Annotated in this window: 51 protein-coding genes (1 of these 51 running past the window's edge); 43 read left to right on the top strand and 8 right to left on the bottom strand. The window is 40.9% G+C overall.

The annotated features are described in order from the left end of the window. Positions 1-119: 119 nt before the first annotated feature. Positions 120-1,217, bottom strand: coding sequence for a prephenate dehydrogenase (locus DXA60_RS11565; RefSeq protein WP_117921363.1), 1,098 nt, complete (start codon positions 1,215-1,217; stop codon positions 120-122). A 349-nt stretch (positions 1,218-1,566) separates the two neighbouring features. Between DXA60_RS11565 and DXA60_RS11570 the strand changes: the two genes are divergently transcribed. Together DXA60_RS11570 and DXA60_RS11575 are read left to right on the top strand one after the other, a co-directional pair. Continuing rightward, positions 1,567-3,660, top strand: coding sequence for an elongation factor G (locus tag DXA60_RS11570; protein WP_117921365.1), 2,094 nt, complete (start codon positions 1,567-1,569; stop codon positions 3,658-3,660). Between the two features lie 108 nt (positions 3,661-3,768). Continuing rightward, a complete protein-coding gene (locus tag DXA60_RS11575) occupies positions 3,769-5,094 on the top strand; it encodes an InlB B-repeat-containing protein (RefSeq protein WP_241070672.1) in 1,326 nt (441 codons plus the stop codon). Between the two features lie 56 nt (positions 5,095-5,150). On the opposite strand, the gene DXA60_RS11580 is transcribed toward DXA60_RS11575, so the two are convergent. Both DXA60_RS11580 and DXA60_RS11585 read right to left on the bottom strand, forming a co-directional pair. Beyond that, positions 5,151-5,429: a hypothetical protein gene (locus tag DXA60_RS11580; protein WP_117921369.1), complete on the bottom strand. Its 279-nt coding sequence runs from the start codon at positions 5,427-5,429 to the stop codon at positions 5,151-5,153. Positions 5,430-5,459: 30 nt separating this feature from the next. Beyond that, complete coding sequence (locus DXA60_RS11585) at positions 5,460-5,786, bottom strand: hypothetical protein (RefSeq protein ID WP_117921370.1); 327 nt, start codon at positions 5,784-5,786, stop codon at positions 5,460-5,462. A gap of 169 nt (positions 5,787-5,955) precedes the next feature. Between DXA60_RS11585 and DXA60_RS18880 the strand changes: the two genes are divergently transcribed. Continuing rightward, positions 5,956-6,120 carry a hypothetical protein gene (locus DXA60_RS18880; protein ID WP_243006863.1) on the top strand — a complete coding sequence of 55 codons (165 nt, stop codon included), beginning with the start codon at positions 5,956-5,958 and terminating at the stop codon, positions 6,118-6,120. 148 nt (positions 6,121-6,268) lie between these two features. On the opposite strand, the gene DXA60_RS11590 is transcribed toward DXA60_RS18880, so the two are convergent. Beyond that, positions 6,269-6,493, bottom strand: coding sequence for a chorion class high-cysteine HCB protein 13 (locus DXA60_RS11590; RefSeq protein WP_117921372.1), 225 nt, complete (start codon positions 6,491-6,493; stop codon positions 6,269-6,271). 297 nt (positions 6,494-6,790) lie between these two features. On the opposite strand from DXA60_RS11590, the gene DXA60_RS11595 reads away from it, so the two are divergent. The 15 genes from DXA60_RS11595 (at position 6,791) to DXA60_RS11665 (ending at position 25,913) form a co-directional block, all read left to right on the top strand. After that, entirely contained in the window at positions 6,791-8,179 is a 1,389-nt protein-coding gene (locus DXA60_RS11595; protein WP_015560518.1) for an isopropylmalate/homocitrate/citramalate synthase, read from the top strand. Positions 8,180-8,189: 10 nt separating this feature from the next. Then, the gene (locus tag DXA60_RS11600) at positions 8,190-8,849 is read left to right on the top strand and encodes a GntR family transcriptional regulator (RefSeq protein WP_117921374.1); all 660 of its coding nucleotides are present in this window, start codon (positions 8,190-8,192) and stop codon (positions 8,847-8,849) included. Between the two features lie 14 nt (positions 8,850-8,863). Continuing rightward, positions 8,864-10,075, top strand: a complete 1,212-nt coding sequence (locus tag DXA60_RS11605; protein ID WP_117921376.1) for an NADP-dependent isocitrate dehydrogenase — start codon at positions 8,864-8,866, stop codon at positions 10,073-10,075. Next, the gene (gene abc-f / locus DXA60_RS11610) at positions 10,072-12,009 is read left to right on the top strand and encodes a ribosomal protection-like ABC-F family protein (RefSeq protein ID WP_117921378.1); all 1,938 of its coding nucleotides are present in this window, start codon (positions 10,072-10,074) and stop codon (positions 12,007-12,009) included. Before DXA60_RS11605 ends, abc-f begins: the two co-directional genes overlap by 4 nt. 125 nt (positions 12,010-12,134) lie before the next feature. Next, positions 12,135-12,788, top strand: coding sequence for a redox-sensing transcriptional repressor Rex (locus tag DXA60_RS11615; protein WP_117921481.1), 654 nt, complete (start codon positions 12,135-12,137; stop codon positions 12,786-12,788). Between the two features lie 86 nt (positions 12,789-12,874). Further along, entirely contained in the window at positions 12,875-14,437 is a 1,563-nt protein-coding gene (locus tag DXA60_RS11620; RefSeq protein WP_117921380.1) for an NAD(P)H-hydrate dehydratase, read from the top strand. A 32-nt stretch (positions 14,438-14,469) separates the two neighbouring features. Then, positions 14,470-15,639: an alanine racemase gene (alr, locus tag DXA60_RS11625; protein ID WP_117921382.1), complete on the top strand. Its 1,170-nt coding sequence runs from the start codon at positions 14,470-14,472 to the stop codon at positions 15,637-15,639. Positions 15,640-15,712: 73 nt separating this feature from the next. Beyond that, positions 15,713-16,060: a type II toxin-antitoxin system PemK/MazF family toxin gene (locus DXA60_RS11630; RefSeq protein ID WP_015560523.1), complete on the top strand. Its 348-nt coding sequence runs from the start codon at positions 15,713-15,715 to the stop codon at positions 16,058-16,060. Between the two features lie 83 nt (positions 16,061-16,143). Beyond that, on the top strand, positions 16,144-16,872 hold the full coding sequence (locus DXA60_RS11635; RefSeq protein WP_117921384.1) for a YebC/PmpR family DNA-binding transcriptional regulator: 729 nt from the start codon (positions 16,144-16,146) through the stop codon (positions 16,870-16,872). 165 nt (positions 16,873-17,037) lie between these two features. Then, positions 17,038-18,489 (top strand): glycogen synthase GlgA, encoded by a 1,452-nt coding sequence (gene glgA, locus DXA60_RS11640; protein WP_117921386.1) that lies wholly within the window; start codon positions 17,038-17,040, stop codon positions 18,487-18,489. A 154-nt stretch (positions 18,490-18,643) separates the two neighbouring features. Beyond that, entirely contained in the window at positions 18,644-19,297 is a 654-nt protein-coding gene (locus DXA60_RS11645) for a ClpP family protease (protein WP_117921388.1), read from the top strand. Between the two features lie 103 nt (positions 19,298-19,400). Further along, positions 19,401-20,279 carry an undecaprenyl-diphosphate phosphatase gene (locus DXA60_RS11650; RefSeq protein WP_186898800.1) on the top strand — a complete coding sequence of 293 codons (879 nt, stop codon included), beginning with the start codon at positions 19,401-19,403 and terminating at the stop codon, positions 20,277-20,279. Positions 20,280-20,300: 21 nt separating this feature from the next. Further along, positions 20,301-23,069, top strand: coding sequence for an FtsK/SpoIIIE family DNA translocase (locus DXA60_RS11655; protein ID WP_117921392.1), 2,769 nt, complete (start codon positions 20,301-20,303; stop codon positions 23,067-23,069). Positions 23,070-23,088: 19 nt separating this feature from the next. Beyond that, positions 23,089-24,759, top strand: a complete 1,671-nt coding sequence (locus DXA60_RS11660) for a formate--tetrahydrofolate ligase (protein WP_117921394.1) — start codon at positions 23,089-23,091, stop codon at positions 24,757-24,759. 23 nt (positions 24,760-24,782) lie between these two features. Next, entirely contained in the window at positions 24,783-25,913 is a 1,131-nt protein-coding gene (locus tag DXA60_RS11665) for a tetratricopeptide repeat protein (RefSeq protein ID WP_117921396.1), read from the top strand. A gap of 2 nt (positions 25,914-25,915) precedes the next feature. Here the strand turns inward: DXA60_RS11665 and DXA60_RS11670 are convergent, their stop codons facing one another. Next, positions 25,916-26,773 carry a helix-turn-helix transcriptional regulator gene (locus DXA60_RS11670; protein ID WP_117921398.1) on the bottom strand — a complete coding sequence of 286 codons (858 nt, stop codon included), beginning with the start codon at positions 26,771-26,773 and terminating at the stop codon, positions 25,916-25,918. Positions 26,774-27,189: 416 nt separating this feature from the next. Between DXA60_RS11670 and DXA60_RS11675 the strand changes: the two genes are divergently transcribed. From DXA60_RS11675 to DXA60_RS11690, 4 genes are all read left to right on the top strand, one after another. Continuing rightward, positions 27,190-28,566: an ABC transporter substrate-binding protein gene (locus tag DXA60_RS11675; protein WP_117921399.1), complete on the top strand. Its 1,377-nt coding sequence runs from the start codon at positions 27,190-27,192 to the stop codon at positions 28,564-28,566. A gap of 84 nt (positions 28,567-28,650) precedes the next feature. Next, positions 28,651-29,538: a carbohydrate ABC transporter permease gene (locus DXA60_RS11680; RefSeq protein WP_117921402.1), complete on the top strand. Its 888-nt coding sequence runs from the start codon at positions 28,651-28,653 to the stop codon at positions 29,536-29,538. A 13-nt stretch (positions 29,539-29,551) separates the two neighbouring features. Next, a complete protein-coding gene (locus DXA60_RS11685) occupies positions 29,552-30,388 on the top strand; it encodes a carbohydrate ABC transporter permease (protein ID WP_117921403.1) in 837 nt (278 codons plus the stop codon). 48 nt (positions 30,389-30,436) lie between these two features. Continuing rightward, positions 30,437-31,402 (top strand): glycoside hydrolase family 43 protein, encoded by a 966-nt coding sequence (locus tag DXA60_RS11690; RefSeq protein ID WP_117921405.1) that lies wholly within the window; start codon positions 30,437-30,439, stop codon positions 31,400-31,402. A gap of 79 nt (positions 31,403-31,481) precedes the next feature. On the opposite strand, the gene DXA60_RS11695 is transcribed toward DXA60_RS11690, so the two are convergent. Together DXA60_RS11695 and DXA60_RS11700 are read right to left on the bottom strand one after the other, a co-directional pair. Continuing rightward, positions 31,482-32,060, bottom strand: coding sequence for a xanthine phosphoribosyltransferase (locus tag DXA60_RS11695; protein ID WP_117921407.1), 579 nt, complete (start codon positions 32,058-32,060; stop codon positions 31,482-31,484). Positions 32,061-32,125: 65 nt separating this feature from the next. Continuing rightward, positions 32,126-32,653: a hypothetical protein gene (locus tag DXA60_RS11700; RefSeq protein ID WP_241070674.1), complete on the bottom strand. Its 528-nt coding sequence runs from the start codon at positions 32,651-32,653 to the stop codon at positions 32,126-32,128. Between the two features lie 159 nt (positions 32,654-32,812). Here DXA60_RS11700 and rlmH point away from each other — a divergent pair, with 159 nt between their 5' ends. Both rlmH and DXA60_RS11710 read left to right on the top strand, forming a co-directional pair. Further along, entirely contained in the window at positions 32,813-33,304 is a 492-nt protein-coding gene (rlmH, locus tag DXA60_RS11705) for a 23S rRNA (pseudouridine(1915)-N(3))-methyltransferase RlmH (RefSeq protein WP_117921411.1), read from the top strand. 67 nt (positions 33,305-33,371) lie between these two features. Then, on the top strand, positions 33,372-34,895 hold the full coding sequence (locus tag DXA60_RS11710; protein ID WP_117921413.1) for a glycoside hydrolase family 43 protein: 1,524 nt from the start codon (positions 33,372-33,374) through the stop codon (positions 34,893-34,895). A gap of 58 nt (positions 34,896-34,953) precedes the next feature. On the opposite strand, the gene DXA60_RS11715 is transcribed toward DXA60_RS11710, so the two are convergent. Continuing rightward, on the bottom strand, positions 34,954-36,480 hold the full coding sequence (locus DXA60_RS11715; RefSeq protein WP_117921483.1) for a sodium/proline symporter: 1,527 nt from the start codon (positions 36,478-36,480) through the stop codon (positions 34,954-34,956). Between the two features lie 166 nt (positions 36,481-36,646). Between DXA60_RS11715 and DXA60_RS11720 the strand changes: the two genes are divergently transcribed. The 19 genes from DXA60_RS11720 to DXA60_RS11810 all read left to right on the top strand — a co-directional run. Beyond that, the gene (locus DXA60_RS11720; protein WP_117921485.1) at positions 36,647-37,852 is read left to right on the top strand and encodes a chloride channel protein; all 1,206 of its coding nucleotides are present in this window, start codon (positions 36,647-36,649) and stop codon (positions 37,850-37,852) included. A gap of 66 nt (positions 37,853-37,918) precedes the next feature. Continuing rightward, positions 37,919-38,557, top strand: a complete 639-nt coding sequence (locus DXA60_RS11725) for an endonuclease III domain-containing protein (protein WP_117921415.1) — start codon at positions 37,919-37,921, stop codon at positions 38,555-38,557. Positions 38,558-38,713: 156 nt separating this feature from the next. Next, a complete protein-coding gene (locus DXA60_RS11730; protein WP_199536218.1) occupies positions 38,714-39,448 on the top strand; it encodes a CAP domain-containing protein in 735 nt (244 codons plus the stop codon). Between the two features lie 136 nt (positions 39,449-39,584). Beyond that, a complete protein-coding gene (locus tag DXA60_RS11735) occupies positions 39,585-40,403 on the top strand; it encodes an FAD binding domain-containing protein (RefSeq protein WP_117921419.1) in 819 nt (272 codons plus the stop codon). Between the two features lie 80 nt (positions 40,404-40,483). Continuing rightward, positions 40,484-40,948: a (2Fe-2S)-binding protein gene (locus tag DXA60_RS11740; protein WP_117921421.1), complete on the top strand. Its 465-nt coding sequence runs from the start codon at positions 40,484-40,486 to the stop codon at positions 40,946-40,948. Beyond that, entirely contained in the window at positions 40,945-43,248 is a 2,304-nt protein-coding gene (locus DXA60_RS11745; protein WP_117921423.1) for a xanthine dehydrogenase family protein molybdopterin-binding subunit, read from the top strand. Before DXA60_RS11740 ends, DXA60_RS11745 begins: the two co-directional genes overlap by 4 nt. A 19-nt stretch (positions 43,249-43,267) precedes the next feature. Next, entirely contained in the window at positions 43,268-43,957 is a 690-nt protein-coding gene (locus tag DXA60_RS11750) for a nucleotidyltransferase family protein (protein WP_278336443.1), read from the top strand. After that, positions 43,944-45,251 carry a pyrimidine-nucleoside phosphorylase gene (locus DXA60_RS11755; protein ID WP_199536219.1) on the top strand — a complete coding sequence of 436 codons (1,308 nt, stop codon included), beginning with the start codon at positions 43,944-43,946 and terminating at the stop codon, positions 45,249-45,251. The genes DXA60_RS11750 and DXA60_RS11755 overlap by 14 nt, the downstream gene beginning before the upstream one ends. Positions 45,252-45,285: 34 nt before the next feature. After that, positions 45,286-45,555, top strand: a complete 270-nt coding sequence (locus DXA60_RS11760) for a YabP/YqfC family sporulation protein (RefSeq protein ID WP_117921427.1) — start codon at positions 45,286-45,288, stop codon at positions 45,553-45,555. Positions 45,556-45,558: 3 nt separating this feature from the next. Next, positions 45,559-46,806 carry a sporulation protein YqfD gene (locus DXA60_RS11765; protein WP_117921429.1) on the top strand — a complete coding sequence of 416 codons (1,248 nt, stop codon included), beginning with the start codon at positions 45,559-45,561 and terminating at the stop codon, positions 46,804-46,806. Further along, complete coding sequence (locus tag DXA60_RS11770; protein WP_117921431.1) at positions 46,793-47,791, top strand: PhoH family protein; 999 nt, start codon at positions 46,793-46,795, stop codon at positions 47,789-47,791. Before DXA60_RS11765 ends, DXA60_RS11770 begins: the two co-directional genes overlap by 14 nt. Beyond that, complete coding sequence (locus DXA60_RS11775; RefSeq protein ID WP_117921433.1) at positions 47,788-48,981, top strand: hypothetical protein; 1,194 nt, start codon at positions 47,788-47,790, stop codon at positions 48,979-48,981. Before DXA60_RS11770 ends, DXA60_RS11775 begins: the two co-directional genes overlap by 4 nt. A 61-nt stretch (positions 48,982-49,042) precedes the next feature. Next, positions 49,043-49,540, top strand: a complete 498-nt coding sequence (gene ybeY / locus DXA60_RS11780) for an rRNA maturation RNase YbeY (RefSeq protein ID WP_186898783.1) — start codon at positions 49,043-49,045, stop codon at positions 49,538-49,540. 15 nt (positions 49,541-49,555) lie between these two features. After that, complete coding sequence (locus DXA60_RS11785) at positions 49,556-51,217, top strand: putative polysaccharide biosynthesis protein (protein ID WP_117921437.1); 1,662 nt, start codon at positions 49,556-49,558, stop codon at positions 51,215-51,217. Between the two features lie 74 nt (positions 51,218-51,291). Then, positions 51,292-51,678, top strand: coding sequence for a hypothetical protein (locus tag DXA60_RS11790; protein WP_117921439.1), 387 nt, complete (start codon positions 51,292-51,294; stop codon positions 51,676-51,678). A 133-nt stretch (positions 51,679-51,811) separates the two neighbouring features. Continuing rightward, a complete protein-coding gene (locus DXA60_RS11795; protein ID WP_117921441.1) occupies positions 51,812-53,083 on the top strand; it encodes an NAD(P)/FAD-dependent oxidoreductase in 1,272 nt (423 codons plus the stop codon). Next, positions 53,083-54,702, top strand: coding sequence for an NAD(P)/FAD-dependent oxidoreductase (locus DXA60_RS11800; RefSeq protein WP_117921443.1), 1,620 nt, complete (start codon positions 53,083-53,085; stop codon positions 54,700-54,702). Before DXA60_RS11795 ends, DXA60_RS11800 begins: the two co-directional genes overlap by 1 nt. A 79-nt stretch (positions 54,703-54,781) precedes the next feature. After that, the gene (mutS, locus tag DXA60_RS11805) at positions 54,782-57,409 is read left to right on the top strand and encodes a DNA mismatch repair protein MutS (RefSeq protein WP_117921488.1); all 2,628 of its coding nucleotides are present in this window, start codon (positions 54,782-54,784) and stop codon (positions 57,407-57,409) included. Between the two features lie 18 nt (positions 57,410-57,427). Next, positions 57,428-57,671 carry the start of an FAD-dependent thymidylate synthase gene (locus DXA60_RS11810; protein WP_117921445.1) on the top strand. It continues 455 nt past the right edge of the window, so only the first 244 of its 699 coding nucleotides appear in the window; the start codon lies at positions 57,428-57,430; its stop codon lies off the right edge, out of view.

A 57,671-nucleotide genomic window follows, 5' to 3' on the forward strand; every position in this document is an offset into this window, starting at 1 on the left:
AAGGATTTCGAACCAAAAAGAAGAAATAAAATGTGCCGCCCTGATGGGCGGCATGTTTTTTTAAAAGGCAAGGTACAGATGATTACGTACTTACGATCAACCGACCGTACGGCATTTCCCTATCTTTCGTAAAGCGTATAATGATGTTTCTTAAGCAGTGCGACTGCCAGTGCTAACGATTCCCTGTCATACATTTCAAGTCTCAAGACACCGCCTTCAAATTCACGGTTATGAATGATGCCGATGTTTTTTATGCTTAAATTATTGCTTGCAAGGATCGTGGCGACGGTGGCGATCCCACCGGTCTCATCGATCAGATCTAAATATAATTCGTAAATATTCTTTAAAGCGCCTTTTGCCGTAATAGTGATAGAATCACGGTAATCTTTAGCGGCAGTAAAGGCATCTAACAGTGCAGGTGAATCTGCATCTGCGATATTGATCCGCATTTTCTCCAAAGTATGAATATAACTGTCCAATAATTTTAAAATCTGTTCCTGGTTGGACAGGCAGATATTTTCCCACATGACAGGAGAGGATGATGCAATTCGCGTGATATCTTTAAATCCTCCGGCTGCAATGGTTTTCATGATCTCATTTTCATCATCTGATTCACGAACCAGATTTACGAGACTGTATGCGATCACGTGCGGCAGATGGCTGATCGCTGCGGTAGCATAATCGTGCTGTTCGTATCCTAAAACAAGTGGAATCGCACCGAGAGAACGAACCAGTTCTGTCAGCTCTTCCACAGCGGGAGCAGGACTTTTATCGGTTGGTGTGATAATATAGTAAGCATTTTCCAAAAGTGTTTCTGAGGCATTAGAAAGACCGGTTTTCTCAGATCCCGCCATCGGATGCCCGCCAATAAAGTTAGCTTCAAGACCTAGCTTTTCTACTTCCCTGTGAATCTCTGTCTTGACGCTCCCGACATCTGTGATAATACAGTCCGGTGAGATCACATCTTTTAACTGTTGCAGATATTCGATATTTTTCCTGGTCGGAGTGCACAGAAAAATATAATCGCAGTCTGCAAAATCTTTCAGTTCACACGGTGTATTGTTTACGATTAAATGTTCTTTATAAGCGTCGGCAACCGTCTCGGTATGATGTGCTGTAGCGATCATTGTGAGTTCCGGATGAAGTGCATGCAGTTTCTTTGCAATGGAACCACCGATGAGTCCGAGTCCGATAAAGCCGATTTTCTGAAGTGACATATATGGAAATCCCCCTGTTAGATGTTAAAATTCTATTCTTATAATTCTTTACCTATCATAGACATAAATCACAAGAAAGTCAACACGTTAAAGTACAAAAGTGTATATTGCATAAAAAAATAATCAAAGTTTGGACGAAATGTGAACACTATGTAAACATTCCATGCAAATGGTAAAAAAATATTTAAAATGCATACATAATATATAAACAAATTTTGGGTAATATAAAAATAGTTAGTAAATATGAATAAATAAGTTGTAATAAACGTGTAAATTTAGTAAAATATAACCATACAGCGAATGCCGTTTCAGAGGTATCGACTAAAAAATATGTATTGGAGGATTTGCTATGAACGTTTACACAACTGACAAGATTCGTAATGTGGTTCTGCTTGGACATGGTGGATGTGGTAAAACAAGTCTCGCCGAGGCGATGGCTTATCTTGCGGGGATGACAACACGCATGGGAAAAGTTACCGATGGTAACACGATCAGCGATTATGACAAAGAAGAAATCAAACGTCATTTTTCCATCAACACAACTGTGATACCGATTGTCTGGGGTGATACCAAGATCAATATCCTTGATACACCTGGTTATTTTGATTTTGTAGGGGAGGTAGAAGAAGCAGTCAGTGCTGCGGATGCAGCAATTATCGTAGTATCCGGTAAGGCTGGCATTGAAGTCGGCACAAAGAAGGCATGGGAGTTATGTGAGACATACAAACTGCCGCGTATGGTATTTGTTACAGATATGGATATCGATGAGGCAAGTTACCGGCAGGTCGTAGAAGATTTACAGCAGCTATACGGCAAGCGGATCGCACCTTTCCATCTTCCGATCCGTGAAAACGGACAGTTCGTCGGTTATGTCAATGTATTACAACAGCGGGCAAAACGCTGGAAAGATAACGGCGAAGTGGAAAAGGTAGAAGTGCCGGAGTATTCCAAAGAGAATCTTGGTATCTGCAGGGAAGCATTGATGGAGGCTGTTGCGGAGACGAGTGAAGAATTTATGGATCGTTATTTTGGAGGGGAAGAGTTCTCCGAGGATGAGATCCGCCAGGCACTCCGTGTCAATGTATCCGATGGAAGCATCGTTCCGGTGCTGATGGGTTCGAATGTTCTTGCACGCGGCATGTATACACTGATGGTCGACATTGTAAAATATCTTCCGAGTCCGGAAAAACGTTCCTGCACCGGAATCAATGCAAAGTCCAACGAGGTATACAATGCAGACTATGATTTTGCAAAACCAAAATCAGCTTATATTTTCAAAACGATTGCAGACCCGTTTATTGGGAAATATTCATTGATCAAAGTTAATTCGGGAGTTATCAAAACAGATGATCTTCTTTACAACCAGCATAAAGATACAGAGGAAAAAATCGGAAAGATCTATGTACTCTGTGGCAATAAGCCGGAGGAAGTAAAGGAACTGCATGCGGGAGATATCGGAGCGTTAGCGAAGCTGACTAAAGCAGCTACCACAGATTCCCTTTCTACCAAAGCGAACCCGATTCTGTATATAAGAACACAGATCTCCATACCATATACTTATAAACGTTATAAGGCAGTCAACAAAGGAGATGAAGATAAGATCTCGCAGGCATTGCAAAAGCTGATGCTCGAAGATCTTACATTAAAAACAGTCAATGACAGTGAAAATGGCCAGACATTACTTTACGGTATGGGAGACCAGCACCTTGATGTTGTGGCAAGCAAACTGTTAGAGAGATACAAAGTTCAGATTGAACTGAAAAAACCAAAAGTAGCATTCCGGGAGACCATTCGTAAGAAAGCGGATGTGGAATACAAGTACAAAAAACAGTCCGGAGGTCATGGGCAGTATGGTCACGTCAAGATGACATTTGAACCTTCCGGAGACCTTGAAACACCATATGTATTTGAACAATGTGTTGTCGGTGGAGCCGTTCCGAAGAACTTCTTCCCGGCGGTGGAGAAAGGAATCCAGGAAGGCGTGCAAAAAGGACCGATGGCAGCTTATCCGGTGGTAGGAGTAAAAGCAGTTTTATATGATGGCTCTTATCATCCGGTAGACTCTTCTGAAATGGCATTTAAGGTTGCAGCACTTCAGGCATTTAAAAAAGGTTTCATGGAGGCATCACCGATCCTGTTAGAGCCGATCGCATCCTTAAAGGTTGTTGTACCTGACAAATATACAGGTGACATCATGGGAGACTTAAATAAGCGCCGTGGACGCGTACTTGGAATGAATCCGACAGAACACGGTTATCAGGAGATCGTAGCTGATATCCCATATATGGAATTATATGGATACAATACAGATTTACGTTCTATGACCGGTGGAAGCGGAACCTTTTCTTATGAGTTTGCAAGATATGAACAGGCTCCTTCTGATATTCAGGAACAGGAGATCGCAGAAAGAGCAGGCAAACTCGATAACACGGACAATTCATAAAAACTTCTTTGAAAAATAAAAGAAGCAAGTCTTCCCGGAAAGCAGAGCAAAAAACACAGACTGGCTGTAATACCGGCTGGTCTGTGTACAAAAAAGGGAGGAATGGGTATGCAGTTTGGCAGAAAAATTTGCAAAGAATTATTTGTAATTTTATATGTATTTATTTTTCTTGTAAGTGATCCAAAACTGGTTCGTGCCTGCAGTATTATCATACTCCCGAATGCTTCACAGGAGACCATTGCAAGTGATGATATCACATTAGACCTCTTTGCAGGAGAAAATCCATCGGAATATCATATTGTATATGAAGTAAATGGTGGCATTAACAGTAGTAATAATACAAAAAACATCAAAAAGGAAGAACTTCCGTTTACCTTGGATGTACCGGTTAAGATCGGATATAATTTTGCCGGCTGGTATGCAGATTGCAATTATTCCAGAAAAGTTACAACAATCGATGAGGACAGCCCTGCTAATATGGTGCTTTTTGCAAAATGGACAAAAAACATCGATAATCATTATAATGTAGAAATGTATTCTTACCAGACTGGCACGATCCGTGATAGCAGTCAGAAAGAGTTAAAGGAATGTTCTTATACTTTTTTGGATTCTCTTTCGATTCCGGGAATGCCTTCTACCAGAGAAAAAGATTATAAGGACAATTTGATCAGCAGTTCCAGCCAGTGTATGCAGGGACTTTGCTTCACACCGGATTATATTCTTATCACAGCCTATTCAGAAGATCGTAAAAATTTAGGCTCGTTAATGGTATTTGACCGTGAGAGTGGTGAATATCTTGTGACACTTGGCATGAAGAAAGAAAGTCATCTTGGAGGTATTGCTTTTGATGGTGAAAATGTCTGGATCTGCCATTCTAATTCCAATACATTAGAACGCATTTCCTATGAATATATCACAACAATTGCAAATGATGTACCGGGGTATTGTATTGATGCATCCGCTTTGTCAGATGAATATCGTCTGAAAAATACACCATCCTGCATTACCTGCTACGGCGGAAGACTCTGGGTTGCTACACATACCAGATTTTTTGATTCCGAAATGTATTCTTACAGTTACGATAAAGAAGCGGATAAACTGACAGCAGTCAGCAGTTATAATCTTCCAAGCAAGGTGCAGGGCGTGGCTTTTGATGATAATGGCTCTATTTATTTAAGTACCTCTTATGGAAGAAACAATTCTTCTTATTTGAAAGTTTATGCGTCTCTCCTTGCACTGGATAAAAAGCCAAATGATCCAAAGGTAAAAGTTGAGATGCCGCCTTGCTCAGAGGAAGTTGCGATTGCGGATGATACGGTATTTGTTTTATTTGAATCTGCGAGTGCAAAATATTTTGAGGGTACAGACGGTATGGGAAAAAGTCCGGCACCGATTGACAAGTTGTTAGAAGTGAGTGTTGCTTCAATCTGGTAAAACTAAATCAAACAGCAAGCAGATAGAAAAGGGATGGAGTGTTTCCATCCCTTTTGTCAGCTTTGTTTCCGTTCTTTCATAAGACGGATGATCTTATCCGCCTTATCCGCCTCTTCTTTCGACATGTTTTGTTTTAACAGGGCAATTAACATTTCTGTTTCCGGATCAGTAAACTGGATATTGTTTGTCTTTGCCGCATTCATGGTGCCAAGGAGAAATGGCATCATATCTTTAATATTTGTTGGCTTTTCTTTTGAAGCAAAGTTCATTAAAAACTGCAGTTTTTCGGGTGACATATTTTTCAACCCCGGATTATTCCAAAAATCATTTTCCATATTTTTCCCTTTCAAAAGATTTAAGATATTTTATGCAAAAATCGTCTCATATGTTTCCATCATGGAAATCATATTCGTAAGCATATCAAGTGTTTCGAGTTCCTTATCCGTACAGAATTTCCGGAGATCGTTCAGCATAGCAAGCGTGGAATTTTCTTCTTCGCTGACAGAGCACATAGACATGACTTTATCTTCCTGATTAAATACCTGGATGGTATTCTGTAATTCCATATATTTGATCAGAATGGCAAATTGTTTTTTCTGGTCGCCTTTCATATAAGGAATTGCTGTTTTTAACATCTGCAGTTCTCGGGTCTGTGTCATATTATCAAATGGCGTGAATGAATTTTGTTCCATAAAAATCTCCATTCTTGTGTGTGAAAAAAGTTTTTTTCACTCGAATGCCTTTTTCTTTCAGTTTATGAATCAGAAAAATAGATTATGTCAGCTATTATGCAGATTTTAGGATGGGTTTAGTGACGATGTCAGGCAGTCCGGCATAAAATAAACAGGGAGGAATAAAAATATGCTGATTATTGATGGGAATAGTGTTTATGAAATAGATGAAGAGTGTGCCAGGAGAAAGAAAGTCCCGAAAGAATGTGGAATTTATGAGAAGATGATACAACAGAAGAAATGGGAAAAAGATCAGGAATATACAGATAAAAATCAGAAAGAAAAATACTCATAATATCGATGATCTATGAATCAGGAACGAATCCTGCCCGGAGGGCAAAAAACGTCTCGCCTGTAACGGGCAGAGACGTTTTTGGTATAAACAATAGAATGATACAGGGCGACCGGCAATACCGGTCGCCTGTATGGAATGAATGCTCAGACTAGCAGAAGCATCCTCCGCCATTTCCACCACATCCGCCGCAGCAGAAGAGAAGCAGGATGATCCACAGACAGTCATTACTGCCTCCACAGCCATTATTTCCACCACAGAATCCGCCGTTACCGCCACAGCAGCATAATAAGATGATGATCCAGAGAATGGAGTTGCATCCTCCCTCGTTACAGGAACATCCACCACCACAGTTTGTTGCAGCTAAATCACTCATATAAAACCTCCAGAAATTTTTCTTACACTGTATCTTATGTGAAAGCCAGATAAGTGTTACAAATCTGAAAAAATTTTCTGTTAGGTTTAAAGGAATATACAGGATGCATATTTTAACATATTTATAACTGCAAGTTATAGAAAATATAAAATTTTATGCCTTGACAAATAAGAGAGGAAATGTGTAGAATATAGAAAAAGTATAATTGTATACAATTATGCATGAAAAAATATTCACTCTAAAAGTAAAAATATGCATTCATGGCGTGGAGTCATGGCAGAAAGAAGGATTTACGTTATGAGAGAAGTTGTAATGAATAAGAAAACGAATCTGCTGCAGCTTGAAGAGCATTTTTATCAGTTAGCAGATGTGAAAGAACCAAATGTATTCCATAATCTGTTCCCGTATGATGAGATCCCAAAGATCGCATTCAATGACCGAATTGTACCACATAATATGCCTGAAAATATCTGGATCACAGATACGACATTTCGTGATGGACAGCAGTCAAGGGCACCTTATACAACAGAACAGATCGTGACGATCTATGATTATCTGCATCGCCTGGGTGGACCGAAGGGTCTGATACGACAGAGTGAATTCTTTTTATATAGCAAAAAAGACAGAGATGCCGTCTATAAATGTTTAGAGCGCGGTTATAAATTTCCGGAAGTTACAAGCTGGATTCGGGCAAGCAAACAAGACTTCCAGTTAGTAAAAGATATCGGTCTGCGTGAGACAGGTATTCTGGTAAGCTGCTCGGATTATCATATTTTCTATAAAATGAAAATGACAAGAAGAGAGGTCATGAATCTTTACCTGAGTGTCATCCGTGAGTGTTTGGAAACAGGTATCAGTCCACGCTGTCATTTGGAGGATATCACAAGATCTGATATTTACGGTTTTGTAATTCCGTTCTGTGTGGAGCTTATGAAGCTGATGGATGAATATAAGATTCCAATCAAGATCCGTGCCTGCGATACTATGGGATATGGAGTGAATTTCCCTGGTGCTGTGATTCCGCGAAGTGTACCGGGTATCATTTATGGTCTGACCACACATGCAGGTGTACCTTCTGAACTGATCGAATGGCATGGTCATAATGATTTCTATAAAGCAGTTAATAACTCTACGACGGCATGGCTTTATGGAGCCAGTGGTGTCAACTGCTCCCTGTTCGGTATCGGAGAGCGTACCGGTAACACACCGCTTGAGGCTATGGTTTTTGAATATGCACAGTTAAAGGGAACACTCGATGGTATGGATACCACAGTGATCACAGAGCTGGCGGAATATTTTGAAAAAGAGCTTGGATATGTGCAGCCGAGCCGTACACCGTTTGTCGGCAGTAATTTTAACGTTACAAGAGCTGGAATCCATGCGGACGGACTTCTGAAAAATGAGGAGATCTATAATATTTTTGATACCGGAAAATTCTTAAACAGACCGCCATTAGTATCTGTTTCCAACACATCCGGTCTTGCAGGAATTGCTCTCTGGATCAACTCATATTATCATCTTCCGAAAGATAAGAGTGTCGATAAGAACTCAGAACTTGTAAAAAAAGTAAAAGTCTGGGTAGACAAGCAGTATGAGGATGGACGTGTTACGGTACTGACGGATAAGGAATTAGTAGAAGAAATTGAAAAATGCTGTAAGGAATTAAATGTAACAATAGGAGCATGAGGTGTCATATATGGGAGAGGATAATTATTCCTTAAGTTCCCGTGTGTTCCATACGATCCGTGAGAATATTTTATCCGGAAAATATGCGACAGACGAAGAACTGAAGGAAAAAAATATCGGCGAAGAGTTAGGCGTCAGCCGTACTCCGGTGCGTGAGGCGCTCCGCCAGCTTGAACTGGAAGGATTAGTCACCATCATTCCGAATAAGGGTGCTTATGTTGTAGGTATTTCCAAGAAAGATATTCAGGATATTTACGAGATACGGTCACGTTTGGAGGGACTGTGTGCAAAGTGGGCTGCGGACAATATCACAAAAGAGCAGTTAGATGAACTGGATGAAAATATATATCTGTCTGATTTCCATGCAGCAAAAGGAAATTCAGAACAAGTCGTGGAATTAGATAACCGTTTCCATGAAATTTTATATAACGCTTCTGACAGTAAAGAGCTGAAACATGTGCTGCTTGATTTTCATCATTATGTGCAGCGTGTACGTAAAATCACACTTGCAGATCCAAAACGTTCTGTGCAATCGAATCAGGAACACAGACAGATTGTGGAAGCATTAAAAAAACATGATGCCAATCTGGCAGAAAAACTTGCAAATGAGCATATGATGAACACCATTCACAATATGGACAATTACGGATGGGACAATTTATTTCAATAGAAAAGGAGAACATAATGGAAAAAATCAAAATGACAACACCACTGGTAGAGATGGACGGAGATGAGATGACAAGAATCCTCTGGAAAATGATCAAAGATGAATTACTTCTGCCGTTTATTGATTTAAAAACAGAGTATTATGATCTTGGATTAGAGCATCGTAATGAGACAAATGATCAGGTTACCGTTGACTCTGCCAATGCAACAAAGAAATACGGTGTTGCTGTAAAATGTGCAACGATCACACCAAACGCAGCACGTATGACAGAATATAATTTAAAAGAAATGTGGAAAAGCCCGAATGGTACGATCCGCGCCATGTTAGATGGAACGGTATTCCGTGCACCGATCGTTGTAAAAGGGATCGAGCCATGTGTAAAGAACTGGAAAAAACCGATCACGATCGCGCGTCATGCATATGGCGATGTATATAAAGCAACTGAGATGAAGATTCCTGGAGCAGGCAAATGTGAGCTGGTATATACAGCGGAAGATGGTACAGAGACGAGAGAACTGATCCACAACTTTACCGGAGCAGGCGTTGTTCAGGGACAGCATAACCTTTGCAATTCCATTGAAAGTTTCGCAAAAAGCTGTTTTAATTATGCGCTGGATACAAAACAGGATCTGTGGTTTGCAACAAAGGATACGATTTCAAAAAAATACGATCATACCTTTAAAGACATTTTTCAGGAAATCTTTGATGCAGAGTACAAAGAAAAATTCGAAAAAGCAGGTATTACCTATTTTTATACATTGATCGATGATGCAGTTGCACGTGTAATGAAGTCTGAGGGTGGTTATATCTGGGCATGTAAAAATTATGATGGAGATGTCATGAGTGATATGGTTTCAAGTGCATTTGGTTCACTTGCCATGATGACTTCTGTATTAGTTTCCCCGGATGGATATTATGAATATGAAGCTGCACATGGAACGGTACAGCGCCATTATTACAAACACTTAAAAGGTGAGGAGACATCCACAAACTCTGTTGCAACTATTTTTGCATGGACAGGTGCACTTAAGAAACGTGGAGAACTTGATTCTAACCAGGCATTATCTGATTTTGCAGAAAAACTTGAAAAGGCTTGTATAAAGACCATTGAAGATGGTAAAATGACAAAAGACCTTGCGCTGATTACTACAAATCCGAATCCGGTTGTATTAAACAGCGAAAATTTCATCAAGGCAATCAGAACAACATTAGAGGAAAGTTTAAAATGATTTTGTCATGTCAGAGTATCTCAAAGTCTTTTGGAACAGATGAGATCTTAAAAGATGTAAGTTTTCATATTGAAGCAAACGAAAAAGCAGCGATTGTCGGCATCAATGGTGCCGGCAAGTCTACGCTGCTTAAAATTATTATGGGCGAAGAAACGTCCGATACCGGTGAAGTGATCCTTGCAAAAGATAAAACAATCGGTTATCTGGCACAGTATCAGGATGTATCGGGGCACAGAACCATTTATGACGAAGTTCTTAATGCAAGAGCTGACATCCTTGAAATGGAACAGAAACTCCGCAATATGGAGTCAGAAATGAATCAGCAGACCGGTGGGGAACTGGAAAAACTGATGGAGGTTTATCATCGTCTGAGCCACGAATTTGAACTGCAGGGCGGATATGCATACCGGAGTGAAGTAACCGGTATTTTAAAAGGACTTGGTTTTTCGGACGAAGATTTAACAAAACAGATGAATGAATTGTCCGGAGGACAGAAAACCAGGGTTTCGCTTGGCAAACTCTTAGTCACAAAGCCGGATGTATTACTTTTAGATGAGCCGACAAACCATCTGGATATGGAGTCGATCCGCTGGCTTGAGAATTTTCTGCGGGCTTACAAAGGGGCTGTTGTGATCGTAGCACATGACCGTTATTTTCTGGATCGCGTTGTCACAAAAGTTGTAGAGATTTTCCAGCATAAAGCGTATGTATATCAGGGAAATTACTCGGATTTTGCGAAGAAGAAAGCAAAAGTCCGTGAAGATCTGTTAAAACAATATTATAATCAGCAGCGTGAGATCAGACATCAGGAAGAAGTTATCACAAAGTTAAAATCGTTTAACCGTGAAAAATCCATCAAGCGTGCGGAGAGCCGCGAAAAGATGTTAGACAAGATAGAACGTATTGAAAAACCGGTTGAGGACAATACAGACATTAAGATCGTGTTAGAGCCAAATGTGGTCAGCGGAAATGATGTCCTTACGGTGTCAGGTCTTGCAAAATCATATCCGCCGGTTACATTGTTTTCGGATATCTCATTCGAGATTAAACGTGGGGAGCGGGTAGCACTGATCGGCAATAACGGAACCGGGAAAACGACCATCTTAAAGATCATCAATAATCTGATACAGGCAGATGGTGGTACGGTAACACTTGGTTCGAATGTTCACATTGGATATTACGATCAGGAACATCAGCTTTTACATATGGAAAAAACCATATTTGAAGAGATCTCAGATGCTTATCCAGAGCTGAACAACACAAAGATCCGCAATGTACTGGCAGCCTTTTTATTTACAAATGATGATGTGTTTAAGCGGATCTCAGATTTAAGCGGTGGTGAAAGAGGCCGTGTCTCTCTGGCAAAACTGATGCTTTCAGATGCTAATTTTCTTATTTTAGATGAGCCGACAAACCATCTGGACATTACATCCAAGGAAATTTTGGAATCTGCATTAAACCAGTATACAGGAACGGTATTTTTTGTTTCACATGACCGCTATTTTATCAATCAGACAGCAACAAGAATCCTGGAGCTGACAGGTGAAACAATTGTAAATTATATCGGAAATTATGATTATTATCTGGAAAAACATGATATTATGACGCAGTTGTATGTGAAACAGCCAGAAACTTCAGATGTGCAGCCTAAGAAACAGGATGATGCCGTTAATAAGCTCGACTGGCAGGCACAAAAAGCAGAGCAGGCAAGGATTCGTAAAATTGAAAACAGTTTAAAAAAAGCCGAGGAAGAGATTGCCGCACTTGAAAGTGAAATAAGCATGATCGATGAAGAATGTGCAAAGCCGGAAAACGCAGTTAATTCCGCAAAATTAAATGAGCTTGCAGCAAGACAGCAGGAGTGCAGGGAACGACTGGAAACCTGCTATGAAACCTGGGAAGAGCTGTCAATGCAGTTAGATGGAACTGATTGATGATATTTCCTGACAAAACAGAAAATATCTTATTGAAAAAAAGATAGTTAAATTTTTCACACATTGACAGACACAGGGGAAATCACTATAATAAACGAGAGAACGTAAGAAAGGTGGAACCTTTTGTGCAGGAAAAAGAAATATCACAGGCAGTTATCCGGAGAATGCCGCGTTATTACCGCTACCTCGGAGAACTCTTAGATGCCGGTGTAGAACGTATATCATCCAATGATCTGAGTAAACGAATGAATGTGACTGCATCCCAGATCAGACAGGATCTGAATAATTTTGGTGGTTTTGGCCAGCAGGGTTATGGTTATAATGTAAAGTTTTTATATGAGGAAATCGGTAAGATATTAGGTTTAAATGAAAGACACAATATTATTGTGGTGGGTGCAGGTAATCTTGGACAGGCACTTACAAACTATGTGAAATTTGAAAAACTTGGTTTTGTGATCATAGGACTGTTTGATGTAAATCCTGCATTGGACGGTGTGACCGTGCGTGGAATCAAAATCCGCATGCTGGATGAATTAGAGAGTTTCTGTGCAGAAAATCAGGTGGATATTGCGGCGCTTACTATGCCAAAGGAAAAGGCTGATGCCATTGCAAACAGACTAGTCGGACTTGGAATCCGCGCAATCTGGAATTTTGCGCATGTAGACCTGGAGCTCATTGATAAAAATGTTGTTGTAGAGAATGTACATCTTTCCGACAGTTTGATGCAGTTATCTTACAACATTGTCAGAAACAAAAAAGCAGAAGAAAACGGCAACTGAAAAGGGTGCCATAAATTCAGGAAGCAATTAGCTGCCGCACAGATCTTTGTGCGGCGTTTTTTGCTTATAACAGGGGGCTTATTATCATGAAGTATCTTGTAAACAGCAGGGAAATGCAAAAATATGACGCAAATACCGTTTCACATTTTAAGGTTCCGGGACTTCTTCTGATGGAGCGTGCAGCAATAACATTTGTAAATGAACTCCATAAGCAAAAGGTCGATCTCTCAGAAGTTCTTATCGTATGCGGCAGCGGAAATAATGGTGGAGATGGTCTTGCGATCGCCCGCCTTTTATTTCTGGAGGGACATACTGTTACAGTTGTTTTTGCTGGAAATAAAGATCATTGCTCGGAGCAAAACAGAATCCAGCAGGATATTTTAAATGCATATGGTGTTCCTGTCTATACGGATTTACCGGAACAGATCAGACCAACAACTGTCATAGATGCACTATTTGGTGTAGGGTTGTCGAGAGACGTGACTGGTACTTATGCAGATATATTATGTTGTATGAATACACTTCCGGGAGAAAAAGTGGCAGTGGATATTGCATCCGGAATTTCTGCAGATACAGGTGCTGTCCTTGGTATGGCATTTCGTGCAGATATCACGATCACATTCGCATTTGCGAAATTAGGCAGTATTCTCTGGCCGGGAAATGAATATGCCGGCAGAGTGATCGTATGTGATATCGGTATCACGAAAGAAAGCTGGCTGGGAGAGACACCGTCAGTAATGGCATTGGAAACGAAAGATTTATTGCTGCTCCCGGAGAGAAAAAGTCATTCTAATAAAGGAAACTATGGAAAACTTTTGCTGATCGCAGGAAGTGTCAATATGGCAGGGGCGGCAGTTTTATCTGCAAAAGCTGCTTACGCCACAGGATGCGGTCTGGTGCGTGTGCTGACGCCGGAAGAAAACAGGATTATTTTACAGAGCTGTGTTCCAGAGGCGGTTCTTACTACTTATGATAAAAATGCTGCTCCGGGGAAGGCTGTATTACAGGAGGCTTTTGATTGGGCAGATGCCATTGTGGCAGGTCCCGGGCTTGGGAAAGAAAAAACTGCTGCACAGATATTAAATTTTGTGTTAGAATATGGAACGTCACAGGAAAAGAAAGCAATTCTTTTTGATGCGGATGCGTTAAATCTGATAGCAGAGCAGAATGACTTACCAGAGGCAGATATCTGGAAAAATTTTAAAATCCCGGCAGTGATCACACCTCATCCCGGAGAGATGAGCCGGCTTACCGGAAAAACAGTCAGTGAGATCCAGCATCATTTACTTCAGACTGCTGCGGATTATGCAAAAGAATATCACGTTGTATGTGTCTTAAAAGACGAACATACCGTAACTGCACTGCCGGATGGTAAAAAATACCTGAATCTTTCCGGCAATTCCGGAATGGCAACAGCAGGAAGCGGAGATGTGTTAAGTGGTGTGATCGGTACATTTATGGCACAGAAAATAACACCTTACCAGGCGGCTCCTCTTGGGGTATATCTTCATGGCCTGTCCGGTGATCTTATGATACGCACAACGGGGTTACAGGGGCTTACAGCCTCAGATCTGATCTGTGGTATTAAAAAAGTTCTGAATATTTATACTACAAAGCCGGTCGATAATGAACAAAAATTCGTTGAATAAAAAACGGTACACAAAATAGATGGAGGATCAACATGAACAGATACAGCAGAGTGCATGCGGAAATCGATCTGGATGCAATTCTACACAACATGGATGCGATGCGCGGAAACATTGCAAAAGACACAAAAATTATGGCTGTCATTAAGGCAGATGGCTACGGACATGGTGCCGTAGAGATTGCAGAGACGATTGAAAAACTGGATTATCTTTATGGTTATGCAGTTGCCACGGTTGAGGAAGGACTTATCCTTCGTAATCACGGAATCCAGAAACCGATCCTGATCTTAGGATATGTATTCCCGGATCAGTATGTGGATATGATTAAAGCAGGTATCCGTCCAACCGTATTTACAAAAGAGATGGCAGAAAAACTTTCCGTTGCCGCAGCAAGTATCGGAAGAGACTGCAAGATCCATTTCGCGATCGATACCGGAATGAGCCGGATCGGTTATCAGGTCACAGAAGACGCAGCAGATGAGATGGCACAGCTTTCAAAACTGCCGCATATTATAGTGGAGGGTATTTTTACCCATTTTGCGAAAGCGGATGAAAAAGATAAGGAACCAACCTACCAGCAGATCGGACTTTTCAAGAAAATGATCGGCATGTTAGAAGACCGTGGCGTAAGTATTCCGATTCATCACTGTTCAAACAGTGCAGGGATTGTCGATATTCCAGATGCAAATATGGATATGGTCCGCGCCGGCATCACATTGTATGGCATGTGGCCGTCTGAGGATGTAGATAAGAATGCGATCAGCCTGAAACCTGCATTGACACTGGTGACACATGTGGCATATGTAAAGGAACTTCCGGCTGGCAGAGCAATCAGTTATGGAGGAACTTATGTCACAACAGAGCCTTGCATAATCGCAACGATTCCGGTTGGCTACGCAGATGGCTATGCAAGAGGCCTTTCAAATAAAGGATTTGTTTTGATCCATGGAAAACGTGCACCGATTCTTGGCCGTGTCTGCATGGATCAGTTTATGGTTGATGTTACCGACATTCCGGATGTTAAAAATGAAGATGAAGTGATTCTCATTGGCAGAGATGGTGATGAGTGTATCACTATGGAAGAAGTCGGTGACCTGTCCGGACGATTCAATTATGAATTCGCCTGTGATCTTGGAAAACGTATTCCACGTGTTTATATCCATGGCGGAAGGATCATTGGCACGAGAGATCATTTTTCAGAATAACAGGAAGAAATGGAATACACCAGTAAAAATTGGCAATACTATCCGTAAAGTAAGAAAAATGGAGTGGAAGTATATGGTAATTAGACGTGGTGATATTTTTTATGCAGATTTAAGACCGGTCATCGGTTCGGAACAGGGCGGTGTCAGACCGGTACTCATTATACAGAATGATGTTGGAAACAGACACAGTCCGACTGTGATCTGTGCAGCGATTACATCCCAGATGAATAAGGCGAAGCTGCCAACCCATGTAGAACTGGACAGCAGAAAATATGATCTTGTCAAGGATTCCGTTGTTCTTTTAGAACAGCTTCGCACGATCGATAAAAAACGGTTAAAAGACAAGGTATGTCATTTAGATTCCCAGATTCTGGTGAAAATAGATAAGGCGCTTGAGGTAAGTTTAGAGTTGTATACATAAATAGACTTGCCAGAAAACGGAAATAGTGATAAAATAAAATGTATTTTTGAAGCAATAAACAAGTGAGAAAAGAGGAAGTATTTATGTCAGGACATTCCAAATTTGCGAATATTAAGCACAAAAAAGAAAAAAATGATGCAGCAAAAGGAAAGATTTTTACAATTATCGGACGTGAGATTGCCGTTGCAGTAAAAGATGGCGGTCCGGATCCTGCAAACAACTTTAAACTGGCTCAAATCATTGCAAAAGCAAAAGCAAGCAATATGCCAAACGATACGATTGAGCGTGGTATCAAAAAAGCATCCGGCGAAGGCAACTCTGTCAATTACGAGTATTGCACTTATGAGGGATATGGTCCAAGCGGAACAGCCATCATTGTAAAATGTCTGACCGACAATAAGAACCGTACCGCTGCCAATGTCCGTAACGCATTTACAAAAGGACATGGAAGTATCGGTACACAGGGATGTGTTTCCTATATGTTCGATGAAAAGGGACAGATCATTATCGCAAAAGAAGACTGTGAAATGGATGCGGATGATCTGATGATGATCGCACTTGATGCTGGTGCAGAAGATTTCTCTGAGGAAGAGGACAGCTATGAGATCATTACAAATCCGGCTGATTTTGAAGCAGTACATGCAGCACTTGAAGCAGAAAAGATTCCTATGGCAGAAGCAGAAGTTACAATGATTCCACAGAATTATGTAGAGCTGACAGCAGAAGAGGATTTAACCAATATTAACCGTATTCTTGATCTGCTTGATGATGACGATGATGTACAGGAAGTATATCATAACTGGGATGAATAAATAATATATAAAATACACAGGAAAACGACATGGAGAAGAAGTCTGTGTCGTTTTTTGTATGAAAAAGTTTTTCTGCATTGCAGTAAAAAAGATATGGTATTCTTTTCGGAAATGTTATATGATAATAGAAATAGATGTAGAATAAACACAGGAATGGAGATTGCTATGAAGAAAATACTTTTTGCAGCATCGGAGTGTGTTCCGTTTATTAAAACCGGGGGTTTGGCGGATGTATGTGGAGCATTGCCAAAAGAATTTGATAAGAATGAATGGGATGTCAGGGTTGTAATACCAAATTATAGCTGCATTCCGGATAAGTTCCGCAGCAAATTCGAATATGTAGCTCATTTTTATATGAGCACCGGCAGTTATATTACGAATAAATATGTCGGTATTTTAAAATATGTCATGGATGGCATTACATATTATTTTATTGACAATCAGGAATATTTTAACTGTGCAGTGCCATATGGAGATGTCCGCTATGATATCGAAAAGTTCTGTTTCTTTGACAAAGCTGTATTGTCCATGCTAAAACAGATTGACTTCTGCCCGAATCTGATTCACTGTCATGACTGGCAGACAGGTCTTATTCCGGTATATCTGAAAAATGAATTTCAGGCAGATTCTTTTTACTGGGGAATGAAGAGTATAATGACGATCCACAACCTGAAATTCCAGGGAGTATGGGATATCAAGACTATGCAGGGACTGACCGGATTTTCAGCTTCTCTGTTCACACCGGATAAACTGGAATTTAAAAAGGATGCCAACATGTTAAAAGGCGGACTTGTTTATGCAGATTATATCACGACTGTCAGCGATTCCTATGCGCAGGAGATTCAGACCGAGTACTATGGAGAAGGATTGAACGGTCTGTTATCTGCACGTCATTTTGATATGCAGGGTATTGTAAATGGTATTGATTATAAAGTTTATGATCCGGCAACAGATGGAAAGATCTATACGAATTACACACCATCGGATTTCCGGAAGAAAAAGTACATGAACAAGGTAAAACTTCAGGCAGAGCTTGGACTTGCTGTTGACAAGAAGAAATACATGATCGGGCTGATCTCAAGACTGACAGATCAGAAAGGCTTAGATCTTGTGAACTATGCGATCGACCGGATCGTGGATGATTATACCCAGCTGGTTGTCATAGGTACCGGAGATCCACAGTATGAGAATATGTTCCGCCATTATGCATGGAAATACGGTGATCGTGTATCTGCTAATATCTGTTATTCTGATGAACTTGCACATAAACTTTACGCAGCGGCAGATGCTTTCCTGATGCCATCCCGTTTTGAACCATGCGGGCTGACACAGCTTATTTCTTTCCGTTATGGTACTGTTCCGATTGTCCGTGAGACAGGTGGATTAAGAGATACGGTAAAACCATTTAATGAGTATGAAAATTCAGGAGACGGTTTTTCATTTGCAAATTATAATGGAGATGAAATGCTTTCTGTGATCAATTATTCAAAACATATCTTCTTTGACCGCAAGAAACAGTGGAATCAGATGATCGACCGTGGCATGGCAAATGATTATTCATGGAATAACTCTAAAGGGAAATACGAGGGATTATACAATTATCTGCTCGGATGCTAATTCTGTATGATTATTTTGCAGATTGGATATACTTAAATAAGGATGTCGTATAAAAAACAGGATGTTACAAACATCCTGTTTTTTCATTCATGACAATAGAATATTTAAAGAGCGTACCGTCTATTGTTTTCATATCATATGGAAGGAGTATATCATGGCAGAAAATCAGGAAAAGAAAAATGAAGAGATCAAAGAGTTTGGTCAGATACAAATGAAAAATAAGATTTCATTACTGACGATCATTGGGGAGATTGAGGGACACGACTGTCTTCCGGCAACTACCAAAACCACAAAATATGAGCATGTTCTGCCAAAACTGGCTGAACTTGAAGATAATCCGGATACAGAAGGGCTGTTGCTGCTTTTAAACACGGTTGGTGGTGATGTGGAAAGCGGTCTGGCGATTGCCGAAATGATTGCATCCATCCGGAAACCAACCGTTTCACTGGTTCTTGGCGGCAGTCATTCCATCGGTGTCCCTTTAGCCGTGTCAACAGACTATTCCTTTATTGTGCCATCCGGAACCATGGTGATCCATCCGGTTCGCATGAATGGAACCGTGATTGGCGCAAAACCAACATACGATTACTTTAAACAGATGCAGGACCGGATCGTACACTTTATCAGTACACATTCAAAAGCAACGGAAAAACGTTTGGAAGAGCTTATGATGAACACCGGAATACTCACAAAAGATCTTGGAACAATTCTGGTCGGAAAAGAAGCGGTGGATGAAGGACTGATCAATGAAGTTGGAGGTATTTCCGATGCATTTTCAAAACTGCATCAGATGATAGAAAAAAAATAACCAGTTAATGACAATCTGCCTCAAATATGTTAAGATAAAACATGTATGTAAAAAGTTACTGCAAAAGAACGATTTATTACGGAGATACAAAGAGGAGGCAGATATGTCATTATTACAGGCAATATTGATGGGGATCATACAGGGATTGACAGAATTTTTACCCGTGAGCAGTTCCGGACATCTGGCGATTTTTAAAATATTATTTGGGGTAGATACAGAGACAGGACTTTTATTTGATGTACTTTTGCATATCGGGACTCTGGCAGCTATTTGTGTTGTATACTATAAAGATGTTTTGAAAATGATTGTAGAGGGAATCGGTCTGATCAGGGATTGTATCATTAATTTCGTCCGTTTTATCGGGAATAAAACCGGCAGGACAGATGAGCCATATCTCCGTCTGGTAAACAGCAGCTACCGCAAATTAGTTGTTTTGATTATTGTATCCACGATTCCAACAGGAATCATCGGAGTGGTCGGAAAAGATGTCGTGGAGATGGCATCTGAGATATTACTTATTCCGGGGATTTGTCTGATTCTTACCGCTGTCCTGCTTTTTATTGCGGATCATGCAAAAGATGGAGATAAGCTGCCAAAAGGTGTTACATATACAAATGCATTTGGCGTCGGTATTGCACAGGGAATAGCAACGCTTCCGGGGTTGTCACGTTCCGGAACGACGATTACTGCATGTCTGCTCAGTGGTTTTAACCGTAATTTTGCTGTAAAATACTCATTTTTGATGTCGATACCGGCAATTCTTGGAGCACTGGTACTGGAATTAAAAGATTACACGGCAGCTGCACTTTCTGGTGCGGAAATTGCATACTATGTAGTTGGTATGATCGTAGCTGCTGTAGTAGGTTATGTCTGTATTAAGACAATGCTTATTGTTGTGCGTAGAAAGAAATTTACAGGCTTTGCTATTTACTGCCTGATCGTAGGCGTTATCTCGATCGGCGGATATATCTATATGGCATAAAATTGATTTGGAGGTAATATTTTGGCAACAGGGAATAGGAAGCGTTCTGCTGCCGGTAAAAGAACATCATCCGGCAGGAAAACAAATTCTGGACATAAGAGGACTACAAAAAAACAGCAGGAACGTGAAACAGAATTTACACGTGAAGTGATCTTATGGATCGTAGTAGCTGTTTCACTTTTACTTTTTATCAGTAATTTTGGATTTGGCGGTACCATAGGAGGAACGGTCAGTCGTTTCTTTTTTGGTATATTTGGAATTATTTCATATATATTTCCGATTGTATTGCTGGTTGGTACTTTTTTTGCTGTTTCGAATCAGGGAAACAGAGTTGCGGCTGTAAAATTAGTGGCAGTCATTCTTTTTGTGGCATTTTTATGCATGTTTTTCGAACTCATTTCCGATGGAACGGATGCGAAAACTGCAATGGATGCCTACCGGTATAGTTTTGATGCAAAAAGTGGCGGCGGACTGATCGGTGGCGTGCTTTCACATATGTTATGTTCCGGTTTTGGAATTATTGGCGCTTATGTGATCGATGTGATCGTACTTATCATTTCACTTGTACTTATTACCGAACGTTCCGCATTCCGTGGTATGCAAAAGGGTGGACGTAAGGTATATGAGTCTGCGAAGATCAGTAATGAGCGGCACAGAGAACGTGCAGAGATGCGAAGGGAAGAACGTGAACAGCGGGAGCAGCAGCGTAGAATGGACAGAAAGGTTGAGGGAGTTGCTATCGATACCAAACTGATCCCGGATACGTCACAGAAACGTTCTCAGGATATCAGCGAGATTTTGCCGGAAGATATGATAGATCTGCCGGAGATCAAAGAGGAAAAACGTGTCACACTGACTGCAGGAAATGCACCACAGAAGATGGCTCCATCTGCATTTTCAGATGAGGCGTTAGAAGCAATGGGACAGGCTCTGACGGAAAAAACAGCGCTTTTTGCAGCGGAGGATGAGCAGGCATCTTTTCCAATCCAGATGGAAGAACCAAAAGTTTCACAGACAGTCGAAGAGGAAGAGATATTCGATATGCCGGGGCGTCCTGATCCTGCAATGGCATTTGGAATAGAGCCTTTTTCAGAGGATACCTCAGATCTATCATCATTTGAGGCTGATTTAGGATCTGATTTATCGGAAGAAGAATCAGTTGATGAAGATATACAGGCGCAGCAGACCGCTGCAGAACAAACCGGACCTGTAAAACGTGAAACTGTATCTCACGAGCCTGTATATATGAAAAATGAAGATGCAGCTGAACCGGTAATGGAAACAGATCTGGAAACTGCACCACCTGAGAAAGCGTATGTATTTCCTCCTGTTACACTTCTGAAACAATCTGAAAACAAGCAGGGAGATACCAGAAAACAGTTACAGGAAACTGCCATGAAGCTGCAACAGACATTAAAGAATTTTGGTGTTAATGTCACGATTACAAATATCAGTTGCGGACCTGCCGTAACAAGATATGAATTACAGCCGGAAATGGGTGTAAAAGTAAGCAAGATCGTTAATTTGGCGGATGATATCAAGTTAAATCTTGCAGCAGCGGATATCCGTATCGAAGCACCGATCCCTGGAAAGGCAGCGATTGGTATTGAAGTTCCAAATAAGGAAAATGTTATGGTGTCGTTCCGCGAGCTGGTGGAATCTGAGGAATTTCAGTCCCATCCATCGAAAATTTCTTTCTGTGTCGGAAAAGATATCGGTGGTAAAGTATCTGTAGCTGATATTGAAAAAATGCCGCATCTTCTGATCGCAGGTGCAACGGGTTCCGGTAAATCTGTCTGCATCAACACGATCATTATGAGTATTTTGTACAAGGCAGATCCGAAGGATGTAAAACTGATCATGGTAGATCCGAAAGTTGTGGAGTTAAGTGTTTACAATGGTATCCCGCATCTTCTGATACCGGTCGTTACTGATCCGAAAAAAGCAGCAGGTGCCTTAAACTGGGCAGTAGCAGAAATGACTGACCGTTATAATAAATTTGCCGAAGCGCATGTCCGGAATTTAAAAGGATACAATGCTAAAATAGACAGTCTTCCGGATGTGGAAGGTGATCCGAAACCGGAAAAAATGCCTCAGATCGTCATTATCGTGGATGAGTTAGCAGATCTGATGATGGTTGCACCGAGTGATGTGGAAGGCGCGATCTGCCGGTTGGCTCAGCTTGCACGTGCAGCCGGGATTCATCTTATCATTGCAACCCAGCGTCCTTCTGTAAACGTAATCACCGGATTGATCAAGGCAAATATGCCAAGCCGTATTGCCTTTGCGGTAACATCCGGTGTTGATTCAAGAACAATTCTTGATATGAACGGTGCAGAAAAACTGCTTGGGAAAGGCGATATGCTTTTCTATCCGCAGGGAATTCCAAAGCCGGTCCGTGTACAGGGAGCATTTGTTTCTGACAAGGAAGTATCAGATGTTGTCAATTACATCAAAGAGGAAAGTGGACAGGTTTCATATAGCGCGGCAGTGGAAGAACATATGAATAATATAGAATCTGAAAATACTACTGTGAGCATTGATTCAAATTCGGGAACCGGAGATGGAAGAGATGCATATTTTGCAGATGCCGCAAAACTTTTGATCGATAAAGAAAAAGGGTCTATTGGAATGTTGCAGCGTTATTTTAAAGTTGGTTTTAACCGGGCAGCAAGAATTATGGATCAGCTTGAGGAGGCCGGCATTGTCGGTCCGGAAGAAGGTACAAAACCGCGCCGCGTTTTAATGACGCAGGAGCAGTTTGAACAATACGAAGAAGAATATTTATAAGACACGAGGAGGAATCATTATGAAAACAGACATCGAGATCGCACAGGAAGCAGAAATGCTGCATATCCGTGAAGTAGCCGAAAAACTTGGTATCACAGAGGACGAATTAGAACTTTATGGAAAATATAAAGCAAAACTCTCTGATGAACTGATGGAACGTGTTAAAAATGAACCAGATGGAAAATTAATCCTTGTAACAGCAATCAATCCAACTCCGGCGGGAGAAGGCAAAACAACGATCAGTGTAGGACTTGGTGAGGCATTTGGACAGCTTGGAAAGAAAGCAGTGATCGCACTCCGTGAACCGTCCCTTGGACCGTGTTTTGGAATTAAAGGCGGTGCTGCCGGAGGCGGTTATGCACAGGTAGTTCCAATGGAAGACTTAAATCTTCATTTTACCGGAGATTTTCATGCGATTACTTCTGCAAACAATCTGCTCGCTGCATTGCTTGATAATCATATCCAGCAGGGAAATGAGCTTGGTATTGATCCAAGACAGGTTGTCTGGAAACGTTGTCTGGATATGAATGACCGTGTCCTTCGAAATATTGTAGTCGGTCTTGGCAGAAAAATGGATGGAATGGTCAGGGAAGATCATTTTGTTATCACCGTTGCATCAGAAATTATGGCTGTATTATGTCTTGCAGATGATATGCATGATTTAAAACGCAGACTCGGAAAGATCATTGTTGCATATACTTATGATGGTAAGCCTGTTACTGCAGATGATATCAAAGCGACCGGCGCAATGGCTGCATTATTAAAAGATGCTTTAAAACCAAACCTGATCCAGACTTTAGAGCACACACCAGCAATTGTTCACGGCGGACCATTTGCAAATATTGCACATGGCTGTAACAGTGTACGTGCTACAAAGACAGCTTTAAAACTGGCGGACTATGTCATCACAGAAGCCGGTTTTGGTGCAGATTTAGGTGCAGAAAAGTTTTTTGATATCAAATCCCGTATGGCAGGGCTCCATCCGGATGCTGTTGTCTTAGTTGCAACGGTAAGAGCATTAAAATACAATGGCGGTGTTGCAAAAGCTGATCTTGGTGAAGAAAACTTAGATGCTTTAAAGAAGGGTATCGTAAATCTTGAAAAACATATCGAGAATTTACAGAAATATGGTGTTCCAGTTGTCGTGACATTAAATTCATTTGTTACAGATACGAAAGCCGAGACCGATTATATTGAACAGTTCTGCCGTGAAAGAGATTGTGAATTTGCACTTGCAGAAGTTTGGGAAAAAGGTGGAAAAGGTGGAGTAGAACTTGCCGAGAAAGTATTAAAAACCTTAGAGACAAAGGAAAGTCATTTCAAACCATTATACCCGGATGATCTTTCACTGGAAGAAAAAATCGAGACGATTGCAAAAGAAATTTATGGAGCTGACGGTGTGACATATGCACCTGCTGCTGCAAAGGAGTTAAAGCGCATTGCTGAGATGGGAATGTCAGATTTCCCTGTATGTATGGCAAAGACACAATATTCCCTGTCTGATGACCAGACGAAACTCGGACGTCCTAGCGGATTTACCATTAATGTGAGAGAAGTTTATGTTTCCGCCGGAGCAGGTTTTGTTGTAGCGGTTACCGGAGCGATCATGACAATGCCTGGACTTCCGAAAAATCCGGCAGCATACGGTATAGATGTTGATGATAACGGTGTGATCACAGGATTATTTTAATAAGTCGAAAGCGAGGATATCCCATGAAATGTGCGAAGTGTGGGGCAGAGTTAAAAAAAGGCTGCCTTTACTGTTCTGTCTGTGGCCACGAAGCACAGATAGTTTCGGATTACAACGTACTTGAGGATGATTATCTGCGTTCACTTCTAAAAGACGGAGAAAGTGCAAAAAATCCGCAAAAGACGGAAGTAGAACCCCAAAAAAACAAAAAGAAAAAAAACAACCATCTGCTGCTGATTCTCTGTTGCTGTTTTATAGTGACAGGTGCGGCAGTTGGTGTTGCTGTAAAACTTTATATAGATAATAAGAATGCAAATTCCTACGATTATCAAATTGAAATGGCTGAAAAAGAACTGGTAGATCATAATTACGAAAATGCACTTCAATATTATAAAACCGCATTGGCATTGCAGCCGGATGATATCAAAGTACGTGAGGCAATGGCAGAAGTCTATACCAGCCAGAAAGAATATGATTCAGCACTCGTTTTATATATGGAAATCCTTCAACTTGACAAAACGAATAAAGAGGCTTATCAGCATCTGATCTCCATTTATGATGAAATGGGGGATTATGACAGCATTCTTTCTTTAAAAGAAGATGTTACGGATGGGAATATACTTGCATTATTCGATGATTATGAGGTTGGTGAACCGATCATATCTCCGCTTAGTGGGCAATATGATGATTATATTACAGTCGTGATCTACTCAATTGCCGGAAATGACATTTATTATACGACGGATGGCACTGTCCCGGATAAAGAAAATGGGATTCCATATCCACAGGGAGGTATTCCGCTAAATCATACTGGAAATTTTGAAATCAATGCTGTATGTTGTAATGAAAAAGGCATCTACAGTGATATCGTAACAGAAGAATACCAGATTCAGTTTAAAAAACCGGATCTGCCATCTGTCTCACCAGATGGAGGAGTTTTCTCTGAGGAGACCACTGTAACAATCACACAGCAGAAAGATTGCACGATTTATTATACATGGGATTCTACAGATCCAACAACAGAATCGGCTGTTTATACAGAACCGATTGTTGTTCCGGAAGGGGATTATGTATTATCTGTCATGGCAGTAAATAACAAGACAGGTTTAGTCAGTGATATCTATCGTGTAAATTTGGGATATCATCCACAATGATATCAGGACTGATACATGTTCCGAAACTCTGTTGGAGTACAATTTTTTATAATTTTAAACATCCGCATAAACGCGGAAATACTATTATAACCGGAGTGAATGGCCACTTCGGTTATATTTATATTGGGATCTAACAGAAGTTTTTCAGCATATGAAATCCGCTGGTTGTTCAGGTATTTATAAAAAGAAATATTTGTAAATTCTTTAAACAATCTGCTGAAATGATATTTTGAAAATCCTGCTAAAGCAGCAACCTGTTCTAAGGTAATATCTTCTGTACAATGCTGGTTGATATATTGACAAATACTGATAAATTTATCAATATACTCTTTTTGTTTTGTTGGTTTTGTGTCAGCAAATTTTGCCGGGGTACTTGCAATCTGTCTGCCAATCAAAACGATAAGCTGTAAAAATTTTGCATAAACAGACGTCTCATATAACGGTGTATCAGAGAGATATTCATCTCTGATTCCAAACATAAGAGACATAGCTTCCTCGTGAATGGCAGGAGCCTCCTCCGGAGTGATCAAAACAGCCGGCTGTAAAAAAGGCAGAAATGCAGTAAACTCTTCAAATGGTTTTCCACTGTTCATATCAACCTGAAAAATAATTCGTCGCCCATGACAGGCTTTCATATGGTGCAGAGTACCCGGAATAATAACAATAATGTCTCCTTTGCGCATATGAAATGGAATCTGATTGCAGTCTACATCATATGTTCCTTCTGTTGGCATGATCAGCTCGATGGGTGTATGCCAATGAACCGGATATTCTTCATAATCAGTATTATCAAAAAGCATAAGGGATGAGTTATTTTCAAATCCAACTGTTTCACGAACACCATCTAAATATTTTATCATTCAAATCTCCTTTTCTATGTAAACTTCCTTAGAATTATTTTTTGCCATGTTCTGCATAAATCAGATTATATGTATTTTTTAAATTGATATAAAAATATAAATTTCATTACGAAATATTGCATTTTATTAATCGAAAATCTATTGCTGTTTCTTAAGATATATATACAATATATCAATTTTAAAAACAATATCATTTTATAAAAAAGGAAATGTGCACAAAAAATATAATAATATTTTGAAAAATACTACCAAATTATGCAATTTGTACTTTGAATTAAATACAAAAAAAGCAAGAATTGATTATGAAAAAGCAATTATTGTATAGAGAATAAAACAAGTAAGAAATAAGATAAGATTGTCAAATAAATCAATTCACACAGTTAGAATATCTGACAGGTGAAAGAAGGGGGTTACATATGAAGTTAAAAAAAGTTTTAGCAACAGGTCTTTCCTTATTGATGGCAATGGGAACGATAGCAGGTTGTGGAGTATCTACTGATACCGGGGTAAACACAAATGCTTCGTCTGAATCAGGAGTTGCAGCTGCTGAAAAAACAGACCAGAAAGAGGAGAGCACTACAAAAACAGACGGGGATGTAGAAGAGATTACCTGGATGTTCTGGGATGACATGGAGGCAACGGAAGATCTTATCACATTGGGTTATAAAGATGTCATCGACAGATTCAACAAAGATTATGAAGGGGTTTATCACTGTAATGTGATCACAACAAATCTGGAAGAATACTATACAAAATTAAATGCATTAGTTGCTTCCAATCAGACACCGGATGTATTTATTGTTTCACCTGGACCAAATCTTACAGATTATGTGGAGCCGGGGGTTGCGGCTGATCTTACAGATTATTTGCATGAAGACGGATGGTACGATACGTTTAACGGTGGTGTATTTGATAAACAGACTTATGACGGAAAAATTTACGCAGTACCTACCAATCTTGCAGCAGCATGTGTATTTTATAACACAGAAATGTTTGCAGATGCCGGTGTAGATGTTCCGGAAACATACGATGATCTTCTTGCAGCATGTGAGACACTTCAGTCAAAAGGTTATACTCCGATTACGATCAGTGCAGGAACAGCATGGTGTTTATCAATGTTGTGTGGATATCTCTGCGACAGAGAAAATGCAGATCTTGATGCAATTGCAGCAGGTAATGCAAGCTGGCTTGATCAGCCGTTCCAGGATGCAGCAAATAAAATGCTTGAGTTATCAAAATATTTCCAGCCAACAGCAGCAGGAGATACAAATGATGTTGCAACTGCAAACTTTTATAATGGTGAGGCTGCGATCTTAATTCAGGGTTCCTGGGCAATCGCACAGATCAATGGTTCCAATCCTGATTTTGAAGAAAAATGCGGTGTATTCCAGTTCCCGGCCATTGAAGGCGGTAACGATCCAAACCGTATCATTGCAAAAACAGACAGCCTTGCAATGAGCTCTACTACGGAGCATCCGGATGCATGTATTGCATTAATGAAATATTTTACTGATGAGACTGCACAGAAATATACAGCAGAGATCGGTGGAAAGATTCCGGTTACCAATGTTGATATTGATTATGATAAAGCTCCAAAGCAGTTAAAGTATGTGATGGATATCTTTGCAAAAGCAACCGGAACATTTGGATTCTATAATGAATCACTTGCTTCCACAGAAGCCGGTTCAACATTTGATGATGCAATGGTTTCTATTTATCTTGGAAACAATTCAGTAGAAGATGGATTACAGATCATTGAAGATTTTTATAAGGAAAATGTCTGGAATAAATAATGTATAGCTGAAGTACCTGAACACGGGATCTGTTATGGATCCCGTGTTCACAAATAGAATGAATGTGTTGATGGGGGAAATTTTATGGATAAACTATTACGGGATAAAAAAGCCATCTGTCTGTTTCTTGCACCGGGAATAATTCTCTTTACCCTGGTATTATTTATACCAATCTGCCAGTCGATTTATTATTCTCTCTGTGATTGGGATGCGTTATCGAAACCCGAATTTATCGGATTTGGAAATTATATTAAATTGTTTACGAAAGATACAACCATGCAGATTGCATTGAAAAATTCAATATTTTTTATGATTTTTTCCGTAGTATCACAACTTGTTGTTGGTCTTTTTTTAGCAGCATTACTTACGAATATAAAAAAAGGAAGAAACCTTTTTAAGAATATATATTATCTGCCATGTGTACTTTCATCAGCAGCACTCGGACTGTTATGGATGTTTATTTTTACACCAAAACTTGGTATCAATCAGGTTCTTGCAACATGGGGAATAGAAGGACCACTCTGGCTGATGGATGTCAGCGGATATATTACACTTCCGATGAAAGTGATCGCATTTGTTGCATTGTGGCAGTATGTAGGACAATCTATGATGCTTTATATGGCACAGATATCAGGAATCGATAAATCACTTTATGAAGCTGCCTATATCGACGGAGCAACTAAAAGAAAAGCTTTCTGGTATGTTACCATTCCATTAATCCGTCCAATGATGGCGATTGCAATGTCCTTAAACTGCATTGGCGCATTAAAATTCTTTGATCTGATCTTTAATATGACAGAAGCCGGACCAAATCATCAGACGGAAGTTCTTGCAACACATCTTTATACGCAGGGATTTAAATATTTTAAATACGGATATGCAAGTGCGATCGGTGTTGTGCTTTTAATTTTATGTCTGTTGGTTACATTTTTCATTAATAAGTTTGTAAAAGTAGAAAACTATGAAATGTAAGGGGGAAATTTACATGAAAGGAAATAAAAAAGCACTGGCATGGAAAATCGTGATATATATATTTCTTGTATTGATGGCTTTTCTTTATTTAGCACCATTGGTATGGATGTTTTTTGTTTCGCTGAAAACGAATACAGAAATTTTTAAAAGTCCATTTGCATTGCCCGAAGAAATACAGCTTGGAAACTTTATTTTTGCATGGACTGCCGGAAAACTTGGTATTGCAACCTTAAATTCAGCTATTGTATGTGTTACCGCATTAATCCTTAATATTATCATAGGCTGTATGGCAAGTTTTGCACTCGGAAGACTGCGTTTTAAAATATCCGGTGCAGTTATGACATATTTCCTGATCGGAATGATGGTTCCGATCCACTGTATTTTAATACCATTATTTAAAACATTTTCAAATATACATTTATATAACAGTCTGCTTGGTTTGATCATACCTTATACCGTAGTATCACTGCCTACAACAATTTTTATTATGACAGGATTTTTCAAAAATATGCCAAATGAAATGTGTGAGGCTGCCTGCATAGATGGATGCTCTATTTATAAAATATTTACATCCATTGCATTGCCATTATCCAAAACAGGTATTTTTGTAACAGCATTGATGGCATTCGTCGGGAACTGGAATGAACTTCTTTTAGCAATGGTATTTATCTCAGATGACGCAAAAAAAACACTGCCGGTAGCATTATCCAAGTTTGTAGGACCTTATAATACAAATTATACACAGATGTTTGCTGCGATTATCATTGCGATCCTGCCGACAATCATTGTTTACTGCTGTTTTAGCAACCAGATCGTAGACGGATTGACTGCGGGTGCTGTAAAAGGCTGATGTTAGCATGATATAAATGATCATAAAAAGATTTGAAGGAGAAAAAGAATGGCAAAACAAAAACAACCACTGGTAAAAAATATTTATACTGCAGATCCATCTGCACATGTATTTGAAGGAAAAATTTATATTTATCCTTCACACGATCTGCAGCATGAATGTGAAGACAATGACAATGGAGACCAGTATAATATGGAAGATTATCACATTCTCTGTATGGATAATGTAGACAGTGAATGTGTTGACTGTGGTGAAGTATTGCATATGGATGAAGTTCCATGGGTATCAAAACAAATGTGGGCACCGGATGCGGCATATAAAAATGGAAAATATTATCTGTTTTTCCCGGCACGTGATAAGGAAGGCATTTTCCGTATCGGTGTTGCAGTATCCGATAAACCTGCCGGAAAATTTATCCCGGAGAAAAATTATATAGAAGGAAGTTTCAGCATAGATCCTGCTGTACTGGTAGATGATGATAATGAGGCATATATTTATTTTGGCGGCTTATGGGGCGGACAACTGGAAAAATGGAAAACCGGAGTATTTGATGAAAATGCCACAGAACCAGATCCGGATGAAAATGCAGTTGGACCAAGAGTTGCGAGATTAAGAGATGATATGCTTGGCTTTGCAGAAGATGTAAAAGAAATTGTCATTTTAGATGAAAATGGAGAGCCTTTAAAAGCAGGAGACGAAGACCGGAGATATTTTGAAGGACCATGGATGCACAAATATCAGGGAAAATATTATTTTTCCTATTCGACAGGAACTACACATAAAATTGTTTATGCTGTCGGAGACGATCCTATGGGACCATTTCAGTACAAAGGTGTAATTTTAGAACCGGTACTCGGCTGGACAACACATCATTCCATCGTACAGGTTGGTGAAAAATGGTATCTTTTTTATCATGACTGTGAGTTGTCCGGAGGAGTTAACAGTATGCGCTGTGTGAAATACTGTGAACTTCAATATAATGAGGACGGAACGATTCAGACTATAAAACCATAAGTAGATTCTCTTCTATTTAAATATAGCGGTAAGAAAAAAGCCTGATGGCATATTTTCTTACCGCTATTTATATTTTCTATTATTCTTCCGGAATAAATTCAATCAGATCTTTTCCAAGTTTACTGATGCGGGCGAGAGAGTATACATCAATGCCCTGTTCCATTAATTTTCCGCGTCCCGGCTGGAATGATTTTTCAATCAGGATACCGACTCCGGCGATCGTTGCATGTGCTTTGCGCAGCAGGCGGATTGCTCCTGTTGCAGCTTCGCCGTTTGCAAGAAAATCATCCACGATCAATACATGGTCATTTTCATTGATAAACTGCTGGGATAAGGTCAGTTCATAGCTTGTCCCCTTGGTAAAAGAAGTGATTACTGTCTGAAACAGATTATCATTTAATACCTTAGAAGGCTGTTTCTTCAAAATGATCATTGGAACATTCAGTGCCAGTGCTGTCATAAGAGCCGGAGCAATACCGGAACTTTCGATCGTTACAACTTTTGTTACCCCGCAATCTTTATAATGTTCGGCAAATGCCTCACCGATCTGCTGCATCAAAATAGGATCTACCTGATGGTTTACAAAACTGTCTACCTTTAAAATATCTTCATTGACTGCAATTCCTTCAGAAAGAATCTTCTCTTCAAGTATTTTCACAATAGCCACCTCATATATTCAAATATTTTATCCATTATAACACATATATCTGACAGAAAAAAGCACTATGCCAAAAATATTTTATCATAAATTGTTTCTATGATGTGATCAATAAGTGAGGCATTCGTCTGCGGATATTTTTCAAGAAGCAATCCCTTCATGATTTCATAACGCAAAAAATAATTCTGCTCTTCAGATTCATCTGAGATACCGGCATCTGCATTGATTTTTTCTGCCGTATATGTATCTAAAAACCACTGACAGATTTCTTCAAACTGCTGTTCCTCACGGTCAGCGGCGTTTGAAAGAGATTTTAATTCCATAAATGAATGTATGCCGACAAAAAGAAAAATAGCAAACATCACACCCATAACAATAAGGATCATTGTTTTAGAGTAAGCAGCACTTTGAAAAGGAAGCAGATCGAGTCCGAATAAGATCAGAAGAATAAATCCAACGACACTTACGATCGTAAATGTATATGCAGTGGATGTGACATCTTCTTTTTTTGTTTTCTTTGATACATATGCGTGAGACGGTGCTAAGTTGCTCTCGGCTGCATTGTTGCTGATATCAAATGGTTCCTGTGACATAATTTTCCTCATTTCCAGATGAATGAACATCTATTGTTTTTCAAGTAGTTTTAGTATAAATTATAATGTAGATGCATGCAAGCGGATTTGCTAGAATAAGGATAAATGAGTTCGCAGCATAATTCCGTGGAGAGCATAAATAAAACTATGTGAGGAACTATGAAAGTTACAATTTTATGTGTAGGAAAGATCAAAGAAAAGTTTTACAGGGATGCAATTGCAGAATACAGCAAACGATTAAGCCGTTACTGTAAATTAGACATCATAGAAGTCGCTGACGAAAAGACACCGGAAAATGCAAGTGATACGGTAGAAAACCAGATCAGAGAAAAAGAAGCAGAGCGTATCCTGACGCGTCTCGATAAAGAAGCAAAAGAGGGTGCATATATCTTTGCCCTTGCAATCGATGGTAAGGAGTTAGATTCCGTGGAGTTATCGAAAAAGATTGAAAATCTCGGAACTTTCGGGATCAGCCAGATCATTTTTCTGATCGGCGGATCGCTCGGTATGTCTGAAAACCTGCTAAAACGTGCTGATTTTAAACTCAGTTTTTCGAAAATGACGTTTCCGCATCAGCTTATGCGTGTGGTTCTGCTAGAGCAGATTTACCGCAGTTACCGGATTATGAATGGCGAACCGTATCATAAATAATGCAGTCAGCGGGAGTGTCTTTGAAATGAGCAGCCTGCCCTAAACTGCTGTCAAAGGAGAGGTAAACATGAAAGTACAAAATCCAGTTGTCCGGGGGTTTTACCCGGATCCAAGTATCTGCAGTGCAAACGGCAAATATTATCTTGCCTGCAGTTCGTTTGAATATTTTCCGGGGGTTCCATTATTTGAAAGCGATGATCTGTTAAACTGGAAACCGATCGGCCATTGCCTTACCAGAAAAAGCCAGGTCAATTTATATCAGGTTCCCGGTTCCGGCGGGGTGTTCGCACCGACGATCCGCTTCCATAACGGACGGTTCTATATGGTTACCAACAACAATACCTATCAGAAAAATTTTTATGTCTATACAGACGATATCTACAGCGAATGGTCGGATCCCGTTTTTGTGGATCAGGGCGGTATTGATCCGTCTTTGTATTTTGAAGGAGACAAAGTTTATTTTATCAGCAATGGAACGGATGAATCAGATGGAAGAGGCTGTATTTTCCAGTGTGAGATCGATATCACAACCGGAAAACGTCTGACAGAAAGCAGACCGATCTGGAAGGGAAGCGGCGGCCGTTATATTGAATCACCGCATATGTATCATTTTGGGGACTGGTATTATCTCATGGTTGCAGAAGGTGGTACGGAATATGGCCATATGGTAACTTATGCAAGGTCAAAAGATCCTTATGGACCATTTGAAGCGTATGCCAAAAATCCGGTACTTACCAACCGGAATCTGGGTGGTAATGAAAATCATATACAGGGAATCGGTCATGGTGATCTCATAGAGACGCCATATGGAGAAACTTTTATGGTATGTCTTGGATTCCGTATCCAGAGTGACTGGATGCCGTTCCATCATTTAGGACGTGAAGTGTTTTTGGTTCCTGTTACCTGGGATAAGAACGGATGGTTTACGGCAGGTGTGGACGGAACAGTGCAGACTGTGATGGATCTGCCATTAAAAGCTTCAGAACAGAAGATAAATGGACGGTATGATGTTTCTTTTGAAACAATAAAAAACGAACCGCAGCGTTTTTGTCATCTACGTGAATATCATCCGGAATGTTATGAATTTACTGAAAACAGTGTGACACTTTTTGGTAACCGTTTTACACTAAATGATACTGAGTCACCAACATTTTTAGGAGTCCGTCAGTCGGAGTTTGATACAGAACTTACCGTTTCACTTACCGGCAATTCTCCCGAAGCAGGCATCACATTTTATCTGTCAGAGGAACATCATTATGATCTTGCTGTTTTGTGCAAAGAGAAAAAGCGTACATTGATCCTGCGTCTGCGGATCGGAGATGCGGTTATGACAGCAAAAGAAATAGAACTGCCGGAAGATGCACAGATTATTTTAAAAGTGGTATCTGATGCAGCGCAGTATCATTTTTATGGATTCATAAATGAAGAGGAAATTTTGCTTGGAAGTGCGCGTACAAAATACTTATCCTCAGAAGTTGCAGGAGGATTTACCGGAGTTGTGATGGGCATGTATGCAGTCAATCCAAATGAGGATCAGAAACAGAAAGCCCAGTTTACAAATTTATACTGGAAACAAGGAACAGACAGATAATGAAAATAGTCCGAGCTTATTGATCTAAAAGCCCGGACTATTTTTTATGAAGATTTCATTATACGCTCTCAAATTCATCAGTGATTTCCTGTGAAGGTGGTGCAGTCAAAAGACTGACAACAACAATCGCAAATGCGGAACATATGAATGCCGGAAGCAGTTCATAAATTCCAAACAGCCCTCCAAGCGGAGCGATCAGGTATTTCCATACGAACACCATAACACCGCCAACGATCATACCTGCAAGTGCGCCATTCCGATTCGTGCGTTTCCAGAATAAGGAAAACAGCATAACGGCACCAAAGGTTGCACCAAATCCAGCCCATGCAAAAGAGACGATACGGAATACCGAACTATCCGGATTTCTTGCAAGGAAAACACCAATAACAGCGATCACGACAACCGTAAGTCTTGCCATGAGCATGGAGGATTTTTTTGACAGCTTTAGTCCCATGCAGTCACAGAAAAGGTTTTGTGAAACACATGAGGATGCGGCTAAAAGCTGGGAATCTGATGTTGACATGGTACTTGCAAGGATTCCGGCAAGAATCAGACCAGCCATAATAACAGTCAAAACGCCGTGATCGCTTAAAAGAACAGCTGTCCTTACGATCAGAGTTTCTGACTGTGAGGAAGTTTCAAATAATTCAAGAGCACCTGATTTTGTCATTGCAGAACCGATGATACCGATAAATATAGCTACGAACATGGAAATAACAACCCATACGGATGCAATTCTTCTGGAAGTTTTTAATTTGTTTTCATCCTCGATTCCCATAAAACGAAGCAGAATATGAGGCATACCAAAATATCCAAGTCCCCAGGCAAGCGTGGATGCGATCGTCAGTCCCTTATATGGCACAGACACACCGGTTGCAGGATCATAAGAGGAAGTCAGGCTTAAATATCCACTCATGGATTTTGCATTTGTGATAACTGCATCCAGCCCACCGGCTGTGTGAATACCGAAAAATACGACGATCAAAAGTGCGATCGTCATAATAATACTCTGGATCAGGTCAGTCATGCTTGCAGCAAGAAATCCGCCAAGCGTGGTATATAAAACAATAACGATGGCACTGACGATCATTGCCGGAAGATAGGATATCCCAAACAGCGTAGAAAATAATTTTCCACATGCGGCAAATCCGGAAGCAGTGTATGGTACAAAGAAAATAACGATCATAATAGCAGAGATCGCCATCAGTGCATGACTTTTGTCACGGTATCTGTTTTCAAAGAAAGCAGGAAGTGTGATGGAATTATTTGCCTTGTGCGTGTAACGGCGCAGACGTTTTGCAACAATCAGCCAGTTAAGATAAGTACCGATCGCAAGTCCGATCGCTGTCCAGCCTGCTTCGGCACAACCGGAAAGATAGGCAACACCCGGCAGTCCCATCAGAAGCCAGCTGCTCATATCAGAAGCCTCCGCACTCATTGCCGTTACGATCGGTCCTAATTTCCGGCCACCTAAATAAAAGTCAGATACATCATTGTTCTTTTTCGAATAGATCACACCGATCCCCACCATCAGGATCAGATAAATGATCATGACGAGCAGCAACCCTATCGTTTGTCCTGTCATAACAAAACTCTCCTTTGTCTGTTTGTAAAAATTTTTGCTGGTATATCCTGAATAAAACATTACTGCAATACTGTATCACAATAAAGTTGTAATGTAAAACTTTTTTGTTGACATGCTTTTGTATTCGTAGGATGATAGTGAAAGTTAAATGAAGGGAACAAAATTTATGGAGAAAAAATTACAATCATTTATTTTATTTTTGAAATATGTATCACTTGCCGTTTTGACCGGTGTGCTGGTTGGAATCATTGATGCCGTATTTGGCAGAGGACTGCTTGCAATCTCTGATTTCCGGATGGAGCATTATCTGTTTCTGATACCGTTTCTGCCGCTTGCAGGTCTTTTGATCACCTGGCTTTATTATCGTTTCAGCGAAACAAGTTTAAAGGGAATGACACTCGTTTTTGAAACCGGACAGAAGAAAAGAGAGGATATCCCACTGGTTCTGATTCCATTGGTCATGTCTGGAACGTGGATCACACATTTATTTGGAGGAAGTGCCGGCCGCGAGGGTGTCGCTGTACAGATCGGTGCAACGTTATCACATGCACTGGGGCACAGATTTCATCTTCCGAAAGACAGCCGGATTATGCTGATCACTGGTATGGCGGCAGGCTTTGGCGGTTTATTTCAGACGCCGCTTGCCGCAGTATTCTTTTCCATGGAAGTGATCGTTGCAGGAAAAATGCAGTATCATGCACTGCTGCCGGCACTGATAGCATCTTACACAGCAGCATTTACTTCACATATGCTGGGACTGGAAAAATTTTATGTACCACTTCAGGACGCGGTTAAAATATCAGATGGCAGTATCGCAGTCCGGCTTGTTGTACTTGGAATTATTTTCGGACTGACAGGCATGTTATTTTCGTTTCTTCTTGCACAGTTAAAAAAATTTTTGGGAGAAAATCTGAAGAATCCATATGTCAGGATCAGTGTGATATCGATTCCGTTAGCATTGATTTTGCTATTGCTTTACAATGGGAGATACAGCGGACTGGGGACAAATCTGATCTCTGCTGCATTTTCAGATGGGAATATTTATGCTTATGACTGGATCTTAAAATTGCTTCTCACGGTCTTAACTCTTGCAATCGGATTTCAGGGAGGGGAAGTCACACCTTTATTTTCTATCGGTGCATCCCTTGGTATCGTTTTGGGAGAAATCCTTGGATTTTCTCCGGTTCATTGCGCAGCGCTTGGATATGCAGCGGTATTTGCGGGTGCAACAAACACACTTTTTGCGCCGGTTCTGATCGGACTCGAAGTGTTTGGAAGCAATGATATGATTCCATTTTTTATCGTGTGTATGATTGCATATCTGGTAAATGGAAATAAGTCTATTTACGGGGCGCAGGAAGTGAATGGATAAAGTTGTTTAAATGCAGTGTTTTATGGTAAAATAAAAGAAGTTTTAACGATAAAAGTGAGGAGCATCATGAGAAAAAAAGAACTTGCCAAAGAAGTGATCGAACGTCTGAAAAAAGAATACCCGGATGCCGGATGCAGTCTTACCTATGATCAGGCGTGGAAACTTTTAGTCAGTGTCCGTTTAGCGGCACAGTGTACCGACGCAAGAGTAAATGTCGTCGTGGAAAAATTATATGAAAAATTTTCGGATGTAAAAGCACTTGCCGATGCACCGGTGGAAGAGATCGAAGAAATTGTAAGACCCTGCGGTCTCGGAAAGAGCAAGGCAAAAGATATCAGTGCCTGTATGAAGATTTTATGGGAGCAGTATGGTGGAAATGTACCAGATGATTTTGACGCACTTTTAAAACTTCCGGGTGTGGGAAGAAAGAGTGCAAACCTGATCATGGGAGATGTATTCGGAAAACCTGCGATCGTAACTGACACGCACTGTATCCGTCTTTCAAACCGCATCGGTCTTGTGGATGGCATCAAAGAACCGAAAAAAGTAGAGATGGAACTCTGGAAGATCATTCCGCCGGAGGAGGGCAGTGATCTGTGCCACCGCTTTGTATATCATGGACGTGAGGTATGTACAGCACGGACAAAACCATTTTGTGACCGTTGCTGCCTGAATGATATCTGCAAAAAGGCGGGAGTAGAGTAAAAATTACCAGAAATGCCAGATGTTACCGGTTGGATACGGTTATGAATTATGATATTCTTCTGCTTGTAACAAAAATGTAATAGTTTTAAAACAAATACGTAACATATCAAACTGTTACATTACATTTATGAAATGACAGCAAAATGGAGGATTATCATGAAGAAACAGATATTATTGGCATTTACAGCAGCACTTGGAATTACACTGAGTGTGTCTGCACCGGTAGAAGCAGCATCCGCAAACCGTGTGAATATCTCGGTTTTTGAAAAAGACTGTGCTGCCGATCAGTGGAATTCTTTTGAGGCAGATTCTGTCAATGACTTATTAAAAAAAATATGCGACCGATTTCCGGCAATCGTCCTGCCGGGAGAATGTACACCGGAAATACCAGAAGACGACAAAGACGATCAGACACCTGGTACACCAGAAAAGCCGGATACGCCGGAGAAACCTGAAGAAAATCAGCCGGGTGGCAACACATCCGGCGATGAACAGCCAAAAGAGGATCTTGCGGAAATTTCTTACGTAAAACAGGTTTTAAAGCTGGTCAATGCAGAGCGGAAAAAAGCCGGACTAAATGAACTGATTTGGGATGATACGGTAGCAGTAGCCGCAGCAACACGTTCCATAGAGATTGAAAAATCATTTTCCCACACAAGACCGGATGGAAGAACTTTTGGAACAGCGATCACAGATCTTGGCATTACCTACCGCGGAGCCGGAGAAAATATCGCATGGGGACAGAAAACACCGGAAACTGTTATGAATGCATGGATGAACAGTGAGGGGCACCGCGCAAATATTTTAAACCCGAACTTTAAAAAACTTGGTGTCGGCTACCGTACCAATGGGCAGGGAACACCTTACTGGACGCAACTGTTTACTTATTAAAAGAATGATTGATGAGGTACTGGATATTTCAGTACCTCATTATTTTGTTGTAATCCCGTATTCCTGTTTGACGCAGGTACTTCCGTACAGTATAATATAGGTAGCGCTTTTTTATGCGTACACATAGGAGGAATCAATGTTAACGATCAATGAATACCGTAAGGTAGAAAGTTTAGAAGAAGCATATGAGCTGAATCAGAAAAAAAATAATAAGATTATCGCCGGTGGTGTCTGGATGAAGATCGGTGACCGCAGGATTTCAACAGCGATCGATCTGTCGGGACTTGGACTTGATAAGATCACTGAGACGGAAACAGAGTTTGTTATCGGTGCCATGACATCCTTACGTGAAATAGAAAAACATGTGGGACTTGCCGCATATACCAACGGAGCGATTCGTGAGAGTGTCCGCCATATTGTCGGCGTACAGTTCCGCAACTGTGCAACGGTTGGAGGCAGTATTTTCGGGCGTTTCGGCTTTTCCGATGTGCTGACGGTATTTCTTGCAATGGATACGCAGGTCGAACTGTATCATGCAGGTATGGTTCCCTTAAAAGATTTTGTTGATATGCCATATGACAACGATATTTTAATTGCACTTCATGTGGCAAAAAAGCCGATCCGTATCGCCTATTTAAGCCAGCGTAATACAGCTACTGATTTCCCGGTGATTGCATGTGCGGTGTCTGAATATGATGACAGTCTGCATGTGAGTATCGGGGCAAGACCGGTTCATGCTGGATTGATAGAACTGCCACTTAGCTCCGCGAAACCGGATGGTTTTGGAAAACAGTTTCCGAAGGGATTTGAAAAAGATGAGACACTGGTCAAAGAACTTGCCATCTGGTGCGCAGATCAGTTTACCTATGGGAGCAACCGCAGAGCCGGTGCCGATTACAGGAAACATGTTGCAGGCGTGCTGATCCGCAGGGCAATCTGTTCTTTTGGAGAATAAAGACAGGCTCTGGTGTCAAAAAGGTATGAAAGTCTTTGATGATAAAAAGATAATATCAGAAATGGAGAACAAATAATAGGATGAAAATACATGTATGGTTGAATGAGCGTGAGATCACGCGTGAGATCGCAGCAGATCTGCCGCTTTTGGAATTTGTCCGGTCTGAGGGCTGTTACAGCGTAAAAAGAGGCTGTGAAACATCTAACTGTGGTCTGTGTACCGTATGGATTGACCACAAACCGGTGCTTTCCTGTTCCGTATTGGCAGCAAGGGCAGACGGTACACATATCACCACCTTAGAAGGTGTGGAAGAACGCGCAAGAGAATTTGGTACTTACCTTGCAAAACAGGGTGGAGAACAGTGTGGTTTCTGTAATCCGGGATTTATCATGAATGTACTTGCGATGGAGGACGAGTTAGACAATCCGACTGAGGAGGATATGAAAGAATACCTTGCCGGAAATCTCTGCAGATGCAGCGGATACGAGAGCCAGCTTCGTTCAGTTAAAGAATACCTGAAATTTAAAATGGGGGAAATGGCATGAATAGCAGTACGAATTTAAGAAAACCGGGAAAATTTGTCAATGCTCCCGTAATGAAAAAAGATGCAATGGCGCTTGTGACTGGAAAACCAGTTTATATGGATGATGTAGCGCCAAAAGACTGTCTGATCGTAAAGGTACTCAGAAGTCCGCATGCACACGCACTGATCAAAGAAATCCGCACAGATCTTGCTGAAAAAATAGACGGTATCGTCTGTGTGCTGACCTACAAGGATGTTCCAAAACGTCGTTTTACCATGGCAGGGCAGACATATCCGGAACCAAGTCCATATGACAGATACATATTAGAAGAACGTGTCCGTTTTGTTGGTGATCCGGTTGCGATCGTTGCCGGAGAAACAGAAAAAGCGGTTGATATGGCATTAAAGCGGATCAAAGTGACCTATGAGGTTTTAGATGCTGTTTTAGATTTCCATACGGCAATGGATAATCCTATTTTAGTTCATCCGGAGGATGACTGGAAGTCACTCTGTCCGGTTGGTGCTGACAACAAACGAAATCTCTGCGCGTCCGGCGTAGATGGTGAAGGAGATGTGGATGCTGTCATTGCAGACTGTGATATTGTGTTAGACGAAACTTATCATGTCAAAGCCATGCAGCAGAGTATGATGGAAACTTTCCGTACCTGTACATATATGGATACCTATGGACGTCTGATCGTGCTCAGTTCCACACAGATTCCTTTCCATGTAAGAAGGATCGTTGCAAATGCACTTGATATTTCCAAGGCAAAAGTCCGTGTCATCAAACCTCGTATCGGTGGAGGTTTTGGTGCAAAACAGACGGTTGTCACAGAAGTATATCCGGCGATCGTAACCTTAAAGACCGGCAAACCGGCAAAAATGATCTACACCAGAGAAGAATCCATGATCGCATCTTCACCGCGTCATGAGATGGAAGTAAGAGTTCGTCTGGGTGCAATGTCCGATGGAACGATCCGTGCCATTGATATGCATACGCTGTCTAATACCGGAGCATTTGGTGAACATGGTCCGACTACCGTAGGATTAAGCGGACATAAATCCATTCCAATGTATCATACAGAAGCATTCCGTTTTCAATATGAGGTTGTCTATACGAACCGCATGTCTGCAGGAGCTTATCGTGGTTACGGTGCAACACAGGGTATTTTTGCAGTCGAGTCCACGGTCAATAAATTAGCCGATAAACTTTCTATGGACCCGATCGTACTTCGTCAGAAAAACATGATCCATGAAGGGGATGTAATGCCTGCATATTATGGTGAGACCGCAAATAGCTGCCGTTTAGAAGAATGTCTGTTAAAAGCGTCCGATATGATCGGATGGAAAGAAAAAGGCATGCGTACTGTGATGCCGGATGGAAAGATCCGGGCACGCGGAGTTGCAATGGCGATGCAGGGATCTTCCATTTCAAACTGTGATGTAGGTTCTGTCACGGTAAAATTAAGCGATGAGGGAACGTATCATATTACAGTCGGTTGTACTGATATGGGTACCGGATGTGATACGATCATTGCCCAGTTTGCGGCAGATGTGTTAGAAACAACGATCGATAATATATCTGTCTACGGCGTAGATACTGATATTTCCCCATATGATTCCGGTTCTTATGCATCCAGTACAACTTATCTGACCGGAATGGCAGCAGTAAAGGCATGTGAACAGTTGAGAGAACACATTATTGCACTTGCAGCAGCCCGTATGAATAAAGATGCTTCTGCACTTACTTTTGATGGAGAAAATGTCATCGATGAATCAGACGGTTCTAAAATGAGCCTTTTTGACATTGCAACCGCGTCCATGTGCAATAATGAGATATCAATGGAGGTTACTTATTCACACAGCTCCCCGGTATCACCGCCACCATTTATGGCAGCCTGCGCCGAAGTCGAGGTTGACCCGGAAACAGGCGCGATTGAGTTGTTAGACTATACCGCCTGTGTTGACTGTGGAACTGTCGTAAATACCAATCTTGCAAGGGTACAGACAGAAGGAGGACTTTTGCAGGGAATCGGCATGACACTGTACGAGGATATCTGGTACGATGAACGCGGGAAAAATCTTTCCAATTCCTTTATGCAGTATAAAGTACCAAGCCGTCTGGATACAGACCGTATCCGTGTGGAATTTGACAGCAGCTATGAACCGACTGGTCCTTTTGGTGCAAAATCCATCGGTGAGATCGTCATCAATACACCGGCCCCGGCGATCGCAGATGCAGTTTATAACGCAACCGGCGTCTGGATCAATGAGCTGCCGATCACTCCGGAGAAAATCTTAAAAGGAATGCAGGTGATCTGATACGGAACAGATAAATCTGATCTATCTTGCTGCCGGATATGCGAGACGTTTCGGCAGCAATAAACTGCTCACGGAATTTCATGGGAAACCATTGTTTTTGCATGGACTGACGGAACTGGTTCGTCTGCAGAAAATGTGTAGTTATCCATGCAGGCTCATTGTTGTGACTGCATATGACAGGATTGAGGAACTGTGTAAGGAAATATTGGAAAACAGCAGAAAAAATACTAAAGACGAACAGGATCATTTGACAAAAAAAGAACATACTGTACATGGTCAGAATATACCAAAAGATTATATAATTGTACGCAACCAGGGAGAAGAAAATGATGGGATTGCCTCAAGCATCCGAAAAGGGGTAAAGGCAGTGATAGATTCTCCTATGAAAAACGGGGGCGATTCATTTTCTTATGATATGTTTTTTCAGGCAGATCAGCCTTATGTAAAGGCTGAAATACTGCTTGATTTTCTAAATGATTTTATAGAAAGTAAAAAAGGAATCGGAGCATTATCCTGTGAGGGCATTTTACGCAGTCCGAATCTTTTTGCTGAAAACTACCGTGCAGAGCTGCTTAGGCTGACCGGAGAATGTGGTGGTAAAAAGATCATCTGTTCCCATCCGGACGATGTTTTCACTTATCCGGTTGAAATGCCGGAATTTTTTGTTGATATTGATACAAGGGAGGATTATGCACATGAGAATGTATGACCTGATTGAAAAGAAAAAACTTGGTATGGAACTGACCACAGAAGAGATCCGTTTTATGATAGGGGGATTTACAGATGGTACAATTCCCGATTATCAGATGTCTGCAATGACAATGGCAATCTGTTTTCAGGGAATGAGTAAACGTGAAACAGTTGATCTGACGCTTGCTATGCGTGACAGCGGGGATGTACTTGATCTTTCCTCTATTCCCGGTATCAAAGTTGACAAACACAGTACCGGCGGTGTGGGCGATAAAACATCGCTTGCCCTGACACCGATCGTTGCATCACTTGGAGTTCCGGTTGCAAAAATGTCCGGAAGAGGGCTTGGTCATACCGGCGGAACGATTGACAAACTTGAGAGTTTTCCGGGATTTACGACTGCGCTCCCGGAAGAAACTTTTTTTAAAAATGTCCGTGAGATCGGTATTGCGATCGCAGGCCAGACTGCAAACCTTGCACCGGCAGATAAAAAGTTGTACGCATTGCGGGATGTCACAGCTACCGTCGATCAGATGTCACTGATCGCAAGTTCCATTATGAGTAAAAAATTAGCCTCCGGCAGTGATGCGATCGTACTTGATGTTAAGACCGGCAATGGTGCATTCATGAAGAAATATGAAGATTCCGTTGCACTTGCAAAAGAGATGGTATCAATCGGAACAATGGCAGGAAAAAAGACAGCAGCAGTCATTACCGATATGGATCAGCCACTTGGAAACGCTATCGGAAATGCCATCGAAGTGATCGAGGCGATCGATACTTTAAAAGGCCATGGACCTTCCGATTTTAAAGAAGTAGTCTTTGCACTTGGAGCGCAGATGCTGCTTTTTGCAGAGCGTGCCGGTTCCCATGAGGAGGCTGTAAAACTCATGCAAGACAGCATTGACAGCGGAGCCGCACTTGATAAACTGGCTGAGTTTGTAAAAGCCCAGGGCGGTGATGTATCTTATGTTTACGATACCACAAAATTTCCGGAAACGGCATATTCGATCGACGTCAAAGCAGAATGCAGCGGATATGTGCACCGTATTCTGGCAGAGAATATCGGTATTGCCTGTATGACTCTCGGTGGCGGACGTGAGACAAAGGACAGTAAGATAGATCTTTCCGTCGGTATTTATTTAAAAAAGAAAAATGGCGATCAGGTAAATACCGGTGATACTCTGGCTGTTATCTATGCGAATGACCGTGCAAAAATGAATACTGCTGCCGAAAAAGTACTGCACGCATATGAAATTTCAAATGAACCAAAAGAAATGCAGCCAGTTGTAAAAGAATATATTTACGAATGAGAATAAGATCTTTTTTTCCTTCATACAATTATATATGAAGAAAAATCAGAAAGAAAAAATAATAAACAGTTTAGAACTGCCGAAGGATCTGATGCTTGGTGCGGCGATCGTGACTGCAACCGGGCGGCATGAGGTTCTGATTTCTAATTATAAAGGAATCCTGGAATATGAGGATTCCTTTATCAAAATACAGACAAAAAACTGCAGGATACTGATTTCCGGCTCACATCTTGCAATCGATTATTATACGAATGAGGAAATGAAAATTACCGGTTTTTTAAATACGATCCAATACGAGAACTGACAGATGCTGCTCTCGGTAATTAAATATTTTAAGGGGTACGTGTATGTCCGTCTAAGCGGTTATGCGCCGGAACGTTTCCTTAATTTATGTGGAAGCCGTGACATTCTGATCTGGAATTTAAAATCTTTTGCAGATGGATATGAATTCTGTATCAGTGTAGCAGGCTTTAAGCAATTACGTCCGATCTTAAAAAAAACAAGAACACATATACGGATCATAAAAAAATACGGCATGCCGTTTGAATTGTATCATTACCGTAAACGAAAAATGTTTGCCATGGGGATGATCCTTTTTGCAGGACTGCTTTATTACCTTTCCGGTTTTATCTGGAATATTGAGGTCAATGGCAATTCTTATCTGTCCGAAGAAGTCGTACTCTGTTTCCTTTCAGGGGAACATGCTTCTTTTGGTGCAAAGAAAAAAAACATTGACTGTGCAGCTTTAGAAGAAACGTTAAGAAGCCGATATCCGGAAGTTATCTGGACTTCCATTAAGATCTATGGAACAAAAATGACGGTAGACATTCAGGAAAATCTGCTTCCCGAAGAAAATTATAAGAATGATAAAGATAACACTGCACGTGATATTATTGCATCAGATGATGGCGTTATCTCAGATATGATCACAAGAAGCGGTACTCCTGTTGTGACCACGGGCATGGCAGTCAAAAAAGGGGATATACTGGTCAATGGAAGTATTGAGATCCTGAATGATGATGGCGATACAAAAAAATATCTTTACCGTACTGCAGATGCGGATATTACGGCAAAAGTTACATATTACTATCATGACGAGATACCTGCTGAATATATAAAAAAAATAACGACCGGTGACAAAAAAATAACGTATCAGATCAGGATTTTAGAGCACCTGTTCAAAAATCCTTTCTTTTCACCGGTGGAAGAACCGTATGATGTCATATCGGATGTGTCACAGTTTCATTTCACAGACAACTTTTATCTGCCGGTTTATCTGGTCAGACAGACTTATTCCGGCTATAAAAATGAAAAAAATATATATACAGAAAAAGAGGCAAAACAAATAGCTTCCCGGAATCTTAAGAAATATATTGACGATTTGGAAGAAAAAGGTATTCAAATTACAGAAAAAAATGTTATTATAGAAAGAACAAAGAAAAAATATGTGGTGAAAGGGACGATAGATACTTTAAAATCCATTGTTTCCTATCAGCCGACAAAAATCATCGAACAATCGAGTGAAGAGAGGCAACCGACAGATGAGTCTGACTGAACTATCATTAAATATACCAACTGATCATGTCGCAAATGTATTTGGTCAATTTGATGCGTACATCAAAAAGATTGAGCGTACGTTAAATGTCACTGTGGTGTTACGCGGTGAAAATATGAAGCTGCTTGGAGAAGAACATAATTTAAAAAAAGCAGAACAGGTGTTTTTACAACTGATCGAGTTATCCAAAAGAGGAAATATTATCACGGAACAGAATGTCAATTATGCTCTTGCACTTTCGGAGGAGGAAAAAGAATCCGCGATCGTTGAAATTGATAAAGATTGTATCTGTCATACGATCAACGGCAAACCGGTAAAACCAAAGACACTTGGTCAGAAAGCATATGTAGATGCGATCCGCCAGAAAATGATCGTGTTTGGAATGGGTCCTGCCGGGACCGGTAAAACATATCTTGCGATGGCAATGGCAATTACTGCATTTAAAAACGAAGAAGTAGGAAGGATCATCCTGACACGTCCGGCAATCGAAGCCGGAGAAAAATTAGGATTTCTGCCGGGAGATCTGCAAAGCAAAGTTGACCCCTATTTAAGACCACTTTATGATGCATTATATCAGATCATGGGGGCAGAAAGCTTCCAGAAAAATATGGAAAAGGGGTTGATCGAGGTCGCACCGCTTGCATACATGCGAGGACGTACACTTGACAATGCATTTATCATATTAGATGAAGCACAGAATACGACACCGGCGCAGATGAAAATGTTCCTTACCCGAATTGGTTTTGGTTCTAAAGCAGTGATCACGGGTGATGCTACCCAGAAAGATCTTGCACCGGGCACAGCATCCGGTCTTGATGTCGCATTAAAAGTATTAAAAAAAGTGGATGAGATTGGAATTTGTGAGCTGACCAGTAAAGATGTAGTTCGTCATCCGGTCGTACAAAAAATTGTCAAGGCTTACGAAGATTATGAAAACCGCAATAAGAGTACATCAAAAAGAAGACAGGAGACTCGCCAGCGATGAATGACCGCCTTGTAATCAAAAGAGTATGGAACCATGTCTGTATGTTTATCGTTACCATCATGGTGACACTTTTGTTATGTGCAAAACGACAGATTTTGCTGGATCAGTTTTTGGGGATTGTCTGTATTGCTGTGATATGGTTTGTGTTATTTCTTTTTCTCATAGAGCACGACCGTGCAGAAGGACTGATCTGTCATAACCGTGAAACAGATTTTAGAAAAATATTATATGGTTACACATCAGCAGCAATAGTAGTCTTTTTGGCTGCATATTTTCCTGAATTTGTAAAACCTCTGATGCTTGTGCCGCTTCTTATCGTTGCCTTTGGTTCCGAACGTCTTGCACTTATTACCGGAATTTTCTGGGATGCAATGCTATGTCTCGTGTTAGGGCTGCATTCACAGGAATTAGTACTGTACTGTCTGATGACGATTTTTGGAGCAATACTTGCTGGAACGGCTGAAGAGGCAGTGAAACGTGAGAAGACACTTATATGGTATGAAGTACTGTTATTCTGTCTTTCCATTATGCTTCCAATAACTTTTTATTATCTGACTTATCAGGAAGTCCATTTTAAACTTTTATTATGGGGACTTTTTGAAGGTGCCATCAGTGTTTTATGGATGCAGTTTGGCTTTCGTCATTTTTCCCGTTTAAGAGAGCAGGAGGTAAATGATATTCTGACAGATATCATAGATGATACGTATCCGCTTGTCCGTGAGCTTTCCAGTTTCTCGAAACAGGAATATCAGCATGCACGCAGAGTTTCAGAACTTGCCGCAAAATGTGCAAAAGTTGTCGGTGCCGATGAAAAGACATGCGCAGCAGCAGGATTTTATTACCGGATCGGTATTATGGAGGGAGAACCTCTGACACAGAGCGGGATCCGTATTGTGCAGGAACACTGTTTTCCGGAAGATGTCATCCGTATCATCAGTGAGTACGATGGAGAGACAGTACCGCCTTCATCCATAGAGTCAGCAATCGTACATATGGTAAACGGTCTGGTAAAAAAGATAGAGGTGTTTGACAGTTATACAATGGCAAGCGAATGGAACCAGGATATGGTCATTTACCAGACATTAAACGAGTATTCCGCCAGCGGAATTTACGACCAGTCAGGACTTGGCATGAATATGTTTTTGAAGATCAGGGAATATCTTGTAAATGAGGAGAATTTCTTCTTTTAAAAATTACATGAAAAACAAAAGATATAAAAATTGCCGGTAAGGCACAGAAATGAGGAAATTTATGAGTCTTTTTATAGAAAAAGAAACGGAAACAGATTTTTCATTTGATGAGGAGACACTTGCAAAAGAAGTGACAGATTATGCGATCGAGCATGAGGGATTTCCCTTTGAAGCGGAGATCAATCTGACACTCACAGATAATGATGGAATCCACGCCATCAATAAAGAATACCGTGATATAGATGCGCCGACAGATGTTCTGTCATTTCCAATGCTTTCTTATGAGAGTGCAGGAGATTTTTCGAAGTTAGAAGATGATTATGATGATAATTTCAACCCTGACACAGGGGAGATCATGCTTGGGGATATTATTATTTCCGTTGACAAAGTAAAAGAACAGGCGAAAAGTTATGGACACAGTGAAAAACGTGAATATGCGTTTCTGATCCTGCACAGTATGCTTCACTTATTTGGATATGACCATATGACGCCGGAAGAAGCTGCCGTTATGGAAGGAAAACAAACTGAGATCTTAAACGAAATGAACATTTTAAGATAACGAGGATTAAGTCACATGGGCAAACAAAGTAAAAAAAGCAGTACAAGTTTCCTTGTGCAGGGTTCTATTCTTGCCATCGCATCTATTGTCAGTCGTATTATTGGTCTGATCTACCGTATCCCACTGACAAATATTATTGGTGATACAGGAAATGATTACTATGGAACTGCTTTTCAGATTTATAATATTTTATTGATTATTTCATCTTACAGTCTGCCACTTGCAGTTTCAAAGCTGGTATCCGCAAACTATTCACAGGGCAGAAGACACAATGTATACCGCATTCTAAAATGTGCGCTGGTTTTTGGTGCATGTACGGGTACAATCGCGGCACTGATCCTGTTATTTGGAGCAGAGTTTATCACAGGAACACTGATGAAAACACCGATGAGTATTTTTGCAGTACGGGTACTGATTCCGGTGCTTTTGATCGTTGCCGTGCTTGGTGTTATGCGAGGCTTCTTCCAGGGACTTGGAACAATGATGCCAAGTGCAACCTCCCAGATTTTAGAGCAGATCGCAAATGCGATCGTCAGCGTATGGGCTGCGTATGTACTGGCTGATTATGGTGCGAAAGCAGGTGCACTGCTTGGTGATGCAGATAATTATTCTGCTGCATATGGGGCTGCCGGAGGAACACTTGGCACCGCTATAGGTGCATTAGTCGCATTATTATTCTGTACCTTCGTACTGGTTGTATATCTCCGTGTATTTAAACGCAGCCTGCACAGAGAACGCAGAAATAATGTAGACTCTTATGCATCTATATTTCATTTATTGATTGTAACGATCATTCCTGTTTTACTGAGCAGTACCATTTATAACTGTAATGCAGTTATAGACCAGGCGGTGTATAAACACATCGCAGCATTTCAAGGTTATACAGCAAGCCAGTATGGCTCCTGGAATGGTATTTATACAGGAAAATATACGGTTTTGATCAATGTCCCGATTTCCATTGCATCAGCAATGGCTGCATCCTCTGTTCCTGCACTTACCGCTGCCTATGCAGCCGGAAAAAAAGGTGAGGCAAAGCGGCAGATTAGTGTCGCAACACGATTTATCATGGTGATCGCATTTCCTTGTGCTGTTGGCATGGGTGTGCTTGCATCTCCGATCTTACAGCTTTTGTTCCGTGATTCATCCGAGACCGCCGCACATATACTGCAGGTCGGAGCCGTTACAATTTTATTTTTCTCCCTGTCAACGCTTTCGAATGGGCTTTTACAGGGAATGGGGCGTATGAAAGAACCGATCAAAAATGCGATTATTGCACTGGTACTGCATTTGGGGCTGTTGGCAGCACTTATGTTCCTGTTTGATTTAAATATTTTTGCGGTTGTTATTGCAAATGCTGCATTCGGTCTTATCATGTGTATCTTAAATGCAAGATCGATCCGGCGATACAGCGGATACCGCCAGGAAGTCCGGAAAACGTTTTTTGTTCCTGCTATTGCGGCGACTGGAATGGGTGTCGTTGTATGGCTCATCTATCACGGTATCTTATATGTACTGCGTATCAATGCGATTGCAACGGTTCTGTCAATTGTAGCCGGAGCAGCAGTATATGCTGTATTACTGCTGTTATTAAAAGGATTAAATGAACAGGAGATCCTGCGTTTCCCGAAAGGACGCATGTTGGCAGACATAGCCAAAAAACTTCATCTATTAAGATAAATAGTTCTTACAAATGAATAAAAAGTAAAATATGGCAAATACTTATCGTAAAAACCGTAATATGGGGTGATGAAATGAAAAAAACGACGGGTATTTGCCTTTTTACCGGCATGATCTTTCTTCTGCTGATCCTGGTAGTATATTTATTATCTATACAGCAAAATACAGGAATAGGAAAAGAAAATCTGACTGCTTCAACCGAGAGTATATCAGATGAAAATGACACGGAACAAATTGTCCGGTCAACAGAAATTATTGCTATCTGTGAACCATACACATATGTAATTAAACAGAAAAACGGGGTGTTAGTTGTATACCAGAGTGATGGTGTTACAGAGTTTTTTGAAACAAATATCCGCATACGTGATCTGGATGCAGATATGGTAGAAAAAATAGAAAACGGTATCTTTTTTTCGGATGACCGGGAATTATATGATTTTCTGGAAAGTTATTCAAGCTGATATTTCCCTTGTATCATAGTATTGATGAATTACCAGCAATAACAATGATTTTCACGGATTGAATGTTTGTTTTTTGTATGCTAAAATATGCTATGGTTTGTTTGAAAAAATATCTAAAAAAGGTTTGAAATATATGACAGAAACAGAAGTTGCAGTCATTGGCGGCGGGGCATCCGGGCTGATGGCTTCCATTATGTCCGCATCGACGGGCGCAGATACGATCATTTTAGAACATATGGATCGGGTAGGAAAAAAAATACTCGCCACAGGAAATGGAAAATGTAATTATACAAACGAAGTGCAGGGATTGTCGTGTTACAGAGGCGAAGACCCTGCTTTTACTGTGCCGGTAATGAAGCAGTTTGATCAGAAAAAAACAGTGGATTTTTTTCGCCGGATCGGCATTGAACCTAAAATAAAAAACGGTTATTATTATCCGGCAAGTGAACAGGCAGCTTCCGTTTTAGACGTACTGCGCATGGAAGCAGCATATACAGGTGTAAAGGAATTTGTCTCCTGCGAGATCAAAGCCATCAGAAAACAGGGAAACTTCTTCCTGATTCAGACAGGCAGAGGCGATTTTCGTGCAAAATCGATCATTTTTGCACCTGGCCTTCTCGCTTCACCAAAAAGCGGAAGTGATGGCAGTGCGCTTCCATATATAGAACATTTTGGCCACCATATCATAGATATTGTACCGGCTTTAGTTCCGCTGCAGGGCAAACAGTCATTCTTTAAAATGCTTGCAGGAATCCGTGCAGAAACTTTGATAAAATTATACATAAACGGTGCAGAAACAACCACAGAACGCGGTGAATTACAGTTGACAGATTATGGGATATCCGGGATTCCGGTTTTCCAGATCAGCCGGTTTGCAACCAAAGCATTAAAGCAAAAGAAACAGGTCTATGTGATAATTGATTTTATGCCTGACAGGTCTTTTGATGAAATTACCAGTCTTTTAAAACTGCGATTTTTAAAACGAGCACATGGAAAAGATGCCGCCCAGGCAATGATCGGGCTTTGCAATAAAAAACTCGCAGAAGTGCTTTTGAAAGAAGCGGGGATTGATCTTCACATTCCGGCAGAAAAAGTATCCGAAAAACAGTTCACGCGCCTTACTAAGCTGTTAAAAGGACTTCATGTCGACATTACCGGAAGCAAAGATATCGCGCAGGCACAGGTATGTGCAGGTGGAGTAGATACTCATGAAATTGATGCAGAAAGTATGATGTCAAAATTAGTTTCCGGCTTGTTTTTCGCAGGAGAAGTCGTTGATATTGACGGTACCTGCGGCGGATATAATCTGCAATGGGCATGGTCAAGCGGATATGTGGCAGGAATCCATGCAGCGGAATATGCACGACGTGGGAAAAAAGTACACAAAAAAGAAATGAGGAAGTAATGATTCGTATTAACCAGATCAAGCTGCCGGTAACACACGACACGGCACAGTTAGAGCAAAAGATCAGAAAAGCACTGAAATTTACAGCAGATACGCCATTTAAATACCAGATTGTCAAAAAATCCATCGATGCACGAAAGAAACCGGATCTGTTTTATGTGTACTCTGTAGATGTTGAAATACCAAATGAACAGAAAATCGTCAAAAAAGTTAACGATAATAATATTATGTTAACCAAAGCTAAAAAATATGTTCTTCCAGAAGTAAAAAATTCCTCCCTCACACCTGTGATCGCGGGGGCTGGTCCTGCAGGACTATTTTGTGCCTATGCATTAATGTTAGAAGGTTTCAGACCGGTTGTTGCAGAGCGCGGGAAAAAAATCGATGAAAGGACTGCTGATGTGCAAAAGTTCTGGGAAACCGGTATTTTAAACACAGCTTCTAATGTCCAGTTTGGTGAAGGCGGTGCAGGAACATTTTCTGATGGAAAATTAAATACATTAGTTAAAGATCCCATCGGGCGTAACCGTTTTGTCCTTGAAACATTTGTAAAATTTGGCGCACCGGAACATATTTTATATGAAAATAAGCCGCATATTGGCACCGATATTCTTGCGGATGTAATAAAACGGATGCGTACTTTTATGTCAGAAAATGGTGTGGAGTTTTTATTTGAAACCTGTGTAACCGGTTTTTCCACCGATAAAGACGGCAATTTAAAATCCGTTGAATTAAATCACTCCAGACAGATCAATACCGGTTGTATGGTTCTTGCGATCGGGCACAGTGCAAGAGATACGTTTTCATTGTTACATGAAAAAGGGCTTGATATGCAGGCAAAATCTTTTGCAGTCGGATTCCGTGTTGAGCATCCGCAGAGCGAAGTTAATCTGACACAGTATGGAAGTTTATATGCCGGCAGACTTCCGGCGGCACCTTATAAAGTGACGGCAAATCTTTCATCTGGACGTGGTGTGTATTCCTTTTGCATGTGTCCTGGAGGCTATGTTGTAAACGCTTCCTCAGAAGAACGCCGCATTGCTGTCAACGGTATGAGCTATTCTGACCGTGCCGGCAGCAATGCAAACAGTGCGATCATTGTCTCTGTCACACCGGAAGATTTCAAAGCAGATGCAGTACGCCATGGTGAACTGCCACAGGATGCGGCTGATATGGAAGATGCCTTATCTGGTGTACGTTTTCAGGAGCGTTTAGAGGCACGTGCATGGCAGATCGGAAATGGAAAAATTCCACAGCAGTTATTTGGAGATTATTGTAAAAACCGTGCCTCTGTTTCTTATGGCGCATTTGAGAGCACGACAAAAGGAGAAGCAGTACTTGATAATTTAAGAGGCCTCCTGCCGGAAGAATTAGAGGAGTCTTTCATAGAAGGAATGCACCATTTTTCCCATGCCATCCCGAAATTTGACCGTGACGATGCGATTCTTTCCGGGGTGGAAAGCCGTACATCCTCACCGGTACGTATCGTACGCGATGAAACTTTTCAGTCAAATATCCGTGGCATTTACCCATGTGGGGAAGGTGCGGGATATGCGGGTGGTATCATGTCTGCAGCGATGGACGGATTAAAAGTTGCCGAGGCGATCGGTAAACAATGACTCAAACATAAAATAAATAATTCACAATGATTTAATAAAAGGAAGAACAGAGGTTAAGAACGTGGCAGAATATACACCTATGATGCAGCAATATTTAAAAACCAAAGAAGAATATAAAGATTGCATTTTATTTTACAGACTCGGTGATTTTTATGAGATGTTTTTTGATGATGCGATCGTTGTATCGAAAGAACTTGAACTGACATTGACCGGTAAAAGCTGCGGTACCGAGGAGCGTGCGCCGATGTGTGGAGTACCTTATCATGCAGTGGAAGGGTACTTGAATAAACTGGTTGCAAACGGTCATAAAGTTGCGATCTGTGAGCAGGTGGAAGATCCGAAACTCGCAAAAGGATTAGTAAAACGGGAAGTGATCCGCATCGTTACACCTGGAACAAACACAGACATGCAGGCTCTCGATGAATCTAAGAATAATTACATCATGTGTATCGTTTATCTTGCGGATAAATACGGTATTTCTCTGGCTGATATTTCAACTGGAGACTATTTCGTCACAGAGGTAGATTCCGAACGCAAGCTCATTGATGAGATCAATAAATTTGCACCGTCAGAAATCATCTGTAACGAAAGTTTTTACATGAGCGGAGTCGATCTTTCTGATATGAAACACCGTCTCGGTATCGCAGTTTATTCACTGGAATCCTGGTATTTCAGTGATGAGACAGCAGAGAATACCTTAAAAGAACATTTTAAAGTACAGAGTCTTGAAGGATTAGGCTTATCTGATTATGCATGCGGTACGATCGCAGCGGGCGCATTGCTCCGTTATCTGTATGAAACACAGAAAAATGACCTTGGTAATCTTTCTTCCATTCATCCGTATTCAACCGGAAAATATATGATCATTGACAGTTCGACCAGACGCAACTTAGAACTGGTAGAGACGCTGAGGGAGAAACAAAAACGTGGTTCACTGTTATGGGTATTAGACAAGACCAAAACTGCAATGGGTGCGAGAACACTCCGCGCTTATGTAGAGCAGCCACTGATCGATAAGGCAGAGATCGAACTGCGTCAGGAAGCTATCGGTGAATTAAATGATCATGTGATCACAAGAGAGGAATTACGCGAATACTTAAATCCTATCTACGATCTCGAACGTCTGATCACCCGTGTGACTTACCGGACAGCCAACCCGCGTGACCTGATCGCATTTAAAAATTCAATCAGCATGCTTCCTCCGATCAAATCTCTGCTTGATGAGTTTGACGGTGCATTGTTAAAAAATATCCAGAATGATATTGATTCCATGGAGGAACTGTGTTCACTCATTGATAATTCGATCATGGAAGAGCCTCCTATATCTGTGCGTGAGGGTGGTCTGATCAAAGAAGGCTATAACGAAGATGTCGATAAATACCGCAATGCAAAAACAGAAGGCAAGACCTGGCTTGCAGAATTAGAAGCAAAAGAACGTGAAAAAACAGGAATCAAAAATTTAAAGATCAAATACAACAAAGTGTTCGGTTATTATCTGGAAGTAACCAATTCTTACAAAGATCTGGTACCGGATTACTTTACAAGGAAGCAGACACTTGCCAATGCAGAGCGCTACATTACACCGGAATTAAAAGAATTAGAAGATATGATCTTAGGTGCGGAGGACAAACTTGTCAGCTTAGAATATGATCTGTTCTGTGAGGTCCGCAACAAAATTGCAGAAGAAGTTGTCCGTATCCAGCGCACAGCAAAAGCGATCGCAAACCTGGATGTTTTTGTTTCACTTGCAGTTGTTGCCGATCAGAATAATTACTGCAGACCAAAGATGACAGGCAGCGGTGTGATCGATATCAAAGGCGGCAGACACCCGGTTGTCGAAAAAATGATTACCAATGATATGTTTATCGATAACGATACATATTTAGATAACGGAAATAACCGGATAGCCATCATAACCGGACCGAACATGGCTGGTAAATCCACCTATATGAGGCAGGCTGCACTGATCGTTCTGATGGCACAGATCGGAAGTTTTGTTCCTGCTTCATCTGCTAAGATCGGCATTGTTGACCGTATCTTTACACGTGTCGGCGCGTCAGACGACTTAGCGAGCGGCCAGAGCACTTTTATGGTGGAGATGAATGAAGTCGCCAATATTCTGCGTAATGCGACATCAAACTCTCTTCTGGTACTCGATGAGATTGGACGAGGAACAAGTACTTTTGACGGTTTAAGTATTGCATGGGCCGTGGTCGAACATATCAGCAATCCACGCCTGCTCGGCGCAAAAACACTGTTTGCAACACATTATCACGAGCTGACCGAGCTGGAAGGGAAACTGAACAATGTGCACAACTACTGCATTGCCGTAAAAGAAAAAGGCGATGACATTGTATTCTTACGTAAGATCGTGCAGGGCGGTGCAGACAAGAGTTATGGTATCCAGGTTGCAAAACTTGCCGGTGTTCCGGATTCTGTCATTGAACGTGCGAAGGAGATCGTGGAAGAGTTAAGCGCAAACGATATCACATCCGTCACGAAAAACATCACACCCGCAGCATCAGGAAATAAAAAGAAAAAAGAGCGTCTTGACGAAGTTGATTTGACACAGATGTCTTTATTTGATACCGTAAAAGACGACGATATCTTAGAAGAATTAAAGACGATCGATGTTGGAAACCTAACACCGATCGAGGCGTTAAACAAACTTTATGAATTACAGAATAAAATAAAAAACCGATGGTAGAAATGGAGAATAAAATTTATGGGCACAATTACAATTTTACCGGAAACCACGAAAAACCCGATCACACTGATGGGACAGCGTGCCGGCGTCTGCTGGGGAGGAAATATAGAAGATCCGGCAAAGAATTATAAGAGAGGTATGGACTGTATCATTTCCGGACATGGAAGGGTCATGGAATATGTAAATGTAGAAATGATCATTTCCGGTTATTCAGCAAGAGTAGAGCGTGAATGGTATACACATATCGGCGGTTCACCAACAC

The sequence above is a fragment of the Roseburia sp. OF03-24 genome (genome assembly GCF_003463035.1).
Lineage (GTDB): Bacteria > Bacillota > Clostridia > Lachnospirales > Lachnospiraceae > Roseburia > Roseburia rectibacter.

Coding starts and splice junctions, on each gene's coding strand:
- DXA60_RS11675 (WP_117921399.1), top strand. CDS start 27,190: ATGAAGTTAAAAAAAGTTTTAGCAACAGGTCTTTCCTTATTGATGGCA.
- DXA60_RS11660 (WP_117921394.1), top strand. CDS start 23,089: ATGAAAACAGACATCGAGATCGCACAGGAAGCAGAAATGCTGCATATC.
- DXA60_RS11680 (WP_117921402.1), top strand. CDS start 28,651: ATGGATAAACTATTACGGGATAAAAAAGCCATCTGTCTGTTTCTTGCA.
- DXA60_RS11740 (WP_117921421.1), top strand. CDS start 40,484: ATGAAAATACATGTATGGTTGAATGAGCGTGAGATCACGCGTGAGATC.
- DXA60_RS11735 (WP_117921419.1), top strand. CDS start 39,585: ATGTTAACGATCAATGAATACCGTAAGGTAGAAAGTTTAGAAGAAGCA.
- alr (WP_117921382.1), top strand. CDS start 14,470: ATGAACAGATACAGCAGAGTGCATGCGGAAATCGATCTGGATGCAATT.
- DXA60_RS11645 (WP_117921388.1), top strand. CDS start 18,644: ATGGCAGAAAATCAGGAAAAGAAAAATGAAGAGATCAAAGAGTTTGGT.
- mutS (WP_117921488.1), top strand. CDS start 54,782: ATGATGCAGCAATATTTAAAAACCAAAGAAGAATATAAAGATTGCATT.
- DXA60_RS11620 (WP_117921380.1), top strand. CDS start 12,875: ATGAAGTATCTTGTAAACAGCAGGGAAATGCAAAAATATGACGCAAAT.
- DXA60_RS11690 (WP_117921405.1), top strand. CDS start 30,437: ATGGCAAAACAAAAACAACCACTGGTAAAAAATATTTATACTGCAGAT.
- DXA60_RS11730 (WP_199536218.1), top strand. CDS start 38,714: ATGAAGAAACAGATATTATTGGCATTTACAGCAGCACTTGGAATTACA.
- DXA60_RS11725 (WP_117921415.1), top strand. CDS start 37,919: ATGAGAAAAAAAGAACTTGCCAAAGAAGTGATCGAACGTCTGAAAAAA.
- DXA60_RS11760 (WP_117921427.1), top strand. CDS start 45,286: ATGAAGAAAAATCAGAAAGAAAAAATAATAAACAGTTTAGAACTGCCG.
- DXA60_RS11715 (WP_117921483.1), bottom strand. CDS start 36,480: ATGACAGGACAAACGATAGGGTTGCTGCTCGTCATGATCATTTATCTG.
- DXA60_RS18880 (WP_243006863.1), top strand. CDS start 5,956: ATGCTGATTATTGATGGGAATAGTGTTTATGAAATAGATGAAGAGTGT.
- DXA60_RS11635 (WP_117921384.1), top strand. CDS start 16,144: ATGTCAGGACATTCCAAATTTGCGAATATTAAGCACAAAAAAGAAAAA.
- DXA60_RS11765 (WP_117921429.1), top strand. CDS start 45,559: ATGCTGCTCTCGGTAATTAAATATTTTAAGGGGTACGTGTATGTCCGT.
- DXA60_RS11600 (WP_117921374.1), top strand. CDS start 8,190: ATGGGAGAGGATAATTATTCCTTAAGTTCCCGTGTGTTCCATACGATC.
- DXA60_RS11785 (WP_117921437.1), top strand. CDS start 49,556: ATGGGCAAACAAAGTAAAAAAAGCAGTACAAGTTTCCTTGTGCAGGGT.
- DXA60_RS11795 (WP_117921441.1), top strand. CDS start 51,812: ATGACAGAAACAGAAGTTGCAGTCATTGGCGGCGGGGCATCCGGGCTG.
- DXA60_RS11770 (WP_117921431.1), top strand. CDS start 46,793: ATGAGTCTGACTGAACTATCATTAAATATACCAACTGATCATGTCGCA.
- DXA60_RS11790 (WP_117921439.1), top strand. CDS start 51,292: ATGAAAAAAACGACGGGTATTTGCCTTTTTACCGGCATGATCTTTCTT.
- DXA60_RS11605 (WP_117921376.1), top strand. CDS start 8,864: ATGGAAAAAATCAAAATGACAACACCACTGGTAGAGATGGACGGAGAT.
- DXA60_RS11800 (WP_117921443.1), top strand. CDS start 53,083: ATGATTCGTATTAACCAGATCAAGCTGCCGGTAACACACGACACGGCA.
- DXA60_RS11745 (WP_117921423.1), top strand. CDS start 40,945: ATGAATAGCAGTACGAATTTAAGAAAACCGGGAAAATTTGTCAATGCT.
- DXA60_RS11670 (WP_117921398.1), bottom strand. CDS start 26,773: ATGATAAAATATTTAGATGGTGTTCGTGAAACAGTTGGATTTGAAAAT.
- DXA60_RS11650 (WP_186898800.1), top strand. CDS start 19,401: ATGTCATTATTACAGGCAATATTGATGGGGATCATACAGGGATTGACA.
- DXA60_RS11630 (WP_015560523.1), top strand. CDS start 15,713: ATGGTAATTAGACGTGGTGATATTTTTTATGCAGATTTAAGACCGGTC.
- DXA60_RS11720 (WP_117921485.1), top strand. CDS start 36,647: ATGGAGAAAAAATTACAATCATTTATTTTATTTTTGAAATATGTATCA.
- DXA60_RS11575 (WP_241070672.1), top strand. CDS start 3,769: ATGCAGTTTGGCAGAAAAATTTGCAAAGAATTATTTGTAATTTTATAT.
- DXA60_RS11580 (WP_117921369.1), bottom strand. CDS start 5,429: ATGGAAAATGATTTTTGGAATAATCCGGGGTTGAAAAATATGTCACCC.
- DXA60_RS11775 (WP_117921433.1), top strand. CDS start 47,788: ATGAATGACCGCCTTGTAATCAAAAGAGTATGGAACCATGTCTGTATG.
- DXA60_RS11570 (WP_117921365.1), top strand. CDS start 1,567: ATGAACGTTTACACAACTGACAAGATTCGTAATGTGGTTCTGCTTGGA.
- DXA60_RS11710 (WP_117921413.1), top strand. CDS start 33,372: ATGAAAGTACAAAATCCAGTTGTCCGGGGGTTTTACCCGGATCCAAGT.
- DXA60_RS11595 (WP_015560518.1), top strand. CDS start 6,791: ATGAGAGAAGTTGTAATGAATAAGAAAACGAATCTGCTGCAGCTTGAA.
- DXA60_RS11665 (WP_117921396.1), top strand. CDS start 24,783: ATGAAATGTGCGAAGTGTGGGGCAGAGTTAAAAAAAGGCTGCCTTTAC.
- DXA60_RS11590 (WP_117921372.1), bottom strand. CDS start 6,493: ATGAGTGATTTAGCTGCAACAAACTGTGGTGGTGGATGTTCCTGTAAC.
- DXA60_RS11685 (WP_117921403.1), top strand. CDS start 29,552: ATGAAAGGAAATAAAAAAGCACTGGCATGGAAAATCGTGATATATATA.
- DXA60_RS11585 (WP_117921370.1), bottom strand. CDS start 5,786: ATGGAACAAAATTCATTCACGCCATTTGATAATATGACACAGACCCGA.
- glgA (WP_117921386.1), top strand. CDS start 17,038: ATGAAGAAAATACTTTTTGCAGCATCGGAGTGTGTTCCGTTTATTAAA.
- DXA60_RS11565 (WP_117921363.1), bottom strand. CDS start 1,217: ATGTCACTTCAGAAAATCGGCTTTATCGGACTCGGACTCATCGGTGGT.
- DXA60_RS11755 (WP_199536219.1), top strand. CDS start 43,944: ATGAGAATGTATGACCTGATTGAAAAGAAAAAACTTGGTATGGAACTG.
- ybeY (WP_186898783.1), top strand. CDS start 49,043: ATGAGTCTTTTTATAGAAAAAGAAACGGAAACAGATTTTTCATTTGAT.
- abc-f (WP_117921378.1), top strand. CDS start 10,072: ATGATTTTGTCATGTCAGAGTATCTCAAAGTCTTTTGGAACAGATGAG.
- DXA60_RS11700 (WP_241070674.1), bottom strand. CDS start 32,653: ATGTCACAGGAACCATTTGATATCAGCAACAATGCAGCCGAGAGCAAC.
- rlmH (WP_117921411.1), top strand. CDS start 32,813: ATGAAAGTTACAATTTTATGTGTAGGAAAGATCAAAGAAAAGTTTTAC.